The sequence below is a fragment of the Microaerobacter geothermalis genome (genome assembly GCF_021608135.1).
GTDB lineage: Bacteria > Bacillota > Bacilli > DSM-22679 > DSM-22679 > Microaerobacter > Microaerobacter geothermalis.
The window spans coordinates 1-50,050 of sequence record NZ_JAKIHL010000022.1 but is presented as its reverse complement, the minus strand read 5'-3'; the positions used below and the strand labels follow the sequence as shown (position 1 = coordinate 50,050).

Here is a 50,050-nt window from a genome sequence, read left to right as displayed (position 1 = left end):
GATCAGAGACAAACAGTAATTTGATATTCGTGCTCGCAGCAACAGGAATTTGTGCTCAATGATCGATGCTGTCCGTTTAGTTCGCGGGGTCTGATATTGCTACCACCATAAAGATTTACGACTTACCCATTCCCCTGTTCAATTTCAATTATGGAAAGATAACGATGATACAGTAACTAGGTAACTACTGGATGGAATTATTTTCATGCGAATTTGTGACCCTGCGGGTCATGTAAGTTTAGTTCCGGATCTATAGCAAATGCGGCTTTTAAAAGAAGGGTGACGCAGCGGTGATAAGTTATTCCAATCCTGTTATCGTCCTAAATGATGGCAACATCATGGCAGAAAGTGAACATGTTCTTTATTCAGAGGCAAGGGAGTTCCTCTTGCAATTTTCTGAACTGCTTAAAAGCCCCCAGGGGCTTCATACCTATCGAGTGACACCTCTGACATTATGGAACTCCGCTTCTATTGGTTGGACCTTTGATTTGCTTATGTCTCGTCTGGAAAGCTATTGCAAATTTCCCGTTCCTTCACACATAGAAGCACAATGGAAAGAGTGGCTGGAACGTTACGGGAAGATTGTTTTGGAAAAAGACGGGGGAACCCTCCGGCTCAGATTTAAAGATGAAAAGCTGGAAGAAAAAATTATCGGTCATCAAGAAATCATTCCATACATCAATAAAAAGAATGGGAAGTGGAGGGTAGCTCCTCGTGATCGGGGACTTTTAAAACAAAAATTATTGGGGGCAGGGTTTCCGGTTTACGATTTGGCAGGATATGATGACGGTAAACCTTTGCCTGTGTTTCTCAGGGACAAACTAAACGGGGTTCCACTTGTCTTAAGACCCTATCAAGTAAAGGCAATTGACACCTTTTACAGGGAAGGAAACGCCAATGGAGGCAACGGTGTCATCGTACTGCCCTGTGGCGCGGGGAAAACCGTTATCGGGTTGGGAATCATGGAAAAGTGCCAATGTGAAACACTGATTTTAACAAATAACACGACCTCTGTTCTCCAATGGAAACGAGAAATTATAGAAAAAACCAGTCTGGCTGAGGATCAGATTGGAATCTATGTGGGAACATGGAAAGAAGTGAAGCCAGTTACCATATCTACCTACCAAATGCTTACCTATCGTCAAACGGGAACGACCCGGTTTCCCCACTTCAGTTTATTTAATCGCAGGAGATGGGGACTTGTGATCTATGATGAAGTTCATCTGCTTCCTGCCCCCATCTTCAGGGTAACAGCAGAGATACAGGCGACCAGAAGATTGGGGTTAACCGCTGCATTGGTAAGAGAAGACGGATGTGAAGAAGATGTATTTGGTTTGGTGGGACCAAAGATATATGACATTCCCTGGAGGAAATTAGAAAAAGAAGGGTGGATCGCAAAAGCGGTCTGCTATGAAATTCGAATGGATTTGGGAGAAAAGGAAAGGGAGAAATATCTGTCGGCTTCACCCAAGCATCAATATCGGATTGCTGCCGAAAATCCTGGAAAGATGGAGGTGATTCGCCGACTATTAAAAAAGCATCAGGGAGAGAAAATATTGGTCATTGGACAGTATATTCATCAACTGAAAACCATATCAGCCATGACAGGAGCCCCTCTCATAACCGGAGAAACCAGTCAACTTGTGAGGGAATCCCAATATAATAAGTTTAATCGTGGAGAAATTTCGGTATTAATCGTATCCAAAGTAGCCAATTTTGCAGTAGATTTACCAGACGCCAGCATTGCCATTCAGGTTTCCGGTTCATTTGGTTCCAGACAGGAGGAGGCTCAGCGCCTTGGAAGACTGTTAAGGCCGAAAACGGATGACAGAACTTCCCATTTTTATTCATTGGTAACGAAACAGACAAAAGATGAAGAATTTGCGTTAAGAAGGCATCGTTTCCTCACGGAGCAAGGATATCAATATATCATTATGGATGAAAAGGATGAGAAAGTAGGTTTCCTTTCATGAGATTGAGAGAAGTTTTAAGCCAATTGTCATCTGAGACGGCTGACCAGTTGATTTCCTTTCACGGAAAGAAGTTTCTTCAAGAGATATATGAAGAAAAAAATTTACTGGATATCTACAGGAGACTAGGAGAAGTAGAGAAAAATATTCTCCACTTCTTTTTCATCTATATTGGGAATGGCTCCCTGTCGGAAAGGGAAAAAGATATGTGGCAGGGATGTTTTCCCCATTCCCACTTTCGCTACGGTTTGACAACATTGCGTCAAAAGGGTCTTGTTTTTACCCAAATAAGACCATGGGGAGAAAAAAGCTATCACATTCCGCTGGAAATTCGGGAAGCGATACTAAAAGATGGTTTAAAGGAAGCCGGGCTAGGTGAAGCCTCTTCTGACCTTTCACGGAATCGGGGCGGGAAAATCGGTCCCCATCATCGGCTTTTTCTTCTTCTATCCGAGTTGTCCAAGGAAAAAGTAAAATTAACGTCCCAAGGTAAGCTTTCCAAGGGATGGATGGAGAGGCTGGAAAGAATGAATGGCCTGCAGGAAAGTGCAGAACGTCTCGAGGTATCGATTAAAGCGATCCCTCCCTTTCTTAAACAAGAGTGGCTGGAAAAGCATTTCGTCCTAATTGCCCTATTATCCTACGCATGGTCTATGGAGTTTCTTAAGGAAGAGGGCGGGTATCTTGGCACCGATGAAACAAACGTTGTGAGGTGGCTAAAAAAAACGGAAGAAGAGATGGTTTATTCGTTTATTCAATGGTACAGCGATGATTTTTTTAATGGAGAACCTATGATTCAATCAGTGATTGTAGGGACCTATACTTATCAGGGCGAGATTGAAATCAACAGAGTATCCCAACTGTTGGAAAACCTGCCTGCTGGTGTTTCAGGGAACCATGTAAAGAGTCTGGATACATTTCTTCGTCTATTTAAAGAATTGGGACTAATCTCCTGGGAGAATGGCGATCATTTTTATTGGATCAAATGGCCGGATCAGATTAAGTTTGCACATGATGGGCATTTATATGTACAGCCAAACTTCGATATCCTGTTTTCCTGTCATACCCCTTTTTCCATCTGGTGGGAAGTGGCTCAGCTTGCAAAGTTGCAAACATTAGATTTAATGATTCAATACGGGCTGGACCCATCTAGTATATGCCATGTTTTAGACAAAGGTTGGACTGGAGAAGAAATTCATGATTTTTTAGAATCGGAAGCTAAGATACCACTCCCAGAATCAGTGTCACAATTCATAAAGGATTGGTCCCATCGCTATGGAGAGGTCTCGTTTTTTGAGGGAGTGGTGATGTCTGTCAGAACAAAGAGGTTAGCAAATGAATTGGAAATCCTATCGGAGATTTCTCCCTATTTGGTTGAAAAAATATCGGATACCCATTATTTAATCTCAAAGAGTCATTGGGAAACGATGATGAAAGGATTGGAGAAAAAAGGGTATTTACCCAGAAAACAAATCATCCCCGTTGGTGAAGGGGAAACGAAAGATAAAGAACATATTGCATCTGAGGAAAAAGCGGTTTATCCTATTCAAATAGAGGATACAATTCCGACCATTGAAGACGAAGTCCCTGAATTAAAGGAAGTTCCGGTTCAATGGTTCTCGCCCGTATCCAGATTTCATGGCCATACCTTAAAAGAAATGGCTGGACGCAGCAGAGGTTTGCAATTTCCTTTACGGATGCATGGGGAAAGGGGAGTACTTCACTTGATCCCGAATGAGGTCTGGGAAAGCCATCACGGAATATGGATCCAGGGAAAGGATGAAAACGGAAATGAAGTCATGCTCAATGCCGATGATATCAAAGCGATTCAGATGATTCTCCCACGGGGGTTGTCATAAATTTCCTCTGTCAGCTATACTTCTCACATCGCACAAAATGAAAAATGGTGTACAATAGAAAGTACGGAGGAGATGAAAATATGTCATTGGATATGAGCACAGTCATTTTAGAGGCCTATCACTTGGCTGATTTGATAAAGAGTTCAGAAGAAGTGGGCAATTATCTGTATTGGAAAAAACAAATGGATGAACATGAGGAGGCTCAGCAGATGATTGCTCAATTTAACCGTTTGAAGGAGAAATATGAGGAAGTTGAGCGTTTCGGCAAATACCATCCGGACTATGGGCGGGTTCAACAGGAAGTTTATGAAATGAGGCGAAAACTTCACTCCATTGATGTTGTCCGCCATTTTAAAGAAGCAGAGGATGCTTTGGATGAATTATTGTTTACCGTAAGCAGCACCATTGCCCATTCAGTTTCCAAAGAGATTAAGGTTCCATCCAACAATCCCCTTTATGCCTATGGTGGTGGATGTGGAACAGGGGGAACAGGCGGATCCCATGGATGTGGAACAGGCGGGGGATGCGGCTGCAAGTGATGGCGGTTAGCGATCGGGCAAAATATTGAAACAGAGATTTATGGTGAAGGAGAGGCAAAAACCATGATAGGAAAGCGTATTGGTTTGGCTGTATGGGTAAACCATGCAAAATCAGCCCGCCTTTTAAAAAAGTACGGGAATATTCATTATATTTCCCGAAGGATGAAATATGTGATTATCTATGTTGATGCCGATAAGGCGGATCAAGTCGTGGTACAGCTTGAAAAACTCAATTTTGTTTCGAAAGTGGAACGCTCTCATCGTCACGAAATTCCAATTGTTTATAAAAATTCCAAACCTGATAAGGCTAAAGAGTATGATTACCGGGTTGGATTGTAAAATAAAAAAAGAACGAAACAGGCACCTTTCAAATATGGAGGGTGTTTGTTTTTCGTTTTACGAAATATATAATAGAGGGGAAAGGGGCGCTTACGATGTGGAAAAGAAATCTGTATATCCTTTGTGTAACACAATTTTTGGTATTAGGAGCTATGAGTCTAATCATCCCCTTTTTACCCCTATACATACAAGAATTAGGAATCACTTCAGAAAAGGAAGTCACGGTTTGGTCGGGGGTTGTTTTTGGCGTCAATTTCTTATCTGCTTTTATTTTTTCTCCCATATGGGGAAATTTAGCAGATAAATATGGAAGGAAAATTATGCTTTTGCGGTCTGGGTACGGAATGGCCATTGTTGTTGCATTAACCGGCTTTGCCGCCAATGTTTGGCAGCTGGCATTACTGCGATTATTAAATGGTGTCGTTTCCGGCTTTATTCCTGCTTCTATTGCCTTAACAGCAACAAATACACCAAAAGAGAAAACAGGGTATGCATTAGGTTTGCTTCAAAGCGGTGCTGTGGCTGGTTCAATTATGGGTCCCTTTTTCGGTGGGTTATTGGCCGAATGGATTGGGTATCGTGCGGTTTTTTGGGTAACTGGGGCACTCATTTTTGTAGCTGCAGTGGTGGTTACATTTTTTGTTGTAGAAGAAAAAAAGCCAAATCCAAAGGATCAGGTAAGCACCGGATCATTTTTCGGAGATTTTAAGTTCATCCTAAAAACGGAGCCCTTATTATCTTTGTTCGTAGCAGGATTTCTTGTGCAATTTGCCATGTTAAATCCCATGCCTATTCTTCCCTTGTTTATTCAACAGCTTCAATCATCGGGTGAATATATCGCATTCTTTTCAGGGTTGGTTGCCGCCGTGACCGGGTTAGCCAATATGATTGCTTCGCCAACATTGGGCAAATGGGGAGATAAAAGGGGATCTGAAAAGGTGCTTTTTTATTCATTATTGGGAGCATCATTGATGTTTATTCCGCAGGCTCTGGTAACATCAGTAGGACAGCTTATTATTTTCCGTTTTTTACTGGGTCTTTGTATTGGCGGTCTGCTGCCATCGGTCAATTCTCTTATCCATCGTTACTCTCCCAAAGGAATGGAAAGCAGAACCTACGGATATAGCAACAGCGCCATTTTTTTGGGCAATATGTCAGGTCCCATTTTTGGCGGGTTGGTTGGCGGATGGATAGGGTTAAGGGCTGTTTTTTGGATAACAGCGGTATTTCTTTTGATAAATGCCATTTGGATCAAATATTTAATGAGGACATCGATGAAGAAAGAAATGTCTTAAGAACCACTGATTTTCACATAATGTTCACTCCTTCATGGACCTCTTTTCTATATAATGGTGATAACAAAGGGAGATTGAAAATCAACTATTCCTCATGATGGAGTGAAGATCATGGCCTGCTTGACCATGGTATAGTCAATGAAAACATTCTTCTTTGAGGGGAGGGAAAAAATTGTTCAAACATATCCTGGTTGCCTATGATGGATCTATCTTGAGCCAAAAAGCTTTAGAAATGGCGTTAACTTTAGCAGGGCAAAATGAAGGAAAAGTAACCATTCTCCACGTGATTAGAGAGATTGGCATGCCCCAATACCTTGTAGATGAATACTCCATCAGTCATATTAATTTTGAAGAGTTGGCGCGAAAAGAAGGGGAAAGGCTTTTACAAGAGGCAGAAAATTTCTGTAAAAGGTTGAATGGGAAGGTGCCTTATGAATTAAAGCTGCTTGTAGGTGATCCGGCAAAAACCATCTGTCAATCAGCGGAATCTTCCGACGTTCAAATGATTGTGATGGGAAGCAGGGGATTAGGTACTTTAAAAGGATTTATGTTAGGCAGCGTAAGCCATAAGGTTACTCAACTGGCTAAATGTCCGGTATTCATCGTCAAATGAAGTGATCAAATAAGATGGGAAATTGAATCCCATCTTTTTTTATTTCTTTTATTTCCTCGGAAAGGGCATAAAACGACAAAATTGGCTGGAGAGACAGGATTCGAACCTGCACATCACGGAGTCAAAGTCCGTTGCCTTACCGCTTGGCTACTCTCCATAACACGATACTTATATTATGGCAAGTTTTATTTATTTCATACAACGAAAATAATGTAAAAAAATATAAAAAAATAGAAGGAATTACATAGATTCTGTCGAATGGTAATCAATAATGTTTCCGGAAATTATAGTATTACAAGGTGGTTTATACCATGGATAAAACACCCAATATTGATCATATATTGAAGGATGCCGTTGAAAAGAGGGCAAGTGATGTTCACATCGAGCCTTCTGACGAAAAAATAATGATTCGAATCAGGATTGATGGGATGCTTTTTCCCTATGAAACCTATTCAAGGAATGCCCACTCTGCTTTAATCTCTAAACTAAAGGTACTGGGTGGAATGGATATAGGGGAGAGAAGAAGACCTCAGGACGGCGGTTTTTCTAGAAATATTGGTGACATCCATTTGGATATCCGCATTTCTACAATCCCCACTATCCAAGGAGAAAAAATGGTGTTAAGACTGTTAAGGAAGGATAGTTATTATAAAGAGATACAACAGCTGGGATTGGAAAAAGAGGAATGTGAGCAATTTCTCCATCTCTTGTCCCAACCCTATGGAATGATTCTGGTCACCGGACCCACGGGTTCAGGAAAAACAACCACGTTGTATGCTGCGCTTCAGCATTTAAGGAACAGACAGGTAAATATTACAACTCTTGAAGATCCAGTGGAATACCGAATGGACGGAGTGAATCAAATTCAAGTAAACCCCAAAGCCGGTGTTACTTTTTCTGCAGGCCTTCGCTCTATACTAAGGCAGGACCCGGATATCATTATGCTGGGTGAGATTCGGGACAAGGAAACCGCAGACATTGCACTTCGTGCTGCATTAACCGGACATTTGGTTCTCGCTACACTTCATACTAAAGATTGTGTCACTGCCATTTTTCGCCTGATCGATATGGGAATTGAGCCCTTTCTCGTATCTTCTGCGCTGACAGGGATTGTTGCTCAGCGTCTTATACGGCGGTCTTGTTTGCATTGTGTTCAATATGAAAAGAAAATGGAGCTTTGTCCTGTGTGCCATGGAACCGGATATCATGGTCGGAAGGCTGTCTTTGAACTGCTTCCCATTGATGAAGACTTGGAACGGTTGATCAACCAAAGTTCATCGATAAAATCTATAAGGGACTATTCGGAGAAAAAGGGAGTCATTACTTTGAAAAAAAGAGTCATGGATTTGGTAGATAAAGAGATAACCACGTATTCCGAATATAAGAGGGTGGTGTTTACCCATGTGGAATAAAAGATGGACACTTCAAAGCGTATCCTCACTCTGTTTTCAGTTGGGAGAGCTTCTTCAATCAGGGATTCCTCTCCGTGAAGCCCTTCTGTTTTTACATGGTCAAAAAGGTCCTTATCAAGAGAGATTTTATAAAATGGTCGCCTCAATAGAACAAGGCGAAAACCTGTCCAAAACATTTAGCAGGGAAACATTTCCCTCTATGCTAATTAGCCTCGTGGGGATGGCAGAAGAGAGGGGAGGACTAGCAGAAACGTTAACTTATTGCGGCCGGTATTATCAAGAAAAATTAAAATACCGGCAGGAGTTATTTCAAACAATTGCCTACCCGTTGTTCATCATGCTGTTTCTTGTTTCAGCTGTGATCTTGTTATTTACCGTCGTAGTTCCCCGTTTCCAATCCCTCTATTCTTCGATGCAAATAACCTTGCCTTCCGTTACGCTTACTTTTTTGGAGATCATTCATTTCCTTAAGCAATATGGGATTTATTTTTTAGCAGCCGTCATTTTGCTGCCGGTTGTCATGTTTCTCATGTATCGATGGACCACATGGCTGGACCATGCCCCTTTTCTGTTATTGCATATTCCTGGAATTCGGTATCTGCTTCGTATACAAGCCAGTAAGTATATCGCCTTGCAATTAGGATATTTGCTGGAAGCAGGGATTCCCCTTTTAAAGAGTATCAACATTATGAGAGAGAACATTCCCTGGAAATTTTATCTACACACGATTGAAGCGGTGGAAAATCAATTGCTTGAAGGGGAACTGCTAAGTGAGGCAATGAAGAAACAGCCGATATTTTTAGATATTCTTTCAAAGATGGTTTCTATGGGTGAACAGACCGGACAGTTGGGAAAACAGCTGTTGTCCGTCGGACAAGCCCTTGAATTGGAGTGGAGAAGGGTCATTTATCATAGTACACGTCTAATTGGCCCCATATCATTGATAATCATTGGAATTCTGGTCCTCATTGTGGTCGTTACTTTGTTTTTACCCATTTTTTATTTGATGGAAAATATTTGATGGGAGTGATTAAATCGTGAAGGAGGAAAATGGATTTACCTTGGTCGAAGTGATTATCGTTTTATTTATCATGGGGATTTTGATCTCTTTGGCCATGCCCACGTTTCAGGGTGCCATTGAAAATGCCCAAAAAAAAGGATGTGAAGCCAATCTAAAAATGCTTCGTACCCAGGTGGAGAACTACTATTACGATAATGACCGAACTTATCCCAGTGAAACGGATTGGATGAATACTCTGATTAACGAAAAATATTTACAAGCTACACCTACATGTTCTGCCGGAGGAAGTTATAGTCTTGATACGACAACGACACCTGCAAAAGTAAAATGTATAGGTGTAAATGGACATGAAACTTTATAACCAAGATTGGCAGTTTGTTTTATCATCTGATCGATCACCTGATGTATCAAAGGGAGAAAGGGGATTTACCCTGCTGGAGCTCACTGTGGTTCTATCCATTCTCACTATTTTTCTTTCCTTGGTTCTCCCTAGCATAGAGACAACCTATTCCAGGTGGCAGACGAAAAAGTTGGTGGAACAAATTGAGGCTGATCTTACCTTTGCTAGACTAAAGGCCCAGGCAAATGAAAGAAGCATTGAAATCAAGTTTGTTCCAACCGGTTATTACTATTGGGTGAAGGAATTAGACGGAACGAAGAATGAGGAATTAAAACGAATTTATTATTCAAAAGATATTACCATTTCCACCAATTACAGCTATCATATCATTACTTTTAATTCCTTCGGGCATGTCTATCGGGGAGGAGTCATTGATGTGGCAGATAAAACCGGAAAAAAATATCGTTTCACCCTATTTCTCGACAGCGGAGTGTTTAATCTGGTGAAGATATCATGAGGAGTTATGAAGAAGGTTTTAGCCTGTTGGAAACGCTAATTTCAATTACCATTGCCATGATGGTGGTCATCCCACTTTATTCCTATTTCCAACAAATTTTGTTAGCATGGGACTCCTTATCGGCGGAAAGGGAAGCCATTTTGTTGGTAAAGGAGGAACTGGAGAAATGGAAAGCAAATGGCGGGAATTGGAACGCAATGATTGCTAGAAATGGACAAAGCTATGTTGTGGAAGTGGTGTCCATAAGCCAAGGATCATTAGAAAAAGGAACAGTCATCCTCTCCTGGGAGGAATGGGGGGGAGTGAGGAAGATTGAATTATCTACCTATCGTTTTATTGGTTCTCCATAAAATAAAGGAAAGCGTTGAAGGAAAAATAAAAAAAAATCAGCGGGGTTTTACCCTATTGGAAACCAGTATTCAATTGATGTTGGTCACAATAATTCTTGGGACAGTTCTCCCGCTGCAAAACCATTTGTACCAGTGGATGGAAAACAAGCGAACCTTGTATCAGCTTCAGATTGAAGCCCTGTCGTTCTCTGCCTATCTTGATGAGGAAGCAATTCTGGGTGAAGAATTTTATACCGGTCCTTCCAAGCTATTTTTTAGAAATTGTGAAAACGATCTGATCACCATTCAACTTTACGGATATTATCTGATAAAAAGAGTCAATGGAATGGGATATGTACCCATAGCCAAATATGTGAAGTCTGCTCGATTTGTTCCAGCCGTAAATGGTATTAAAGCAGATATTTTGTTTTCAAAGGGAGATGTAGAATTGCCCTTTTCAACATTTATCGCAAGAAAGTATTAGGGGTGGTAACATGGGAAATGAAAGAGGGTCTGTATTCATCGTAGTGATCCTATTTACGTTCCTTTCCATCACCTTTTTTCTTTTTTTGCTGGAGAAATTTTTATCCCAAAGGGAAATGGTAGATGTCCAGTGGGGCCGCTTACAAGCAAAATATGGGGCGGAAGCTGGAGTTTCAATCCTTCGTGAAAAAATAAAGGAAAATTCTGATTCGATCTCCTCATTTTCTTTTCAATGGGAAGGAGGGGAAGGAGAGGTTACCATCATCGATACGGATTCAGATGTTCTTAAAGCTAATGTATTTATGGAATGGCCGCCTCAATACCGACAAACCGTTTATGTGGAGGTTTATATGCCGGAGAACAAAATTATCCATTGGCATGAGAACAGGTAGGTGTAAATTTTTTCGTTTCATCCATATGGGCGGAACTAAACTTACATGACCCTACGGGTCACAAATTGATATGAAAAGGTATTTTCATATCAAAGAATTTACTAAGGATAGCCTTCGAGTTCGTGCTTTAGCGTTGGGGTAAAAGAGCGGGAATTAGCCGTCAAACTGACTCCATCTTTGAAATCCCCAGATGTTTTTGATGGTTCCGTTCTTTAGCCTCAAAGCGGACATGAATCACATCTGGGTCGAACTCGACCAGCGGACGTGTAAATCATTAGTTTCGTTATACAGGGTCTGAATCTGTAGAATGGATAGAATGAAGGAGAAGAAAATGGGTTAAGATAATACCGAGGAGGAGGATGAACGTGTCGTCCAATGATTTGGTCAAATATCTTACTGTTGAAATGGTTCGTTTTCTGGAAAAACCAAGGAAAGAAAATAAACGGGAAGAAGTCAAAATTCGTGAAAATTGGTCTTCCCGATGGTTTGGCCTTATTCCATTCTCTTTAAAAATGTGGATGAAACGCTAAGGAGGTCTATTATGATAAGAATAGCTGTTGAGGACACCCTTACCAACGTTGAAGACATGCTGAAAAATAACGGATATGATGTCGTAAGATTAGGCAGTTATGCACAAAATGTGGATTGTATTGTGATATCGGGCCAGGATAAAGATATGATGGGTATAGAAAACAGCACAACGGGTATACCTGTTGTAAATGCCCAGGGATTAACTGCAGAAGAAGTGTACAGCATCGTTCATGAACGAGTCAAACAATAGATGATCAGGGGCTACCTAAAACTAAATGGGTAAGCCCCTGTTTCTGCAAATGCTCACCTTCAGGGAAGGGTATAAAAATTTCCTTTTTTTTCTGCATAGGACAGGGGGATGTACCGAAGCCCTTCATCCTCAATCCCCAAGAAAGATACATTGCTCCATTGATGGAACGATTTTACAATAAACGGGGCAATGATTTTGCCATCAAACAGGGAAGCAACGTAAGCGATCCGATTTCCTTCTGAAATCCAGTTTTTTTTAAAAGATGGATTGGATGGAGAAGAAAGCCAAAACAAATAATCCCAGGGTGTTTCTCCCCAATCAAGCAATAATTTTTGACCTGTTAATGTTTCATTGGTAAAAACCCCGTTGTAATCAATCTTTTCCGGGTAAGGGAGATCGGAGGGATAGATTTCTCCCGTTTTTCCATCTATCCTAAATGGGTCAGGAGAGTCTTTCCAGACAAAATAGGATTCCAAACCGGAATAGATTTTTACATTCCGGCTTCGTACTAATTCCCGATTCGATGGAATGGGAAGAAACGCATCATCAAATAATGAATAAGGTCCAGATCCATATTCCAATATGGAAAATGTGATTTTTCCGTTCACTTCGGTTTCCTGTACGATAAAATAGCCTATGATCTCCTTATTTTTTTTAACCTGGACCAACCATTCTTTAGAATTTGGCCCCAAAGCTTCTTTTTCAAGGGTTGCCCCTTTCCATGAGGCAAATAATGGATCTTTTGACAGCTGATCGATCCATTGGGTGATTTGCTCATTCCAGTTTTCTCCCCAGGTTTTTTGAGCCCATATCACCGACGGAGGAAAGAAAAACATAAATAGGATCAAAAAGATACACAGATATGGCTGGAGTTTCAAAATGACCACCTTCCTTAAACAGTCCGCTATAACATGATCATAGCCAATCAAAAAAGAAATGTTTGTTTTTCGATGCTGCCGTTTTTTTTCTATTTCCCTCTCTTTTTAGCGAATATTGGCATTGATTGTCAGGGGATGATTAGATAAATAAAAAATTCCAACATTGATTGGCTTTATTATAATTCTAGGCTTAAATTGCCAAGTCAATTCTTCTTCTTTTCTCTTTTTTTCTTCTTCCAACTTCTTTATCTTTTCATGTTCCTGCTGGCTAGCGGCTTGCAGCTCTTCCATTTCCATATCAAAATAAATACGGGTCAACTCCAGTTCATCATTCAATCGCTGGGCAGCATCCATTGCCCACTTCATATCTTCTTGTTCTACCCGTTTTAGGACCAGGGATTCACATACATTGGCGGCAGAAGATATAGAATAAATGGGTGTAATTGTATATCTTTTGTCCGGTATTTTAGGGGTTAGGGAATAGTGAAGCAGCAATGTATAAAAGTTAGCCAGCACTTCTCCTGAAACCAGATTGATTCCCAGGGAATACAGCATCTCTTTTTTCTGATCGCATATGAATTCAATTTTGTAATTGAGACAGAGCCAGGGATAAAGAGGAGCGGGTTGAAAGGGTTCTGGAACATTTTCATACAATCTAACATACTTTCCCCGTTTGATCGCGGATTGAAAAATTTGATGCAATCTGCTGCTTCCGAATTGAATGAACTCTCCCTTTAATTGCTCTTCTTTTGTTTGGGTATCCGTGTGTTCGAACTGAAGAGTTAATGTCAAAGGTTCAGGTTGGATGCCGGTTCTTTCCACAAATGCCCAATAAAAGGGCCTGTTCATTAAGTCTCTATCTGCTTCAGCGGAAAGAGATACCGTAAAAGAAGTTTTATCCGTGTGAATAAATGTTGATTCCATCGCTTCGAAATATCGCTTGACAAAGTGATGGGTTTGTTGGGGATTCATAATGAGAATACTCCTCCGTAAGAATCTAATTCGATGGAATTTTCCTTTTGAACGGATCGGATGACTTCGCTTAGATTCGTAAACTTAATTTCCATCTCCCTTTTGTTGTCTGATTCAATTAAGATATCGGCAATATTTTTTTCAATGTTTTTATGCAAATGGATCTGTTCCAATATAGCATCTAGTTGTCCGATCACCATTTCAAAAAGATGGATCTTTTCATACAAAAGGGTGAGAATATACTCCTCAATGGTATCAGAGGTTGACAAGTTATAAATGTATACATCTCTGGTCTGTCCCAAACGATGGATTCTTCCTATTCTTTGTTCCACTTTCATCGGATTCCAGGGCAGGTCATAGTTAATAATCTGGTTGCAAAACTGAAGATTAATTCCTTCTCCACCTGCTTCAGTGGCGATTAGAACCTGAGATTTTTTTTCAAACAGCTCTCTCATCCAGTCTTTTTTCCCCCTTCTAAATCCGCCGCGAAACAGAACAGACGTAATTCCCTCTTGAGCCAGGAGATCCTGAAGATACTCCTGGGTCGCCCTGTATTCCGTAAAGATAATCACCTTGTCCTTGATTTCTTTTATCAGTTGAATGACCTTCTGGGCTTTACTGTTATCTTTCACCCTTTGGAAGTCTTGGACCAATTCTTCAATGGCTGAACGGAACGACAGATTATTTTCCGCCTTTTTATGAAATTGTGATAAGGTAAGAAGAGCGGCATCATAACTGCTGCAAACTTCCCTTTGCAAGGTAATGAGAGAGAGAGAACTCTCCAATTGGCTGTGTGAAACATACTTTTCTTTAATCAATTGTGTCACTTTATCATAGATTCTTCTTTCCTCATCTGTCAGTTGAATGGGAATGGTTAAAATATGCCGTTCAGTAAAATGAATGTTCCCGTCCCGTCTTTTGTTTCTAACCATTACCTTTTCAATTTCTTTCTTTAACAGCATGGAATTTTTTGCTTTTCTTTTTCCGTTCATATAGTTATTCTGGAATGTTCTAAACTGCCCCAGGTAACCAGGTTTTAATAAGGTAATCAGATTATATAGTTCATGGAGATCGTTTTGAATGGGTGTAGCGGTTAACAACAAACAGTACTTTTTCTTTAACTGGTTGACAAATTCCCAGTTTCTCGTTTGCCTGTTTTTTAACTTGTGGGCTTCATCGATGATTAATATGTCATATTCCTGTTCCATCACATGGTTTCGATGGGGGGGCCGTTTCGCCGTATCGATGGAAGCTACCAGAATGTCATATTGTTTCCACATGTATTCTTTTTTTTGGGCCATTGCAGGAATGCCAAATTTTTGGTTTAATTCATAGGTCCACTGGGTGACCAAGGAGGCAGGAACAAGAATCAGGATTTTTTGCGCTAAGCCTCTGATCATATATTCCTTTATGATCAGACCTGCTTCGATGGTTTTTCCCAAACCGACCTCATCGGCCAAAATGGCCCTTCCCCTCATTTCGGTTATTACTTTTTTAGCTGCTTTAATTTGATGGGGAAATGGTTGGACGCTGGATAAATATTTTAAACATTGCAGCTCTCCAAAATCAGGGATCAACAGAGACTGTTCAGCTTCATAAGCCAGTTGAAACATTCTCCAATCATCCCATGGGCCATCTTCACTTAAACGGTGATGAAGCTCTTCTATCCAGGCATGGTCGAAAACAATATCCGGCGTATACATGATATAGCCTCCTTGAGAAGGGATATAATAGTTTAATTCCATCGTTGGTCCTCGTCTATAGAAATCGGTATTCTATCTGACGGTTAGAATTTGATAAAATTTTTGTCTAAACGGTTTGCCAAAGTAAAAAAAAATGATAGGATGAATTATGTGAATGTTATAGATAGTCATGTGTATTTTTCCCGGCGATTATTCTATATCCTATACATATTGGCGGATGAAGATAAGGGGAGAGTCCGCAGTTTGCGGCGCCGAAGGAGCAAGCCGAAAAAGGTGAATCTCTCAGGCAAAAAGACTTTTATTGGACGCAACTCTGGAGAGAGTCTATTTGGACCACCCAAGGGGAAACTTTGCTAACTTTGCAAAGGTAACTCTCAGGTACAAAGGACAGAGGACTGGTTAACCTTAACCGTTTTCTGTCCTTTTTTATGTGTACAAACAACTTTTTTCTCAAACCAGGGAAAAATATATTGAAAATAAGATGGAGGTGTGGGTCATGAGCCAACTTAAAAGAACTCCTTTGTTTCCCGTCTACGAGAAATATGGTGGAAAAACCATTGATTTTGGAGGATGGGAACTTCCGGTCCAATTCAGCAAGATTCAAGAGGAGCATGAAGCAGTTCGAAGTCGGGCCGGGCTGTTTGATGTATCCCATATGGGTGAAGTAATGGTGAAGGGGAAGGATGCCCTTTCCTACATTCAAATGTTGATTACCAATGATGTCTCCAAACTGGAAGTGAATCAAGCCCTGTATAGTCCGATGTGCTATCCCGATGGTGGAACAGTGGACGATTTGCTGGTTTATAAATTGGCAGATGATGAGTATCTTTTGGTAATTAATGCCTCCAACATTGAAAAAGATGTGGAATGGATGAAAAAACATCTAGAAGGAGAAGTGACTGTGACCAATGTTTCTTCTGAAACGGCACAGTTGGCCCTTCAAGGGCCCCTTGCGGAACAAGTTCTGCAAAAATTAACAGATACTGATTTGTCTCACATTGGTTTTTTTCGGTTTCACAAAAATATGGATTTAGATGGAATTCAAGCATTGGTATCAAGGACCGGATATACCGGCGAGGACGGATTTGAAATCTATTTGTCACCTGAGGATGCCATTTCGTTATGGGATAAAATTTTGGAGGCAGGAAAAGATGAAGGCGTATTGCCCTGTGGATTAGGGGCCAGGGATACCCTGAGATTTGAAGCCAAGCTTCCCTTGTACGGGCAAGAATTAACTGCGGACATTACCCCTATTGAAGCGGGGCTGGGATTTGCTGTCAAAACGGATAAGGTTGAGGATTTTATCGGAAAGGAAGTATTAAAGGATCAGAAGGAAAATGGTGCCCCAAGAAAATTAGTGGGAATCGAAATGATTGACAGAGGCATTCCCCGTTCTCATTACCCTGTATATGCAGGAGATGAAAAAATAGGAGAGGTAACCACAGGAACCCAATCCCCCACACTTAAAAAGAATGTGGGATTGGTGTTGATAAAAAAGGAATATGCAGAATTGGGGCAGGAATTGGACGTTGAAATCCGCGGAAAGAGATTAAAGGCCGCAGTTGTGAAAACACCTTTTTACAAACGGAATAAAAAATAAGGGAGAAGTGAGATGGAAGTTAAGTTAAGTCGTGAACATCTTTGGCTTAAAGAGGTGCATCCATTTCGATTTCTGATTGGCATCACCAGTCATGCTCTCCATCATTGGGGAGAGATAGTTGGCATGGAACTTCCTTCAAAAGGGATGGAAATAAAGAAAGATGAGCCTATAGGAACAGTAGAAACAGAAAAATCAGTCCATGATTTGTATGCGCCGCTAACCGGAAAAATTGTCGAAGTAAATCCAAAATGGGTGAATGCTAGTCAGGACCAACTAAAAAATTTTGAGTTCTGGGATTGGATTCTTGTGCTGGATGCCAACGATCCCCATGAAATGACTCAATTGATGACTGTGAAGGAATATGAACATTGGGTAAAGGAGGAACAAAGGTGAAGTTTCGCTATCTTCCCACAACATCAGAAGACCGTCGAGAAATGCTTAAATTTTTAGGCATTGAATCCATTGATGAATTATTTTCAGATATCCCTAAAAAAGTAAGGTTTCAAGGTGAACTAAATATTCCTGAAGCCTTGTCTGAACCTGAGTTGGTCAGACATATGGGTTCTTTGGCCAAAAAAAATGCAAGCTTTGATCAATATGTCTCTTTTCTTGGAGCTGGGGTGTATGAACATTATATCCCCAGCGTAGTCAATCATGTGATTTCCCGTTCAGAATTTTATACCGCATATACTCCCTATCAACCGGAAATTAGCCAAGGAGAGCTGCAAGCGATTTTTGAGTATCAAACGATGATGGCCGAGATTACTGGGATGGATGTCGTCAATTCATCCATGTATGACGGCCCAACGGCCTTGGCAGAAGGGGCAGCAATGGGGGCTGCCGTCACAAAGAGGCGAAAGCTGGTAGTTTCGCGTTCCGTTCATCCGGAATCGAGGGCCATACTGGCAACGTATGCAAAGGGACAAGGTTTGGAAGTCGTCGAAGTAGGCATTAAAAATGGGCTTACTGATCTAGAAGAACTCGAAATGACCGTGAATGAAGAATCAGCAGTGGTTATTGTACAATATCCCAATTTCTTTGGAAACATAGAAGATTTGGCTGCGATTGAAAAAATTGCCCATCGCCACGGAGGATTGTTTCTTGTAAGCAGCAATCCCCTTTCATTGGGGATACTTCAACCTCCGGGATCTTTCGGAGCAGACATTGTGGTGGGAGATGCACAACCCTTTGGGATTCCCAGCGGACTGGGTGGACCCCATTGCGGATATTTTGCGACAACCCAGTCTTTGATGAGACGCATGCCGGGGAGAATTGTCGGCCAGACAAAAGATGAGGAAGGAAGAAGGGGATTTGTCCTTACGCTTCAGGCACGTGAGCAGCATATACGAAGGGAAAAAGCGACCTCAAATATCTGCTCCAATCAAGCCTTAAACGCTCTGGCAGCCGCTGTTTGGATGACGGCTCTAGGCAAGCAGGGGTTGCAGGAAATTGCGATGCTAAATCTGCAAAAAGCCCATTATGCTCAAAAGGAAATCAGTTGTTTGGACGGATTTGAGACAGCCTTCGATGCTCCGTTCTTTAATGAATTTGTCATAAAGGTTCCTTCATCCGTTGGTGAAATGAATAAACAGCTTCTTCAGAAAGGGATCATTGGGGGATATGATCTGGGTAGAGAATATCAGGAACTGGATGGACATATGTTGATTGCGGTTACAGAGATGAGGACAAAGGAACAAATTGATCAATTGGTCAATGGATTGGGGGGAGTACAATGAGAAAAGAAATGAAACTGATTTTCGAACGGAGTAAGCCAGGACGTGTTGCGTATAATCTCCCTGCATGTGATGTGCCAGAAGTATCCATGACTGAAATCATTCCTTCTGCATTTATCAGGGAAATCCCGGCTGATCTTCCGGAAGTATCAGAGTTGGAATTGATGCGACATTATACAGAACTTTCCCATCGTAATCATGGAGTGGATTCTGGTTTTTATCCGTTGGGATCTTGCACCATGAAATATAATCCAAAGATTAATGAAGATGTGGCAAGGTATCCCGGGTTTGCCCATATTCATCCTTATCAATCTGAGGAGACGATTCAAGGAGCCCTTGAACTTTTATATCACCTGCAACATGATTTGGCAGAAATTACAGGTATGGATGCCGTTACTCTTCAACCTGCCGCAGGCGCCCACGGAGAATGGACCGGACTCATGCTGATTCGAGCCTATCATGAAAGCAAGGGAGATAAAAGGACAAAGGTTATTGTACCTGATTCAGCCCATGGTACTAATCCAGCCAGTGCAACCGTTGCAGGTTTTGAAACCGTCACAGTGAAGTCTAATGAAAATGGATTGGTGGATATTGAAGCACTGAAGAAGGCGGTTGGTCCGGATACGGCTGCTTTGATGCTGACAAACCCAAACACCTTGGGATTGTTTGAAGAGGAAATTGTAGAGATTGCAGAGATTGTTCATGAAGCTGGAGGGCTTTTGTATTATGACGGAGCCAATGCCAATGCGATTTTAGGTATTGCTCGTCCTGGAGATATGGGATTTGATGTGGTTCATTTGAACCTTCATAAGACCTTCTCCACTCCCCATGGAGGAGGAGGACCAGGTGCTGGCCCTGTAGGCGTGAAAAAAGAATTAATCCCATTCTTACCAAAGCCACAGGTGACTAAGGATGAAAAAGGGTATCGATTTGATTACGATATTCCCCAATCCATTGGAAAAGTAAAAGCTTATTACGGAAACTTTGGGATTCTGGTCCGGGCGTATGCCTATATCCGTACCATGGGACCGAAAGGGTTGCGTCAGGTTTCTGAAAACGCGGTTTTAAATGCCAACTATATGATGAGAAAGCTAGCTCCTTATTATGATCTTCCCCATGATAAGCATTGCAAGCATGAATTTGTTCTTTCCGGAAAACGTCAAAAGAAATTAGGCGTAAGAACATTGGATATCGCAAAGAGACTTCTTGATTTCGGTTATCATCCGCCTACAATCTATTTCCCGCTGATTGTTGAGGAATGTTTGATGATTGAGCCGACTGAGACGGAATCAAAAGAGACATTAGATCAATTTATAAATGTCATGATTCAAATTGCAAAAGAGGCAGAAGAGACGCCTGAAATCGTTCAGGAAGCCCCCCACAATACAGTGGTTAGTCGTTTGGACGAGGTTACCGCAGCCAGAAAACCTGTATTAAGATACTTTTGTGAATAAAATAAAAACCAATAATTTTAATTCTTGAATAAAGGTGGAATTTCATGGAGAACCATTCTGCTAGGGAAACATGGAGATTCATTAACAGCGGCAGACGAAGCCCTGAAATGAACATGGCATTGGATGAGGCAATGATACTTTTACATCAACAGGGAAAAATTCCTCCGACGATTCGCTTTTATACATGGGAACCTGCTACTTTATCAATAGGTTACTTTCAAAAAGCAGAAAAAGAAGTAAATCTGGCCAAAGTGAAGGAATATGGTTTGGGTTTTGTGAGACGGCCAACGGGAGGAAGAGCCGTTCTTCATGATAAAGAGTTAACTTACAGTGTTGTTGTCTCTGAAGAACATCCTATGATGCCCCGATCTGTAACAGAAGCTTACAGGGTTCTTAGTTTGGGTCTTCTTGAAGGATTTAAAAAATTAGGATTAAATGCCGAAATGGTCTCTTTAGCTTCCGAGGAGGAGAAGAAAAAGTATGCTTCAGTAGGTTCTGCCGCATGCTTTGATTCCCCATCCTGGTATGAGTTGGTGGTTGAAGGAAGAAAAGTGGCAGGAAGTGCCCAAACCAGACAGAAGGGTGTCATTCTTCAACATGGTTCCATATTATTAGATATGGATGTAAATCTTTTATTTGATGTGCTTCAATTTCCCAGTGACCGGGTAAAAGAAAGAATGAAAAAAGGATTTATGGAAAAAGCAGTGACCATCAATCAATTATCTCCTAAACCTGTCACGATTGAGGAGGCGATTACTGCATTCCGGCACGGATTTTCTAAGGGCTTAAATGTTGATCTCGTTGAAGGAATCCTAACTGATGAAGAAGAATCCTTGGCTCTTCAATTGGTTAAGGGAAGGTATGGTACCGCAGATTGGAATTTAAAACGCTGATTTAAAACGATATAAAACTTTTACAATTTCTTGACATTTAAAAATGAAATCGAATGGGATGAGTGAATGTATGATATACTTATCACACTCTCCCTTTTCTTTTTGGCATGATGAAACTTAATCTGACCACGAAAAATCAGGTACTATAACAGCCTGATTTTTTCACAAGTAAAAAATAAACCTAGTTTCTTTATATTGACATCCAAAGATATGTAATTTATAATAATTATTAATTAAAAATTAGTATAAATAAAATATTTAAAGGAGGAAAATTCATGAAAACATTAGCAGGCAGCGAAACATTAAAAAATTTAAAAACGGCATTTGCGGGAGAATCCCAAGCTAACCGGAGATATCTTTACTTTGCAAAACACGCGGAATCAGAAGGGCTGGAGGATGTAGCCAATTCCTTTAAACGAATTGGTGATGGAGAGACTTCCCATGCCTTTGGTCACTTTGATATGCTATTAAAATTTGGTGCTGGAGATCCTGTAACTGATATGCCTGTAGGAACAACGAAGGAAAACCTGGCATCAGCCATAGCCGGTGAAGAGTATGAATTTAGTGAAATGTATCCCGGTTTTGCAAGAGTGGCCAGGGAAGAAGGATTTGAAGAAGTGGCGGAATGGTTTGAAGTAATGGCTAAATCTGAAAAAGCCCATGCCAATACCTTTAAGAAAATATTAGAAAAACTCAATGGATAACTAGGAGTTGTGTGATGAAAAAACTGAGTATAGAAGATTTGCTTCCTTACGACCAGTATGTCAAGGTTCAGTTTAAATTTTTACAGGAAGTGATAGAAGAGAAAAAAGGTCTCCGGGTAACCATTAGTGATAAAATGACCGGACTCTTTGAATCGAAACTAACGGTTTGGTTTCAGATTCAGGAAATGATTCGGGCAGAGCAGATTACTCGGGAAGATTATCTTGAGGAAATGTTGGAAGTATATAATGACCTTCTGCCGGAGGAGAAAGAGTTAAGTATGACCCTTTTTATTGAAATTCCCAATCAGAATGAACTTAGGGCCTTTAACAAAACGATAGTGGGGATTGAAGAAGCAGTTCAACTTCACTTTGACGGAGAAATTGTTCAATCCTACGAACCGGGAGAAGGGGAAGAAGATGAGGATTACACACAATCTGTTCATTATCTCCACTTTCCCTTTTCAGATGAGCAAATAGAAAAGTTTCTGAAGGCTTCAAAGGTAACTTTAAAGGTTAACCATCAAAATTATCATGCAGAAACGATTCTACCTGATAAAACACTAGTTCAATTAAAAAAACAGCTCCAGCAAGAACTATAGTTCTTTAGAGCTAATCGATTCTGATCATTTTGTCTAAATTGTGACATAAAATTTTAACCGTATGGGATTTTGTTCCTATACGGTTTGTTTTTACTTCTATTTTTCCTTATAATCGTGTGTATGTGGAACTAAACATTCACATGTCAGCTAATCGAGTTCGTCGAAAAAGTGTTCAGGTTCAATTCAAGTCTGAAGAACGTAGGAGATTTCTTAATTCAGTAAAAGGAGATGTCATGATGGCTAAACAAGCTAAAGTAACGATGGAAAATGGAGCAGAAATTGTTTTGGAGCTGTTTGAAAAAGATGCACCAAATACCGTTGCCAATTTTGAAAAGTTGGCTAATAGTGGTTTTTATAATGGATTAACCTTCCATCGGGTGATCCCCGGATTTGTGGCCCAGGGCGGTTGCCCATATGGAACTGGAACCGGCGGTCCAGGCTACACTATAAAATGTGAGATAGAGAATAATCCCAATAAGCATGAACAGGGATCATTGGCCATGGCCCATGCCGGAAAGGATACTGGGGGAAGCCAATTTTATATTTGCTATGAGCCTCAACCCCATCTTAACGGGCGGCATACCGTATTTGGAAAAGTGATTTCCGGAATGGAACATGTCGATCAGTTCAGGGGACAAGATAAAATGAGAACTGTAGAAGTATATGAAGTGAACCGTTAACGCTACAATTTTTATCCGAAAGGAGCCCACAATAATATCTGGTTTTTTGAGGATGGAGTCAAAGGCGATATAGGAATTAAGCCCTATATCGTCTTTTTTGTGGGTAAAAAATGGGACTTTGGTCCTGCCCAAAAATCAGGGAGTTAGTTGGATACCAAATCATGGGCCTATCTTTTACAATGATGTCAACAAGGAAATACACTCTCTGCAGAAACAAAGGCAAACCTTCCGAAAGGAGGGGACGCAAAGCCGAGGACCTAAGGCTAGATGCTATGGTGGCCGGGTTGCTGATTGCAGAGGTTATCCCTCACAATCAGTCGTGAGAGTGTTCCTTATATCAAAATTAAAGGAGGAACCGATCATGATGATGCTGTGGAATTGGTTGAGTTGGTTAAAGAAGGATGAAAAAGGTCAAGGATTGGTAGAATACGGACTGATCATCGCATTGGTTGGAGTTGTTGTCGCTGTCGCATTAACGGCAATGAGTGGTGGTCTAGGTGCACTGTTTAACGATATTAACACTAGAGTAACCCCATGATCCAAAAATATGTAGAACAAGAAAATGAAAAGGGCTCTTCCTCAATATGGGGCAAGGGCCTTTTTTCTCAGAGGAATATGACATGCTGGGAGGTGTGATTGGAATGAATTTTTTTGGGAGTAAGCTTCACGAAGAAAAGGGGCAGTCGCTGGTGGAGTTTGCTTTAGTTCTCCCGGTTCTTCTCCTTCTCTTATTAGGAATAGCTGAGTTTGGACGAATTTTTTATTCTTACCTCGTGATTAATCAGGCCGCTAGGGATGCTGTTAGGTATGGCAGCGTGTCAGCTACAGATGTACAGATGCAGCAGGTGATTGAGAGGGAAACCAGCGATTTGGAACAGGAGAATTTAACCATTCAAATTACTCCCAATACTGATTTACGCCAAAGGGGCGAGCCTGTTGAAGTGACGATCAATTATAATGTTCCGCTTCTCACTCCCTTGTTTCGTACGCTTATTCCTGACCCATTCCCTCTAAAAGCCGAAATGGTTATGAGGGTGGAATAACATGAATCAACTCATTCAATTGATAAATGAAGAACGTGGAAATGCCATTCTTTTTACCGCATTGATGATCACTGCACTTTTTGGATTTTCCGCCCTTGTGGTTGATGCAGGACAAATTTTTGTTGAGGACCAGAAGCTGCAAAATGCCCTGGATGCCGCTGTGTTAGCCGGTGTTCAAGATATTGTGAAAGGTCAGGATGCGGCCAGAGAAATGACCATCAATTATGCTCAGAAAAATGGGGTTAGCCAATTGGATGTCTATGTTGATTACAGTAATAAAATGGTAAGTGCCACAGCAATGAAAGAGATCCCTCTATTTTTTGCAAAAATTTTTGGCAGGACTACATTTCCTGTTAGTGCCGCTTCCACTGCCCAAATTGGTGTCATTTCAAAAGGGGAAGGATTTGCGCCACTGGGAATAGAAAAGCAATCCTTTCAATACGGAGAGATGTACCGTTTAAAGGAAGGCGGAGGGGAAGGAAGTAACGGTAACTATGGTGCTTTGGCGTTGGGGGGATCGGGGGCATCCAATTACCGGGATAACTTGAAATACGGCTATGAAGGAGAGCTTTCCATTGGTATGAAGGTTTCCACAGAACCCGGAAACATGGCAGGACCTACAAGACAAGCGTTAGATTATCTATTGTCTAACAGTGACTGTGATGATTTCACACAGGCAACCCGTGACTGTCCGCGGGTGGTATATGTTCCTGTGGTTGACGGACTAGATGAAGCATCCGGCAGGGATGAAGTTACAATTGTCGGTTTTGCTGCCTTCTACTTGGAAGATGTGGAAAATGACCGGGGAAGGGCAGTAATTACCGGCCGTTTTATTCAAATGGTTTATCCTGGTGATTTTTCAACCCAAGCAGGGGGTTATGGTCTTTATGGTGTTAAGTTGGTCAACTAGGGGGAAAGACATATGAATCAAAAAATATTGTTTATCATTTCTCTTATTTTAGCTTCGATTACGACAATCTTGTTTTATTTATATATGGATGGCGAGAAAAAAAAAGAAGCTCAGCTTCAAAACGTGAATATCGTGGTTGCTGCCAGGGAAATTCCCCCAAAAACTTTAATTACTCAAGAAATGGTGACAATGAAAGAAATTAATAGAACATTTCTTCATCCAAAAATGATGCGAAATATTCAAGATGTGGTGGGTAAATATGCTAGAACAGCCATCATTCAGGATGAGCCTATCATGTCCAGCCGCTTGATTGATCCAAATGAGGTAACGGATCATTTTGCGTACACAATTTCTGAAGGCTATCGAGCCATAACCCTTTCTTATAATCCGGTGATGGGATTAGCAGGATTGGTTCAGCCGGGGGACCGGGTGGATGTGGTCGGTACCTATGTGATATCGAATCCAAAGGAAGGGGAACCATCAGCTAAATCTAAGATTTTTATTCAGGATGTTCAGGTATTGTCGGTCGGGACCACCTTTTTTCCCGTTGAAGAAGGAGGAGAACGCAAGCAGGAAGAAGTGAAGCTGGAGACCATTACCCTTGAAGTTAAGCCAGTTGAAGCCGAAATACTCACTCTGGCAGAAGAACAGGGTAGTATTCGCCTATTACTACGTCCGGTGAATAGTCAAGAAAGGGTTAACACAAACGGTGTCACCAGTTTGGAACTTTTAAAGTAAATCAGGCTTATATGATTCCTAGAAGGAAGTGAACAGGGATGCAAGAATACATTCGTATTTTAATTGCTGATGATATCGCGGAGACTAGGGAAAATATCAGACGCCTTCTATCCTTCGAAGAAGGTGTTGAAGTGGTTGGGGAAGCTGCAAACGGAATAGAAGCGGTGGAAATGGCCAAAAAACTGCAGCCGGATATTGTTCTTATGGATATTAATATGCCGGAGATGGATGGGATAGAGGCAACAGAAAAAATATCTCTTCAAGTCCCTAAGGCGGGCGTCATCGTAGTCTCTGTCCAAGGAGAACAGGATTATTTAAAAAAAGCGATGCGCGCCGGGGCAAAGGAATATATTATTAAACCATTTTCTCCCGATGATTTGATCAATACCATTTTGCAAGTGGTTCAAATGATAAAAAAATATAAGAACACGGTTTATACCCATCAATTAATGGAAGAAGGGGTTGTCTCCTCACCTAAAGTAATTACTGTCTTTGGCGGCAGCGGCGGCACAGGAAAAACTTGTTTGGCCGTTCATACTGCTATACAGTTGGTAAAAAGGAATAAAAAGGCAGTTCTTCTGGATTTGGATTTATGGTTTGGAGATATCTCAAATATAATGAACCTAAGTCCCAGACAAACTTTATATCATATCATCAATGAAGTGGAACGAATGAGTGGAGAAGAGTTGGCTGCCCTTTGTTTGGACCATTCGTCCGGATTAAAAGTCCTTCCGGCACCGGTGAAGCCGGAACAGGCAGAACTGATCACTGGGAGGCATGTGGAACGGATCATTCGGCTGATACAGGAACAATTTGACTTCATTGTGATCGATACGCCGGCTCAGTTCTCAGAGGTAGTGTTGCAAGCCATTGACCAGACGGATACCCTGTTATTGCTTCAAACGCCCCATATGACAGGACTGCAGAATAATAAAAGGGTATTAGAGGTCTTATCCAGCATTCATTTTGACAAGAAAAAAATCAGATTAATTGTAAATCGAAGTGATCTTCCCTATGGATTAAAGCTAAAGGATATAAAAGAGATCTTGAATCTCGATGTATTTGAAACTTTACCTGAGGAACCTTTGCTGACTTCGGCCATTAATCGGGGGGAGCCCCTCATAAGCAGCAATGGAAAATGGTCAAAAAAGGTGGAGAAATTAAGCAAAAGAATTGTAGCAGAAGGAGAATTAAGGTCTGGTTCAAAGAAGAAAAAATGGTTTTCCTTTGTTTAAGATATTAAGCCTTAAGGTGGTGAATACTCCATGTCGTTACTTAAAAGAATGGAAAAGGAAAAGAAATTGGAAGGATCAAGAATGTCAAAATCAGTAGTAACCAAATCAGCCATTGAGAAAAAAATAGATTTTAATCAATATCATGACCCCTATGCCGAGATTAAAATGAAAATTCATCGATTGCTGGTAGAAGAGCTGGGAAAAGACGATTTGGATGAAGGAGCAGAATCAGAGAAGCAAATGATAGACTTAATTGAACGATTCTTATCCCAGGATGACAAACTGTGGTCCAAAGCGGAGACCGAACAAATTACTCAGGAACTTTTGGCTGAAATCAGAGGGTATGGGCCGATTGACAGCCTCTTAAAGGATCCGGAAATTTCTGAAGTGATGGTGAATCACCCCCATCAGGTCTTCATTGAGAGAAAGGGGAAACTGGAACAGGTACCAGTTCGTTTTCGCGATCATGAACACGTCATGAGGATTATTGAAAAAATCGTTTCCCCCCTTGGAAGGAGAATTGATGAAAGTTCTCCTATGGTAGATGCGAGACTTCCCGACGGCTCCCGGGTAAATGCCATCATTCCTCCTTTGGCTTTAAAGGGTCCCTGTATCACGATCAGGAAGTTTTCCAAAGATCCATTTACGATCAGTGATCTCATATCTTTTCAAACCTTGACTCCAATGATGTCATATTTTTTGGAGGCTTGTGTAAAGGCAAGATTAAATATCGTCGTTTCTGGAGGAACAGGTTCTGGAAAAACCACCACACTAAATGTTCTTTCTTCCTTTATTCCATCGAATGAACGAATTGTCACCATTGAAGACGCGGCAGAACTGCAGCTTCGTCAGGAACATGTGGTTACTTTGGAAACCCGGCCGGCCAACGTGGAAGGAAAGGGTGAAATTACCATTCGCGATTTAGTGAAAAACAGTTTGCGGATGAGACCGGATCGTATCGTAGTGGGAGAGGTGAGAAGCGGAGAGGCTTTGGATATGTTGCAGGCCATGAATACTGGTCATGATGGCTCATTGACGACAGGTCATGCCAATTCTCCAAGGGATATGCTTTCCCGTTTAGAGACGATGGTACTTATGGCTGGAATGGATCTTCCGATTAAAGCCATTCGTGAACAAATTTCCTCGGCGATTAATCTGATTGTACAGCAGAACCGATTAAAGGATGGATCGAGAAAAATCACCCAGATTACTGAAGTACTGGGAATGGAAGGGGAAGTCATTACCATGCAGGATCTTTTCATTTATTCTCAAGGGGAGTTTCGGGCCACAGGAATTATACCAAAATGCTTTGAAAAGATTAAGGATTTAGGAATTCCCATTAGTACTGAATGGTTTCAGTGAATGGGGGATTAACAAATGTGGCTACTTTTGATCTTCATTTTCACTACAGCTTTTATTATATTTCTGTGGATCAGTCAGTTCTTTTCACTGGAGAAGAGACGAATCAGAAACAGGATGAAGGGACTTACTGCCTTATATCATCAAGCAGGTCATGCTGAAGAAGTATCGGAAGAAAAAAAGGAAAAGCCTATGCCAAAAGTATCCTTCATTCAGAAGTTGGATGACAAATTGAGAAATGATTTAAAATTAGCCAATTTGCCAATTAAAAACCGCGAATTTGTCTTATTTCAGTTACTTCTGTTAATGACTGGTTTCTTTCTTGGATGGTTACTTACTCAGAATCTCATGAGGAGCTTTCCATTTTCTTTCATTTTCGCTAGCTTTCCCATTCTCTATGTCCGGTTGCGGAAGCAGAAAAGAAAGGAAAGGCTTGAGGGTCAGCTGGTAGAGATGATTCAGATGGTCTCCAATTCATTAAAGGCAGGATATTCATTGATACAGTCTTTGGAAGTGCTGTCCCAAGAGATGGCGCCCCCTTTATCTGATGAAGTGACACGGCTCATCCAGGAAATGAAGCTAGGACTGCCCGTAGAAGAAGCATTAATCCAATTTAGCAGCAGAATTGGAAGTAAGGACCTGGATATGATTATTACGGCGATGTTGATTCAGAGACAGGTGGGTGGGAATTTGGCCCGGATCTTAGACTCTATAGCGGAAACCATCAGGGAAAGAACCCGAATTCAGGGTGAAATCAAGACTCTGACTGCCCAAGGAAGAATGTCAGGCTTTATATTTATGCTTCTTCCTCCCGGAATAGGAGTGATACTCTATTTGGTCAATCCTGAATATATATCGATTCTTATAAAAAATCCGATGGGATTATTTATGTTGGGGATAGCATTTGCTAGTCAATTGGTTGGTGCCGTTTTAATCCGAAGAATTGTCAAAATTGAGGTATAGGGGAGGATAAGCGATGCTATGGGCCGGTATTTTTTTCTTGTTTATGACTTTGACGGTGGGGATTTTTCTCTGCTTACAAATCCTGTTTCGGCATTCTCTGCGAGTACAGGAGAGACTATTAAAATTAAAGGAGAAGAAGGTGGAAGAGAAGGATTCCAATCTTTCCCTCCCTTTTAAAGAGAGAATTGTAAAGCCTCTATTTAAAACAATTGGAAAATCTGCATCTAAATTAGCACCTGATTCCATTCGTATTCATGAACAGCAATTAATTCAGCGGGCCGGGTTATCCGCCAAATTTCATATTATTGAGTGGTTAGCGTGGAGATTGGTTTTTCTGCTGATGGGGATCGGGATTGGGTTTGCCATCTCTTTTCCCATTAATGAGTACTTAAGCAAATGGCTATTATTTTTTTCCTTTATCTTTGCAGGATTTTATTTTCCTCATTTTTACTTAAAAACCCAGGTAACCAAAAGACAAACACTCATTCAAAAGGATTTGCCCGACTTTCTGGATATGCTGTGCGTCAGTGTGGAGGCAGGGCTTGGCTTTGACTCCAGTTTGGCAAAAGTTGTGGAAAAAGGGAGCGGGCCTTTGGCGGAAGAGTTTGGACGTGTCCTTTATGAGATGAAAATGGGAAAAATGAGGAAGGAAGCGTTACGGGCGATGGCTGAACGAATTCATTTGGATGATGTAAATCAATTTGTAAGCGGGCTGATTCAGGCGGATACATTGGGTGTTCGTATAGGAAATATTTTGCGGATTTTATCTGTGGATATAAGACAAAAAAGAAAGCAACGAGCAGAGGAAAAGGCGATGAAGGCACCTATTAAAATTTTGTTTCCCCTCGTATTCTTCGTATTTCCCGCCATATTCATTTTAATTATTGGTCCAGCCATTATTAATATTATGGATTTTTTCCTGAAGTAAGGGGGAACTTTAGTTGAACCGGATTACAGTGATCAATGAGAGAACCCACAAAATATTGGGAGACCGTATTATCTGGGCCAACCATTTTTATACCCGTCTTAAAGGTCTTCTGGGTAAAAAGGAATTGAATAAGGGGGAAGGAATTTGTTTGATTCCTTGTTCATCCGTTCACACCTTCTTTATGAAGATTCCCTTGGATGTGATCTTTGTAAAAAAGAAAGCGGAGGGGAAATATCAGGTGATTCGATGGAAGGAGGGAATAACTTCAGGAAAAGTGATTTTCTCAAAAGGTGCTGATGCGGTACTAGAATTGCCGACAGGAACAATATCCCGTTCACATACGATGGAGGGGGACATCATTCGATTGCTGCCTTCAGATAAGCTCCCGTCTGTATAAGAGGATGTTCAAAATAGCTGCATTGACAGAGTTTAAGAATTTTATTGAAGAGTTTTTTGACCATGTTAGCCAACCGCCACTAATACTCCGCTTCTTAAGTAGTTGTAAAGTGGCGGTAAGCTCTTTACAACAAAGCCTATCTATTCATCTTCCAACGGAAGGCTTTGTTACTTTAATGTTTTTCCAAAGATAAATCGGCAACATATCGATCATAAATCTTTTGCAGCTGAATCGTGACAGGACCAGGCTTTCCATTACCTATGATCTGATCGTCAACGGTTACAATGGGGGAGACTTCAGCAGTGGTGCTGGTAAAGAAGATCTCGTCAGCGGTAAGCAGCTCCTCTTTCGTATAGGCTTTTTCAGCAATGGGAAGACCAAGTTCCCCTGCCAATTGAAAGACAAACTGTCGTGTGATTCCATTCAAGATGTAGTGATTGGCAGGATGGGTATAGATGGTCCCTTTTTTTACTATAAATACATTGGATGCACTGCCTTCTGTAATGGTTCCATTGCGATGTTGAATAGCCTCGATGGCTTTTGCTTCAACGGCTTCCTGCTTGGCCAGAACATTCGGCAAAAGATTTAAGCTTTTGATATCGCAACGGAGCCAGCGGATATCTTCAACCAGAATCGCTTTTCCGCCATTAGCCATTTGTGCAAGAGGTCTTGGCAACTCTCTGACATAAGCGGTAAGCACCGGTTCTATCCCTTGGGGAAATTGGTGAATTCGAGGAGCTACCCCCCTTGTGATTTGGAGATAGATAATTCCATCTATTAATTGATTGTTGGAAACCAGTTCCTTTAGTTTAAGATCTAATTCATGCAAGGAATAGGGGAGGGACATTTTAATTGCTTTTGCACTTCTTTCCAATCTCTCAAGATGTTCGGTCATTAAAAACGGTACCCCATTATATATTCTGATGACTTCATAAACTCCATCACCGAATTGATAACCCCGGTCTTCCACGTCAATATGTAATTCGTCCCGTTCCATGAACCGATCTTGATAAAGAATCATCGTAATCACTCCTCGTATGATATATTTGCCTTTTACTATGAAAACAGAAATCAATGATTTTTGTTCTATTGTACACCTATCATCGGCACTCGAAAAGTGAAAATGAAAAAAATTTGTCAAATCTCAAAGAAGAAGAAAACGGGTGATAACATGCGAAAATAAGAATTTTACTCTTGTTTTTATGAATTTTTTACCTAATTTCTATTTGACAAAATGAAAAAGTGTGTTCTCGAATACAATATATAGTATAAACGTATCAAATAAGACACTATATATTGATGTTTCCTTCTAAATATGGTATGTTAGTTCCGTAGCTCTTATCATACATACGAATTCCAAAAACATGTGGAGAGCACAATGTAAGGGCTCTATCTTTTTATGCTGGAGGTTGAGATATGGAAACATCAGTGAAAAAGTCTCAGCGGTTAGAAGGACTGAGTGAAAAGATTTTTCTCGATCGATATGCTCTGAAGGATTTGGATGCAGATCATGTTCAAACAGGGGACACTGTTCTCGTTTTGACCCATGATGATCCAAAGTTTCCGAAAAAAGAAGTCGGAGAAGTGTTGGAAAGAAATGGCAAAGAGGTAGTTATTCGCTTAAGAAGCGGACAGGTCGTCTCTTCCCAGCTTGAGAAATTGATTAAACCCCTTGAGCTTACCCCTGAAGAAATGTGGGACAGACTGGCAAAAGCCATTGCTTCGGTGGAAAAACCTGAAAAAAGAAAAGAATGGGAGAAAAAATTCCGGTATTTGCTGGAGGATTGGAAATTGGTGCCTGGGGGCCGCATCGCTGCCGGAGCAGGTGCCAGTGATGAACTTACCTTGTTTAACTGCTATGTCATCCCATCACCCCATGACAGCCGGGGCGGCATCATGAAAACCCTGACGGAAATGACGGAAATCATGTCCCGCGGTGGAGGAGTAGGGATTAATCTTTCTTCCCTCCGTCCCAGAAGGGCCCTGGTAAAAGGAGTCAACGGGTCATCCAGCGGTTCCGTTTCCTGGGGCGGTCTATTCAGCTATACAACCGGATTAATTGAGCAGGGTGGATCTCGCAGAGGAGCATTAATGCTCATGTTAAATGATTGGCACCCAGATATTCTTGAATTTATCACCGTCAAGCAGAATATGGGTTTAATCACCAATGCCAATCTCTCCGTATGTGTCGGCAATGACTTTATGAAAGCCGTGAAGGAAGATGGTGACTGGGACTTGGTATTCCCTGATACCTCCGACCCCGACTATGATAAAGTATGGGACGGCAATTTAAAGAAGTGGAAAGAACTTGGAAAAAACGTGAAGGTATATAAAACAGTGAAGGCAAGGGATGTTTGGCATACCATCATAGAATCTGCCTGGAAGTCTGCAGAACCTGGTGTGGTATTTATCGATTACTATAATGACATGTCCAACAGCTGGTACTATAATCCCATTATTTGTACCAATCCGTGTGGAGAACAAGGTTTGCCAGCATGGGGGGTTTGTAATTTATCCTCCATCAATTTATCCCAGTTTGTGAAAGATGGAGATGTGGATTGGGACAAATTAGGTGAAGTTGTTGCCCTGTCCATTCGCTTTCTGGACAATGTGATTGATGTGACCCCATATCATTTTAAGGAAAACGAAGAAAATCAGAAGAATGAAAGGCGGATTGGATTAGGGACCATGGGATTGGCTGAAATGCTGATCAAATTAAAGATTCGCTATGGAAGCCCTGAATCCCTGTTATTTTTGGACAAGCTATACAACTTTATTGCAAAGAAAGCTTATTTGGCCTCTGCCGAATATGCAGCAGAAAAAGGATCTTTTCCCAAATTTGACAAGGAGAAATTCTTACAAAGCCGGTTTGTGCAACAGTTTGATGATGAAGTGAAGAAAGCGATTGCTGAGAAGGGAATTCGAAATGTTACTTTGCTGACCCAGGCTCCTACTGGCAGCACCGGAACGATGGTGGGGACCTCTACCGGAATTGAGCCGTTCTTCGCCTTCGAATATTTCCGTCAAAGCCGCTTAGGTTATGACAAGCAGTATGTGCCTATTGCTAAAGAGTACCTGGAAAAGAACAATACTGATGTGTTGCCTGATTATTTTGTATCTGCGATGGATTTATCAGCAGAAGATCATATTCGTGTTCAGGCCGCTATTCAGCGCTGGGTGGATAGTTCCATTAGCAAAACAGCCAATGCCCCTGCTGATTTTACGGTGGAGGATACCAAGAAATTGTACGAATTAGCCTTTGAGCTTGGATGTAAAGGGGTAACCATTTACCGAGATGGTAGCCGTGACATTCAGGTGCTGAGCAAAGAGGAGAAGAAGGAAGTGAAAAAGGAAGGGACAAAGGGAACAACCAGTGAGTCTGTTAAAGCAGCAACCATACCTCCTCAGGTAGAAAAAGAATATCGTCGTCGTCCGTTGAAATTATCGGGTGCCACCTATAAAATGAAAACGCCATTGGGTAAGGCATATATAACAATCAATGATGTGGATGGAAAACCCTTTGAAATTATGATTAATGTCGGAAAGGCAGGAAGTGATGTATTTGCCATGTCAGAGGCTTTAGGGCGAGTCTCCACCTTGTTTCTCCGCTTTGGAGAGTTGCCGGATGGAAATAAAGCACGCCTTCTCATCAAACATTTGAAGGGAATAGGCGGGTCCGGTGCCGTAGGATTTGGACCCAATCGGGTTGAATCTATAGCCGATGCCGTTGCTAAAGCTTTGGAAATGCATATGGATGGGGAGAACCCCAATGGTTCTATTGCCGCTACGACTCAGTCGTTTATAGACAGCAGACTCACAGAAAATAAAAGAAATGTTTTGGAAGAGGATGATGAACCGGATGGGTTGGATTTATGTCCGGAGTGTGGATCTGCTTCCCTTATAGCTGAAGAGGGATGTAAGCATTGTTCTTCCTGCGGATATTCAAAGTGTTAGTATTTCGGTTCAATAAAATGCTAAAGTCCAAGTGTAGGTAATGCTTGGACTTTTGTTTTTTAAAAGTCTACTGGCAGACGGGTTCGTAATATGCGACATTAATACCGGTGAGGGAATAAATCCCAAACATTTTTGGATCAAACAGCAGACTATAATAAAATTTATTGGTATGATAATAGGAAAATACCGATAGGGGGAACCATATGAACACGAAAGAATATCATCACATTCTCTTAGAGATTGACTCTCCAATTGCTTATGTTACGATGAACCGTCCAGATAAGCGAAATGCTCTCTCCATTGAACATATGCAAGAACTGATTGATTGTTTTAACATGCTTGGTGGAAGCAAGGACGTGTCAGTGGTTATTTTGCGCGGAAGCGGTCCCGCTTTCTGTGCAGGGCATGATTTAGGAGAAATGGTAAACCAAACCCCTGGATTTTACCGCCATCTCTTCGATGTTTGTACAAGGATGATGGAAACCATACAATCGATTACCCAACCGGTTATTGCACAGGTTCATGGTATTGCAACGGCAGCTGGATGCCAATTGGTTGCCACTTGTGATTTGGCTATTGCAGCAAATACTGCTAAATTTGCTACGCCTGGTGTGAAAATAGGTCTTTTCTGCTCTACGCCTATGGTTGCATTATCAAGGGCAGTCGGTCGGAAGAAGGCCATGGAAATGCTATTGACAGGTGAACCACTTTTGGCAGAGGAGGCAATGGCAGCGGGATTGATTAACAAAGTAGTGCCAGAGGAGCAATTGGAGGCGGAAACAAGGGATATGGCAATGAAAATTGTCCAAGCCAGCCCATTTACCGTAGGGATTGGCAAGCAAGCCTTTTATAAACAAATTGAAATGCCTCAGCATTTAGCCTATTCTTATGCGAAAGAAGTGATGAGCTTAAACGCTACTGCAGCTGATGCAGGTGAAGGAATTTGTGCTTTTCTAGAAAAACGTCCTCCCCAGTGGAAAGGATGCTAATCAGAAGGAGTTTGTTCTATGCACTACATTGTCACTGCATTGTATAATGAAGCCAAATCAATCATCCATCATTTTCAGCTAAAGAAGATTCCATCTTCTTCAAAGTTCCAAATTTTTGGGAATGATGAAATAAAATTGGTGGTCAGCGGTGTAGGAATGCTTTCCTCGGCCATCGCAACAACTCACCTCTTAACTTTATACAGGCTAAAACATAATGAACAAATGAATGACAGTATCATAAATATTGGAATTTCAGGGGCGGTTCAGGATCACCTTTCCATCGGAGAGCCAGTCTTGGTTCACAAGATCATGAATCGGGCGACCGGTAAATCTTATTATCCGGATATTTTGATTCAACATGAGATGAGAGAGGGAGTGCTGGAAACCTTTGCCCATCCGGTGGAGAAGAGTAAATTTTTTACAATTACCGGTGATCTTGTGGATATGGAAGGGGCTGGTTTTTTTGATGCGGCTTCTTCTTTTTTGCCTCCTCACCATATTTATTGTGTAAAAATTGTATCGGATTTCCTTGAGCCGATGGCTCCTTCACAGCAAGAAGTTGCTCAACTCATTGAGAAAAATATTCCCGCTATTGCCCAATTAATTGAACGGAGCAAACAGCTTCACCAAAACAGTAAAGAGACATTAAGCGAAGAAGAAAATAAACTGCTATATGATATTAGTCGAAACCTAAGATTAACGACTACTCAAACCCACCAGCTATACCAATTGGCAAAGCAATATAAAATCAGAGAGAATCTGAACTTGGATTTTTTGAACCCTTTTTATCATATACAGGTAAAAACCAAGACAGAGGGGAAGAACTATTTTGAACAGATCAAAGAGCATCTTATTCATCCCTGATTTTTCTCACATCTATATTGAAAAAAGGATTAAGTCCCACCCCTTAACCGATCAAATCCTTCATCGGTTTCCTGGGGCCATAAAAATTGAAATTGACCACTATAAAGATATATTTAACCGGCCGAGACAAAATTTTTTTATCCAAAAAAATACCCAAAAGCTTATTTTGGCTGAAAAAAAAGATCAACGGATCTATCCTGGAGCAGAGGTTTGTCACGATTTCGGGAATAAGCATTTCTACTATACTTCTTCCATTTTAAATTGCATATACAACTGTGACTACTGTTATCTTCAAGGAATGTTTCCATCCTCCAATATCGTGATTTTTGTTAATATCGAGGATTTTTTTTCAGATGTGGAAGCCCTTTTGGAAAAGCATCCGGTATACTTGGCTATTTCCTATGATACTGATCTTCTTGCCTTTGAGAACATCGTTTCTTTTACGTCCAAGTGGATCAATTTTGCCCAAAACCATTTTGATCTAAAAATAGAAGTTCGCACGAAAAGCGTCAATTACTCTGCTGTTCAGCATCTTCCTCCATCGGAAAATGTCATATTGGCATGGACAGTATCTCCCGATGAGGTTATAAAAAAATATGAACCAAAAACTCCTTCTCTGAATGGCAGATTGCAAGCGATAAAGAAAGCGATGAATGATGGGTGGAAAGTACGGCTTTGTTTTGATCCTTTACTTCATATTAAGAATTGGCGGCAGCATTATAAAGAGTGCATAGACAGGACATTTGTCATGCTTCCCCCCGACAAAATTGAAGATATCAGCATTGGAGTTTTCCGTATGTCCCGTGAATACCTTAAGAATATTAGAAAAAATAGAACAGACTCCGCACTGATATACTACCCCTTTGAATGTAAGGACGGAGTATATCAATACCCTGATCATATCACCCGGCAATTAATTGAATACGTATTTCAACTGTTATCTTCCCGTTTTCCTTCGGAAAAGATTTATATATAGTATTCTGTTGAGAATTCAGGAGAAATGAAAGGGAGAAATAAAGTGAAAACTGCGATTGTGACAGGGGCTTCATCGGGTATCGGCCTTGCTATATCCACAAGATTGATGAAGATGGGATATCTGGTTTATGGTTTAGCCAGGGATTTTTCTAAGACCGATATAGAAGAGGGTAATTTTATAAAAATAGTGTGTGATATAACCAACACCTCTCAGCTGATTAAAACCGTCAAGGACATAAAAGAACGGGAGAAAGATATTTTTATCCTGGTGAACAATGCAGGAGTTGGTTTTTTTGGACCCCACGAACAGCTTAATCCTAAACAAATCGAGATGATGGTCGTAACCAATCTGCAGGCACCGCTGATAATAACCCAGCTCTTGCTCCGGGAAATCAAAAGGACAAAAGGATTTATTATTAATATTTCTTCCATCACGGCTAAAAAATCGAGTACCCATGGCTGTGCCTATGGAGCAACAAAAGCCGGTCTTTCTCATTTTGGAACTAGTTTGTTTGATGAAGTAAGGAAAACAGGAGCGAAAGTGGTTACCATACATCCTGACATCACGCAAACTTCCTTTTATGATCATTTGGATTTTGAACAGGGGGATGATCCGGATTGTTTTATTACCCCTGAGTGTGTAGCAGATACCGTTGAGCTGATATTATCCCAACGGGAAGGTACTGTTGTCTCGGAGCTGACCATTCGTCCTCAAAAACATATGATCAAGAGAAAGAAATAAATCTTGTACGATCCACTGGGAAGCGCTATTTGTATGATAATGCCTGTTTCCCAAGGGAAATCCAGGCCCTTTCGAAGGATTGCTTGTTGACCCTTCTGGCTTTGATTCCAGTAAGGGGGTCATTCACGTAAACATATTTTTGATCATAGCCTACCAGAAGGACGGCATGTTCTTCCATGGTGGCTTTTATTTTTTGATTCCGATGGACCCAAAAATCCCATACTCTAGGTTCTTTAAAATGGGATGTTGTCCAAATGATAACAGGTTTACCTTCACTTACCTGATTTAAAATTTGATTAAAATCTTTCCCTGACAAATTGATGACTCTGCCAGGAAGGTATTGCTCCATTAAACTTTCCATCGGTTTGGCATATACGGCATATCCTTTTCTCTTTCCTGTAATGTCCCCCACAAATCCTTCATTTGGGTTTCCCCACTTTGCTACGTCTCCTTCTTTTTTTTGGACAATTGGCTCACTTTCTTTTTTTACTTTTGCAGCCAGCTCCAATTTATTCGCGTCAATATTCGCAAACTGAAGCAGCATCGCTAAGCTGGTTACCTCACAGCCATTTTTTAATTCCGGTTTTTGAGAGATAATGGGAATATCTAAAAGGATTTTTTCATGGCCCTTTATTTTTATTTTGTTGTTTAGATTTTCTTCCTGATTTTTCCAATTGTCATGGATGAAATCGGCCTTTATTTCCAGCTGATCAGAAGATGATGGAGGTTCTATCTGGTTTAATTGGACTGGATTCTGGATACACGCCGTAAGCAGAAAACATACTGTAAAAAAAATCATCCGCTTCATCATCATCACCTTTTTCTTCTGATTTCTCTGGGTAAAACTAAAGATTTATCAAGGATAGCTTGTCCTACCTATAGTTTGTACGCTAGAATGAAAAAAAACGCCATGAGGGGATGACAATGATTGGCATGGGAAATAACAAAGTTAGAAGCTTAGCAATACACCAACGATCAATGTATAGAATGAAAGGATGAAATCATATGGATGTGGGTAAAAGTATTCCGAATTTATTCACATTAAGTAATTTGACTAGTGGAGTTCTTTCTTTGACATTTATAATGAACGGCTTTTTTAAAGCGGCGGGATTTTTGATTTTACTGGCCGCATTTTTTGATATGTTTGATGGAAGGATTGCCAGAAAATTAAATGTCCAGACGGAGTTTGGGGTTCATCTTGATTCATTGGCAGATATGATCAGCTTTGGCGTTGCACCAGGATTGTTGGTCCACTCCATGATTGGTGGTGGGTTTTGGACTACCGTGATACTGATCTTATTTCCCATTACTGGTGCATTAAGATTAGCCAGGTTTAATACGAACCCAACCCGGGGATATTTTGTGGGGGTACCCATTACATTTGCTGGAGGATTAACAGGACTGTTAGCAATATTTGGATTTTCCAGTGTTATCTTATCTCTACTCTTGTCGGTATTGATGGTTAGCACGATAAGGTTTCCTAAAATTTAAACTATGGGAAAATACCCATCGTATTTTCCTTTTTTATTTTTTATAAGGATATGGGCAAATGTCACGATCGTGCCAGGAAGAACTTTTTCGTACATCTGCCCGTATGATATAGGAAACTTACGTCAGGCGATTCTGATAAATAAAGGAGGCGCAGATAAAGCCAGCTCGTTAATCTCTGACATATATGATTTGATCTGTGCGAATATGAACCGGTTTCCCGTCATCCAAAACTACAATGTGATCTGAGTAGACGGCCTTTAATGTTCCTGTGATGGTATCACCAGTCGTGCTAACGGTAATCACCCTGTTTACTTTAGCGGATAAATGTTTTAAAAATGGATCCATAAATTCTTTGGGTTCAGGTTTTGGTTTAAGCATGGGATACTCTCTGTTTAACTCTTCTCTTGTATTTGTGGATGTCTTTAAGACACGATAGGGATAATAGGGGTTGTAGTAATACATACCAATAACACTCTCCTTGTAGTAATTTATTTTACTGACAAATTCAATTTATGTTGAAAAAAATCGAACGTATTAATGAAAGGGCCTAATTATTGACAAGATAATCACCTAATTTTAATGGAATAAATGGACAATTTTCATTAAAAATAGTATGATCAGTGTATCCGATTCTTTGGGGGGTGAATCTCATGCCTACGCCAAGTATGGAAGACTATTTGGAACAAATTTACAAGCTTATTGATGATAAAGGATATGCCAGGGTATCTGACATTGCTGAAAATTTAAATGTGCACCCTTCATCCGTAACCAAAATGGTTCAAAAACTAGATAAAACAAAGTACTTGATTTATGAAAGATATCGTGGACTCGTATTAACTCCAAAAGGGATGAAAATCGGTAAGAGGCTTGTTGATAGGCATAGCCTCCTTGAGGAATTTTTAAAAATCATTGGAGTGAATGAAGAAAATATATATAAGGATGTAGAAGGAATTGAGCATCACTTAAGCTGGGATGCCATCACGTGTATAGAATATCTTGTTCAATACTTTCAGGAAGATCCAAGCCGCCTTGAAGAATTACGAAAATTAAAGGAACTGGATGAAAATAAAGAGGGATAAAAAAGTCGCTTATTGCGGCTTTTTTGTTATAGGTCAAACCTTCACCTTCTATATATAGGATATAGGATAAGGAGGTGAAGAAGATGCTGGCAGACGCAGTTTTTGAAGGGGGTGGTGTCAAAGTCCTTGGGTTCTTGGGCGCGATCTCCATATTAGAACGGGAAGGTTATCAGTGGAATCGGTTGGCAGGAACATCAGCAGGAGCTATAATTGCCTCTCTCATTGCAGCAGGTTATACGGCAAGAGAAATAAAGGTAGAGATGGATCATTTAGACTTCAAAAAATTTCGGGACAGATCCGTATGGTTTTTGTTTCCTGTGATTGGACCTGGCATAAGATTTGCGATTAGGAAGGGTTTTCATTCCGGAAATTACCTGAAACAGTGGTTGGAAGTCCGATTGAGGAAAAAGGGGATTGTAACCTTTTATCATTTAAAAGAAGATAAGTTGAAAATCATTGCCTCCGACATTACTAGGGGAAAAATGTTAGTAATGCCTGATGATATAAAGGACTACGGGATTGATCCACACAATCTGAAGGTGGCGGACGCCGTTCGAATGAGCTGCAGCATCCCTTTCTATTTTGATCCGGTACAAATCATGTCTCAGAACAATGAGAAATGTTTTATCGTTGATGGCGGAGTATTAAGCAATTTTCCCGTTTGGATATTTGATACCGACAACATACCCAAATGGCCAACCATTGGCTTTAAATTGGTTTCTCCCAATGAAGGGAAACCGGCGAAGATTAGGGGTCCCCTTTCTCTTTCCCATGCCATTATCAATACCATGCTGGAAGCCCATGATATGCGACACGTAAAGCATAAACATGCCATTAGGACGATATTTATTGAAACAAACCACGTAAAAACCACTTCATTTGACCTTACGATAAAGGATAAAAAGATGTTGTATCAGTCGGGTGAAGAGGCTGCTAAGAAATTTTTAAGTGAATGGAATTTCACTTCATATGTAGAAGGTCTTCGAAGAAAAAAGGAAGGATAATTTATCCTTCCAACTTTTTTTGTTTCTTCTTATCTTTATTGCCTTCAATGACACGAAAGGGAAAAGGTGCATTCCTTACCTTTTTCTTCTTTGGTTTTTGGTGCCGAGGGAGGTGTTTAGAGGGGATTTTGGCATATGGTTTACCTTTTCCAATAAAATGTTTAATAACAAAGTAAAGAATAAAAGCAAGTCCCACATAAACAAGAGTACCTATAGGATTTTCTCTCAATTTCTCAAAAAAACCGACAAAAACCAAAAAGAATAACAAAAAAACGATACCCCTCTGCAATTGGAACATTCTTTCACTCCTCCCTAAGGTTGTTCAACAGGAAGATTTATAATGGTTCTATTAATGGCACATGCCAATATTTTCGTCTGAATCGGCTGGGGACTGTTTTAAAAGTTGTTCATCCAGTTCCCTCATCTTTTGAAAGGATGCAATAGCCACTTCTACTTGATAATCATCCGGTTCTTTTGTGGTCAGTTTTTGCATCCAAAGTCCCGGATATCCCAGGAATTTAAGAAGGGGAATTTCCCTTAATTTATTGGTATACTGCAGTGTTTCATAAGAAACTCCGATAACTACTGGCAGCAGTACAATCCGCTGAATGATTCTTTCCCAGATGGTGTCATAAGGAAAGAATGAATAAATGACTACCCCTACCAATACCGTGAACACGATAAAACTACTTCCACATCGGTAATGGAGGGTAGAAAAGCGTTGAACATTCTTTACTGTTAATTCTACCCCTGCTTCGAAGGCATTAATCACTTTGTGTTCTGCGCCGTGATATTGAAACAATCTTTTGATCAATGGTGTTTGGGATATTGAAATAATATAAATTAACAGTAGTCCGATTTTTATTGCCCCTTCTATGAGATTGCGAAGAATTAAGCTTTCTACCCATCGGTCAAAGAAGGTGGCCAAAGCGGCAGGGACCACTGTAAATATTAATTTTCCAACGATAAGGGAAAGGACTCCTATGGCCGCTACGCCCAAGATCATGGTTAAAGTGGAAGGTTTGCTGTTTTCCGCCACTTCATGATCTTGCTCGGGATCAACATCATACCTCTCTGCTGCAAAATTTAAATGTTTGGATCCATTTGCACTAGCTTCAATGAGGGCAACTATTCCCCGAATAAATGGAATTTTTTTAAGAAATGCCAATCTTTGATTTGGTTTTTTTTCTTCATAGTAATAATCGATTTCATGGTTCTTTCGACGAATGGCAGTCACATATATTTTTTTTCCGCCAAACATGACGCCTTCAATAACCGCCTGCCCTCCGTAATTTACGTTTTTATCCATGGTGAATCACCTGCTTATATTAATGTTTAATAACTTTATATCTCTATTTTACATGAAAATTTTCAAACATACTACAAAGGAAACTTATTTCATGTGGCGGATTTATATAAGAATGAAACTAAAGAATTTACTAATGTCAACCTTCAAGTTTGCGCAAAATTATTATTATTAAGTATCAACTATGGAAAAAAATTCTTGCAAATTTAGGACAATCATGTAAGAATTGAATATGTGAAAAAAATATATAGAAAACATGCAGATATTGTGAAGGGGGTGAAACGCTTGAAACGCACTCTATGGTTAGTCGTATTATTGGGAGCTTTGATGCTGATTCTTGCTGGTTGCGGCAATTCAGACAAAGCTGAAGAGCCTGCCAAGGAACAACCTGCACCACAAGAACAGGCAGCACCTGCAGCTGAGGTGGTTGCTAAGGGTGAAGAGGTATACAAAGCTTCTTGTTCCGGATGTCATGGACAAAATCTTGAAGGGTTAGTAGGTCCGGCATTGGATAAGGTTGGAGCAAAATATTCATTGGATGAAATTAAAGGAATTGTAGAAAAGGGAACGGACAAGGGGATGCCAGGTGGTCTGGTTAGTGGGGACGACTTGGATGCAGTTTCTGCATTCCTTTCTACAAAGAAATAATTAATATAAAGGATATTGGTATATAAAAGATAACAGCCATTGGGGTTGTTATCTTTTTTTTCTATACAAGCATCAATTAGTATCTTTCGCTGCATAATAAGAAGTGAAAGAAGGAGTGAATCGGATGGTAGAACAACCCGTGAACAATACGATAAAAACCAACAAAAGAATGCTATCTGCGATAAGCATTGGTTTATCAGGGGGGATTTTGTGGAATTCCCTTGACTATTTATTTTCGATATTTCAGTTTACCAAGGTAGGTCCTTCCGTCTATGCCAAATGGTTTGGGTTGGATCTCTACGATACTTGGTTAAATCAGATAATAGGAATAGCAATAGCTACTTTATTCACCGTGTTTATAGCCGTTGTATATGTCTATTGGTTTACCTGGACAAAAAAAATATGGGGAGGCATAGGACTGGGAGTAATCCTTTGGGCCCTTTTTTATTTTGTGGTCAGTCCTTTATTTGATTTAACAAAACCTTATTTCACATTAGGATGGAATACGATTACCACGGAATTTTGTCTGTTTCTGCTTCAGGGGGTATTTGTTGGATATACTTTATCTGTTGAGTTTAACGACGAGGAAAAGAGGAATAAATGATCGGAGTAATCAACTGTTCAAAGAGCAAATCTTATGATAAAATAACTTGGAAAATTGACTTATTTCGGGGGTTATATACATAAAGGGTTCTGAGGAGGAATAAGATGGAAAGTCGTTTGAAAAGATTGCGTACAGCCATGGCGGAGAAGGATATTGATGCTCTCTTAATCACAAATCCAACGAATCGGCGATACATATCTGGATTTACAGGTTCCGCGGGAATGGTTTTGGTTACCCATAATGGTGGTTCCTTTATTACCGATTTTCGTTATGTTGAACAGGCAAAAAAACAGTCTCCCCATTTTGATATAATAGATCACCAGGGAAAAGTGATAGGAACCCTTCTTAAAGAGCTTCAGCGGTTAAAAGTGAAAGGGATGGGATTTGAACAGACCGATGTGACATACGATACATATCTTACTTTTCAAGATGGTTTGGAAGGGATTCATCTTGTCCCGACCGAAGGAATGGTTGAAAAATTGCGCATCATTAAAGATAAGAATGAACTGGATATCATTCGTGAAGCGGCTAAAATTGTCGATGATGCATTTTCTCAAATAATAAAGGAGATTAAACCGGGAATAAGAGAGAAGGATATTGCCTTACAATTGGAGATTTTGATGAGAAGAAACGGTGCGTCTTCTTCCTCCTTTGATATTATAGTGGCCTCTGGAATTCGTTCTGCTTTACCTCATGGAGTTGCCAGTGAAAAAATCATTGAAGAAGGAGACATGGTCACCCTTGATTTCGGTGCAAAATATAAAGGATACTGTTCAGACATGACAAGAACCGTTGCCATTGGCAATCCATCGGAAAGATTGGTGGAAATCTATGAAATCGTCAAAGAGGCCCAAAGATTAGGGGTGCAGGGAATTCGCTCCGGATTAACAGGGAAAGAAGCCGATGAATTGACTCGCAAGTACATAACTGACAAGGGTTATGGAGAATACTTTGGTCATGGAACTGGTCACGGCATCGGGCTTGATATTCATGAAGAACCAAGACTCTCACTAACAGGTGAAACCGTTCTTCAGCCTGGAATGGTTGTGACCGTTGAACCTGGTATATATATACCCGGATTAGGCGGCGTACGCATTGAAGATGATGTGATTATTACAGAAGAGGGAAGCGAGATCATCACCCATTCTTCAAAAGACTTAATAAGATTAGGATAAGATTCAGGAGGAAAGCAATTATGATTTCAGTAAATGATTTTCGTACAGGATTAACCATTGAAGTGGATGGAAGTGTCTGGCAAGTGATTGAATTTCAGCATGTAAAACCTGGAAAGGGTGCTGCTTTTGTACGCTCAAAGCTGAAGAATTTAAAAACCGGCAGCATTCAGGAGAAAACCTTCCGCGGCGGGGAGAAAGTTTCCAGAGCAAGGGTTGAGACACGCCTTACCCAGTATCTATACAATAGCGGTGATGAATACACGTTTATGGATATGAACACTTATGAGCAGTTTACTTTGTCTGCTGCCCAACTGGAGAAAGAAAGGAAATTCCTTAAAGAAAATATGGAAGTCCATTTGGTAACCTATCAAGGAGAGATTATTGGTATTGAACTGCCGAATACTGTAATTCTTGAAGTGGTGGAAACAGAACCGGGAATTAAGGGAGATACGGCTTCTGGCGGATCAAAACCCGCTACATTGGAAACTGGACTTGTGGTTCAAGTTCCATTCTTTGTCAATGTCGGCGATAAATTAATTGTTGATACCAGATCTGAACAGTATGTGTCAAGGGCATAGGATAGCTAGCCGTCGCTTATATTCCCAGTAAAACTAAAGAATTTATACAAGGCCCTCAAAAACATCTGGGTATTTCCAAGGTGGAGTCAGTTTGAGGGCCGTTTCTCTTTCTTCCCGTTCTTTTATCCTCTTCGTTGAATGCGAACTTGAAGGCTGTCCTGTAAATTCGTTAGTTCCATCCACCCATATATTTGGAAGATAAGTGGTGGTAGGCTCCACAAAACGATAAATAAAAACCGCGGGAAGGGACCCGTGCTTTTCCTTTTATCTGACCAGCAATTGATACACTTTAATAATCAGGGCGGTTATTCCTGCTGCCATTAATGGGCCGACAGGAATTCCGCGTAAAAATATGATCCCAAAGATAGACCCGATGACCAGACCAACAATTAATTGTGGATCCATTTTTAATAAATCAAGACCTTTGCCATTCATATAAGTTGCGACTGCTCCTCCGAAAAATGCGGCTAACCCCATAAACGTAGTAAAAAGAGGAGAAACTTCTTTCCAGGTAATTTTTCCATTGGCAAAGGGGACTAAAACAGCCATGGTCAAAAATAGGAGTCCCAACTCTAGACCTCTTCTCTCGACGGCAGGGAAAAATCGTTCCAGGGAAGTAAGCTTTAAAATTAAAAGAATGCTGGCAGCTGTAGCAATGATGTGTGATCTCCCTAACAATCCGATAATGATTAAGATGATTAGCATGATTTCCCCAGCCATTGACTACGCTCCTCACGAGATGTACTTTTTAATATCACCTTATGAGAAGGGATGGACAAATATTCTATCCTTTTGGACAATCGGAATAATAGGGAAAAAATTTTCTTGTGAACAAAATATAATATCCTGTTCGTATCCCATCTGGCACAATCTTTTTCCGGTAGTTGAAACCATTAAACGTTCCTTGATGTGATTTTGCTCGAATAAATAAGCAGACATCATGGCTCTTGCAAAATCACTGATTTCCAACCTGGAATCAAGCAACGATAATTCATGGACAAGTGCTCCTGCCGCCAATCCATCTTCGATGGCAAACTCACCTCTTGTTCCTGCACATAGGAGAGTGACATGATTTTGATGAGTTGAGATAAAACGGGCGATTCGTTGAAGGTTAACAAAACCGGCGATTAAGGTCATGCTGGATTTATCAACCTTTTGAATAGCCTTTGTTCCATTTGTTGTGGAGATCACCAGTGTTTTATTTTCTAAGTTTGACTGATAAATTTCTGTTGGCGAATTATTAAAATCAAATCCGGGGATTTTTTTGCAGTATCTTTCACCGGCAAAGAAGTAATTATCATGTCCTTCAAGCATCTTGGCTTGACCCAGGGTTTCAACCGGGATGACACATTCGCACCTCCTGGCCAGAGCCGTAATGATTGTAGTAGACGACCGAAGAACATCAATGATAATGACGGTTTTATTCAGGATATCTTCATGCTTTACCTCATTTACGGTAGCAATAATATCAATTCTCATCTGCTCTCCCTCATTTTTATTTGATGATTTTAAAACATCCTAGGGGAGGGTTTGATATTGGATAAATGTATCGGATCGCAAGCCCCTTCTCAATGATTCCAACGAGTAAACATCATGGGGAAGTATATTTCCTAAATTTACTTGTGAACCGATATTGCGAATCAACTGTACCTGCTGTTTTTTCTTTGGCGCTTCCCAGATCAACAGTTCGGCATAAGGGAAATCGTTCACGATCTTATGAATTAGGAGGTCCTCTGTATTACCGCTTTTGTCGTAAATTCCCACATTTTCACCTGATTCTCTTCCCTCAATGATTACATAAGAGGCCCCGGCTTCAATGTCTTCTTCTACGGTTCTTTTCATATGGTGTATGTCAATTTTTGATCCATCCGCTTTTTTTCCATATTCGGTTAGAACTTTTAGTCCTTTTGATGCGGCCTGTTTAATCAAATCCCTTCGTTCTTCCTGAGAAAGATAAATGGTTCCATCTGATATCTCAACTGAGGAAAAACCCAATGAAACAATATAGCCAAAATAATGATCCTGCTTATTTTGTTGCACGGCGACTTCTAAAAATGTTCCTCCAGGGGAAATCTCCACTCCATATTCATGGGCCAAAGCGATTTTTCTTCTGATGATCTCAATAGGATATAAGGCAGAGGTCCCAAATCCCAGTTTAATAAAGTCGATATAGGAACTAGCCATTTGCAGCAGATCCTTAAACTGATGAATTCCCATCCCTTTATCAATGATCATGGTAATTCCGGTTTGACGGGGTTTTTCTTGTCGGATTTGGGACGGGTCGATTAATGAGCGATGCCAAAAGGGTTCTTGATGCATGATTTCCCTCCTCTTTACACATTTGCAACAGTATCTTATGCATTTGCCCAAAGAGGGGTGATTGAACGGTTTAACTCCCCGCCAATTGACGTTTGCGGAAAAGGGATTTCGTTTTTCTTCCTTCCCCATTCATTTGAGAAGTTTGTTTTAAAAATAACAAAACCAGGATTGCCGTTAAAAAGGCTATTCCGGAAATGGACCAAAATAAGATCTGCTTCTTGTCCATTAAAGCTCCAAAAACAGGGGGGCCAACTGCCACGCCGATAAATCGCACACTGCCGTATAAAGAAGTGATCATTCCCCTTTCTTGGGAGGGGACCGCCGAGGTGATCATTGTATTTAAACAGGGAAGAACGAATCCGCTCCCAATCCCGCCTATGGTTAGCAGGGAAATCAGGAGGATATTATTGGAGATAAAAGGAACCAACGAACTGACAACTCCGACAGAAATTAAACCAATAACGATCAATATTCTCATGAATCCCCTTCTTTTTTGGATAAAGCTTCCTGTCCAATATGAGGTCAGACTCATCCCCAATAATGGAATGGCCAAAACCAGTCCTTTTTTTACGCCATTTATTTTGTATGTGGCTTCCAGGATATCAGATAAATAAAAAAGAACACCAAATAACACAAACAAGGTCACTGCTCCAGATAGAAAGGCAATACTCAGCCATTTCCCCTTATTTTTCCAAACTTTGATGATGGAATCCTTATATTGCTTCAAAGGTATCGGCTTTTTATTTTTATTTGGTTCTCTTATGAAAAACCAAACGGCTATGGCTGCAGGAATACATAAAATGGGAAATGCAAAGAAGAGGGCATACCATGTAATTAATGCAATCAATGATCCCAATATGGGACTCAGCACTTTTCCCAATCCATTGGATGCTTCAATTATCCCTAATATTTTGCTTCTTTCCTGGCTGGTAAAAATATCGCTGACTAATGCCATTGCAATTGGCGCCGTTCCGGCCGCACCGATTCCTTGAAGGACTCTGCCTGCCAAAATCCAGTAAAAAGGACTTTTTGTCAATAGTACGGCAGTTCCGGCGACGATTCCCCCAGCCCCGTATAAAAGCAAACTGAAGGCAATTATTTTTTTTCTTCCGATACGGTCTGATAAGATCCCGCTTAAAGGAATAATGATCCCAGCAGGAATTGAAAAAAGCGTAATTAACAGACTAACCTGGAATTGGGTTAAATCCAATGTTGACTTTACAGTTGGTAAAATGGGAATAATCATCGAATTTCCCAACACCATGATCAGGGGAATTGAGCTTAAAGTAAGGATGGTGGTTACTTTCGAAGATGATTTTTGACTGTCTTCCACAACGATTCACCTCTGTCCAGTCTAATGTCCTAATTTTCTCTTTTTCTTCATATTTTATATGGATGGTACTAAACTTACATGACCCGCAGGGTCACAAATTCGCATGAAAATAATTCCATCCAGTAGTTACCTAGTTACTGTATCATCGTTATCTTTCCATAATTGAAATTGAACAGGGGAATGGGTAAGTCGTAAATCTTTATGGTGGTAGCAATATCAGACCCCGCGAACTAAACGGACAGCATCGATCATTGAGCACAAATTCCTGTTGCTGCGAGCACGAATATCAAATTACTGTTTGTCTCTGATC

The 50,050-nt window shown here is 40.6% G+C and carries 56 protein-coding genes, 1 tRNA gene and 3 riboswitches; of the genes, 44 read left to right on the top strand and 13 right to left on the bottom strand.

Annotated elements, in window-relative coordinates; translation table 11 throughout:
- Nucleotides 1-290: 290 nt before the first annotated feature.
- The 6 genes from L1765_RS09630 (at nt 291) to L1765_RS09605 (ending at nt 6,615) form a co-directional block, all read left to right on the top strand.
- Nucleotides 291-1,973 carry a DNA repair helicase XPB gene (locus L1765_RS09630; protein WP_329610005.1) on the top strand — a complete coding sequence of 561 codons (1,683 nt, stop codon included), beginning with the start codon at nt 291-293 and terminating at the stop codon, nt 1,971-1,973.
- Nucleotides 1,970-3,829: a helicase-associated domain-containing protein gene (locus L1765_RS09625; protein ID WP_236406675.1), complete on the top strand. Its 1,860-nt coding sequence runs from the start codon at nt 1,970-1,972 to the stop codon at nt 3,827-3,829. The genes L1765_RS09630 and L1765_RS09625 overlap by 4 nt, the downstream gene beginning before the upstream one ends.
- An 80-nt stretch (nt 3,830-3,909) precedes the next feature.
- A complete protein-coding gene (locus tag L1765_RS09620) occupies nt 3,910-4,368 on the top strand; it encodes a YlbF family regulator (RefSeq protein WP_236406674.1) in 459 nt (152 codons plus the stop codon).
- 63 nt (nt 4,369-4,431) lie between these two features.
- On the top strand, nt 4,432-4,707 hold the full coding sequence (locus L1765_RS09615; RefSeq protein WP_236406672.1) for a YlbG family protein: 276 nt from the start codon (nt 4,432-4,434) through the stop codon (nt 4,705-4,707).
- 95 nt (nt 4,708-4,802) lie between these two features.
- Entirely contained in the window at nt 4,803-6,002 is a 1,200-nt protein-coding gene (locus L1765_RS09610; protein WP_236406669.1) for an MFS transporter, read from the top strand.
- A 172-nt stretch (nt 6,003-6,174) separates the two neighbouring features.
- Complete coding sequence (locus tag L1765_RS09605) at nt 6,175-6,615, top strand: universal stress protein (protein WP_236406668.1); 441 nt, start codon at nt 6,175-6,177, stop codon at nt 6,613-6,615.
- A gap of 82 nt (nt 6,616-6,697) precedes the next feature.
- Here L1765_RS09605 and L1765_RS09600 read toward each other — a convergent pair.
- Nucleotides 6,698-6,772 (bottom strand) — tRNA-Gln (locus L1765_RS09600).
- 154 nt (nt 6,773-6,926) lie between these two features.
- Between L1765_RS09600 and L1765_RS09595 the strand changes: the two genes are divergently transcribed.
- The 9 genes from L1765_RS09595 (at nt 6,927) to L1765_RS09555 (ending at nt 11,890) form a co-directional block, all read left to right on the top strand.
- On the top strand, nt 6,927-8,027 hold the full coding sequence (locus L1765_RS09595) for a GspE/PulE family protein (RefSeq protein ID WP_236406666.1): 1,101 nt from the start codon (nt 6,927-6,929) through the stop codon (nt 8,025-8,027).
- Nucleotides 8,017-9,048, top strand: coding sequence for a type II secretion system F family protein (locus tag L1765_RS09590; protein ID WP_236406665.1), 1,032 nt, complete (start codon nt 8,017-8,019; stop codon nt 9,046-9,048). The genes L1765_RS09595 and L1765_RS09590 overlap by 11 nt, the downstream gene beginning before the upstream one ends.
- Before the next feature lie 16 nt (nt 9,049-9,064).
- A complete protein-coding gene (locus tag L1765_RS09585) occupies nt 9,065-9,409 on the top strand; it encodes a competence type IV pilus major pilin ComGC (RefSeq protein ID WP_236406663.1) in 345 nt (114 codons plus the stop codon).
- Nucleotides 9,396-9,905 carry a competence type IV pilus minor pilin ComGD gene (comGD, locus tag L1765_RS09580; RefSeq protein WP_236406662.1) on the top strand — a complete coding sequence of 170 codons (510 nt, stop codon included), beginning with the start codon at nt 9,396-9,398 and terminating at the stop codon, nt 9,903-9,905. Before L1765_RS09585 ends, comGD begins: the two co-directional genes overlap by 14 nt.
- Complete coding sequence (locus L1765_RS09575) at nt 9,902-10,255, top strand: type IV pilus modification PilV family protein (protein WP_236406660.1); 354 nt, start codon at nt 9,902-9,904, stop codon at nt 10,253-10,255. The genes comGD and L1765_RS09575 overlap by 4 nt, the downstream gene beginning before the upstream one ends.
- On the top strand, nt 10,218-10,718 hold the full coding sequence (locus L1765_RS09570; protein ID WP_236406658.1) for a competence type IV pilus minor pilin ComGF: 501 nt from the start codon (nt 10,218-10,220) through the stop codon (nt 10,716-10,718). The genes L1765_RS09575 and L1765_RS09570 overlap by 38 nt, the downstream gene beginning before the upstream one ends.
- A 10-nt stretch (nt 10,719-10,728) precedes the next feature.
- On the top strand, nt 10,729-11,109 hold the full coding sequence (locus L1765_RS09565) for a hypothetical protein (protein WP_236406656.1): 381 nt from the start codon (nt 10,729-10,731) through the stop codon (nt 11,107-11,109).
- Between the two features lie 365 nt (nt 11,110-11,474).
- Complete coding sequence (locus L1765_RS09560; RefSeq protein WP_236406653.1) at nt 11,475-11,639, top strand: YqzE family protein; 165 nt, start codon at nt 11,475-11,477, stop codon at nt 11,637-11,639.
- Nucleotides 11,640-11,650: 11 nt separating this feature from the next.
- Nucleotides 11,651-11,890, top strand: a complete 240-nt coding sequence (locus L1765_RS09555; RefSeq protein WP_236406651.1) for a YkuS family protein — start codon at nt 11,651-11,653, stop codon at nt 11,888-11,890.
- 59 nt (nt 11,891-11,949) lie between these two features.
- Here the strand turns inward: L1765_RS09555 and L1765_RS09550 are convergent, their stop codons facing one another.
- The 3 genes from L1765_RS09550 to L1765_RS09540 all read right to left on the bottom strand — a co-directional run bounded on the left by L1765_RS09550 (nt 11,950) and on the right by L1765_RS09540 (nt 15,443).
- Nucleotides 11,950-12,768, bottom strand: a complete 819-nt coding sequence (locus L1765_RS09550; RefSeq protein WP_236406648.1) for a hypothetical protein — start codon at nt 12,766-12,768, stop codon at nt 11,950-11,952.
- Between the two features lie 105 nt (nt 12,769-12,873).
- A complete protein-coding gene (locus L1765_RS09545) occupies nt 12,874-13,740 on the bottom strand; it encodes a YqhG family protein (RefSeq protein WP_236406646.1) in 867 nt (288 codons plus the stop codon).
- Nucleotides 13,737-15,443, bottom strand: a complete 1,707-nt coding sequence (locus tag L1765_RS09540) for a DEAD/DEAH box helicase (RefSeq protein ID WP_236406644.1) — start codon at nt 15,441-15,443, stop codon at nt 13,737-13,739. The genes L1765_RS09545 and L1765_RS09540 overlap by 4 nt, the downstream gene beginning before the upstream one ends.
- A gap of 217 nt (nt 15,444-15,660) precedes the next feature.
- Nucleotides 15,661-15,751: riboswitch (glycine riboswitch) on the top strand.
- 3 nt (nt 15,752-15,754) lie between these two features.
- A riboswitch (glycine riboswitch) is annotated at nt 15,755-15,836 on the top strand.
- Nucleotides 15,837-15,939: 103 nt separating this feature from the next.
- Between L1765_RS09540 and gcvT the strand changes: the two genes are divergently transcribed.
- The 17 genes from gcvT (at nt 15,940) to L1765_RS09455 (ending at nt 30,679) form a co-directional block, all read left to right on the top strand.
- Nucleotides 15,940-17,043, top strand: a complete 1,104-nt coding sequence (gene gcvT / locus L1765_RS09535; RefSeq protein ID WP_236406642.1) for a glycine cleavage system aminomethyltransferase GcvT — start codon at nt 15,940-15,942, stop codon at nt 17,041-17,043.
- A 12-nt stretch (nt 17,044-17,055) separates the two neighbouring features.
- Nucleotides 17,056-17,436: a glycine cleavage system protein H gene (locus tag L1765_RS09530; RefSeq protein WP_236406641.1), complete on the top strand. Its 381-nt coding sequence runs from the start codon at nt 17,056-17,058 to the stop codon at nt 17,434-17,436.
- On the top strand, nt 17,433-18,779 hold the full coding sequence (gcvPA, locus tag L1765_RS09525) for an aminomethyl-transferring glycine dehydrogenase subunit GcvPA (protein ID WP_236406639.1): 1,347 nt from the start codon (nt 17,433-17,435) through the stop codon (nt 18,777-18,779). The genes L1765_RS09530 and gcvPA overlap by 4 nt, the downstream gene beginning before the upstream one ends.
- The gene (gene gcvPB, locus L1765_RS09520) at nt 18,776-20,230 is read left to right on the top strand and encodes an aminomethyl-transferring glycine dehydrogenase subunit GcvPB (protein ID WP_236406637.1); all 1,455 of its coding nucleotides are present in this window, start codon (nt 18,776-18,778) and stop codon (nt 20,228-20,230) included. The genes gcvPA and gcvPB overlap by 4 nt, the downstream gene beginning before the upstream one ends.
- 44 nt (nt 20,231-20,274) lie before the next feature.
- The gene (locus tag L1765_RS09515) at nt 20,275-21,123 is read left to right on the top strand and encodes a lipoate--protein ligase family protein (RefSeq protein ID WP_236406636.1); all 849 of its coding nucleotides are present in this window, start codon (nt 20,275-20,277) and stop codon (nt 21,121-21,123) included.
- Nucleotides 21,124-21,398: 275 nt separating this feature from the next.
- Nucleotides 21,399-21,827, top strand: coding sequence for a rubrerythrin family protein (locus tag L1765_RS09510; RefSeq protein ID WP_236406634.1), 429 nt, complete (start codon nt 21,399-21,401; stop codon nt 21,825-21,827).
- A 14-nt stretch (nt 21,828-21,841) separates the two neighbouring features.
- On the top strand, nt 21,842-22,426 hold the full coding sequence (locus L1765_RS09505) for a DUF3501 family protein (RefSeq protein WP_236406632.1): 585 nt from the start codon (nt 21,842-21,844) through the stop codon (nt 22,424-22,426).
- 236 nt (nt 22,427-22,662) lie between these two features.
- A complete protein-coding gene (locus L1765_RS09500) occupies nt 22,663-23,106 on the top strand; it encodes a peptidylprolyl isomerase (protein WP_236406629.1) in 444 nt (147 codons plus the stop codon).
- 208 nt (nt 23,107-23,314) lie between these two features.
- Nucleotides 23,315-23,398: riboswitch (cyclic di-GMP riboswitch) on the top strand.
- Between the two features lie 69 nt (nt 23,399-23,467).
- Nucleotides 23,468-23,644: a Flp family type IVb pilin gene (locus L1765_RS09495; RefSeq protein WP_236406626.1), complete on the top strand. Its 177-nt coding sequence runs from the start codon at nt 23,468-23,470 to the stop codon at nt 23,642-23,644.
- Nucleotides 23,645-23,747: 103 nt separating this feature from the next.
- Nucleotides 23,748-24,149 (top strand): TadE/TadG family type IV pilus assembly protein, encoded by a 402-nt coding sequence (locus L1765_RS09490; protein ID WP_236406624.1) that lies wholly within the window; start codon nt 23,748-23,750, stop codon nt 24,147-24,149.
- A gap of 1 nt (nt 24,150) precedes the next feature.
- Nucleotides 24,151-25,059, top strand: a complete 909-nt coding sequence (locus L1765_RS09485) for a Tad domain-containing protein (RefSeq protein ID WP_236406621.1) — start codon at nt 24,151-24,153, stop codon at nt 25,057-25,059.
- Nucleotides 25,060-25,071: 12 nt separating this feature from the next.
- On the top strand, nt 25,072-25,797 hold the full coding sequence (cpaB, locus tag L1765_RS09480) for a Flp pilus assembly protein CpaB (RefSeq protein WP_236406618.1): 726 nt from the start codon (nt 25,072-25,074) through the stop codon (nt 25,795-25,797).
- Nucleotides 25,798-25,835: 38 nt separating this feature from the next.
- Nucleotides 25,836-27,032 (top strand): AAA family ATPase, encoded by a 1,197-nt coding sequence (locus L1765_RS09475; protein ID WP_236406616.1) that lies wholly within the window; start codon nt 25,836-25,838, stop codon nt 27,030-27,032.
- A 30-nt stretch (nt 27,033-27,062) separates the two neighbouring features.
- Nucleotides 27,063-28,394 (top strand): CpaF family protein, encoded by a 1,332-nt coding sequence (locus L1765_RS09470; RefSeq protein WP_236406613.1) that lies wholly within the window; start codon nt 27,063-27,065, stop codon nt 28,392-28,394.
- A gap of 15 nt (nt 28,395-28,409) precedes the next feature.
- On the top strand, nt 28,410-29,354 hold the full coding sequence (locus tag L1765_RS09465; protein WP_236406611.1) for a type II secretion system F family protein: 945 nt from the start codon (nt 28,410-28,412) through the stop codon (nt 29,352-29,354).
- A gap of 13 nt (nt 29,355-29,367) precedes the next feature.
- Entirely contained in the window at nt 29,368-30,282 is a 915-nt protein-coding gene (locus L1765_RS09460) for a type II secretion system F family protein (RefSeq protein ID WP_236406608.1), read from the top strand.
- A 13-nt stretch (nt 30,283-30,295) separates the two neighbouring features.
- A complete protein-coding gene (locus L1765_RS09455; protein ID WP_236406606.1) occupies nt 30,296-30,679 on the top strand; it encodes a DUF192 domain-containing protein in 384 nt (127 codons plus the stop codon).
- A 172-nt stretch (nt 30,680-30,851) separates the two neighbouring features.
- Here L1765_RS09455 and dat read toward each other — a convergent pair whose 3' ends face one another.
- Nucleotides 30,852-31,700, bottom strand: a complete 849-nt coding sequence (gene dat / locus L1765_RS09450) for a D-amino-acid transaminase (RefSeq protein WP_236406605.1) — start codon at nt 31,698-31,700, stop codon at nt 30,852-30,854.
- Between the two features lie 395 nt (nt 31,701-32,095).
- Here dat and L1765_RS09445 point away from each other — a divergent pair, with 395 nt between their 5' ends.
- The 5 genes from L1765_RS09445 to L1765_RS09425 all read left to right on the top strand — a co-directional run bounded on the left by L1765_RS09445 (nt 32,096) and on the right by L1765_RS09425 (nt 38,203).
- Nucleotides 32,096-34,633 carry an adenosylcobalamin-dependent ribonucleoside-diphosphate reductase gene (locus L1765_RS09445; RefSeq protein WP_236406603.1) on the top strand — a complete coding sequence of 846 codons (2,538 nt, stop codon included), beginning with the start codon at nt 32,096-32,098 and terminating at the stop codon, nt 34,631-34,633.
- 203 nt (nt 34,634-34,836) lie between these two features.
- On the top strand, nt 34,837-35,622 hold the full coding sequence (locus tag L1765_RS09440) for an enoyl-CoA hydratase (RefSeq protein WP_236406601.1): 786 nt from the start codon (nt 34,837-34,839) through the stop codon (nt 35,620-35,622).
- Between the two features lie 18 nt (nt 35,623-35,640).
- Nucleotides 35,641-36,486 (top strand): 5'-methylthioadenosine/S-adenosylhomocysteine nucleosidase family protein, encoded by an 846-nt coding sequence (locus L1765_RS09435; RefSeq protein ID WP_236406600.1) that lies wholly within the window; start codon nt 35,641-35,643, stop codon nt 36,484-36,486.
- On the top strand, nt 36,452-37,462 hold the full coding sequence (locus tag L1765_RS09430) for an SPL family radical SAM protein (protein ID WP_236406598.1): 1,011 nt from the start codon (nt 36,452-36,454) through the stop codon (nt 37,460-37,462). The genes L1765_RS09435 and L1765_RS09430 overlap by 35 nt, the downstream gene beginning before the upstream one ends.
- A 42-nt stretch (nt 37,463-37,504) precedes the next feature.
- Nucleotides 37,505-38,203 (top strand): SDR family oxidoreductase, encoded by a 699-nt coding sequence (locus L1765_RS09425; RefSeq protein ID WP_236406595.1) that lies wholly within the window; start codon nt 37,505-37,507, stop codon nt 38,201-38,203.
- 25 nt (nt 38,204-38,228) lie between these two features.
- Here L1765_RS09425 and L1765_RS09420 read toward each other — a convergent pair whose 3' ends face one another.
- On the bottom strand, nt 38,229-39,002 hold the full coding sequence (locus L1765_RS09420) for a C39 family peptidase (protein ID WP_236406594.1): 774 nt from the start codon (nt 39,000-39,002) through the stop codon (nt 38,229-38,231).
- A 206-nt stretch (nt 39,003-39,208) separates the two neighbouring features.
- Between L1765_RS09420 and pssA the strand changes: the two genes are divergently transcribed.
- On the top strand, nt 39,209-39,694 hold the full coding sequence (pssA, locus tag L1765_RS09415) for a CDP-diacylglycerol--serine O-phosphatidyltransferase (protein ID WP_236406592.1): 486 nt from the start codon (nt 39,209-39,211) through the stop codon (nt 39,692-39,694).
- Between the two features lie 168 nt (nt 39,695-39,862).
- Here pssA and L1765_RS09410 read toward each other — a convergent pair whose 3' ends face one another.
- Nucleotides 39,863-40,156, bottom strand: a complete 294-nt coding sequence (locus tag L1765_RS09410; RefSeq protein ID WP_236406590.1) for a DUF2642 domain-containing protein — start codon at nt 40,154-40,156, stop codon at nt 39,863-39,865.
- A 188-nt stretch (nt 40,157-40,344) separates the two neighbouring features.
- Between L1765_RS09410 and mntR the strand changes: the two genes are divergently transcribed.
- Entirely contained in the window at nt 40,345-40,773 is a 429-nt protein-coding gene (gene mntR, locus L1765_RS09405; protein ID WP_236406588.1) for a transcriptional regulator MntR, read from the top strand.
- An 83-nt stretch (nt 40,774-40,856) separates the two neighbouring features.
- Nucleotides 40,857-41,777 (top strand): patatin-like phospholipase family protein, encoded by a 921-nt coding sequence (locus L1765_RS09400; protein ID WP_236406587.1) that lies wholly within the window; start codon nt 40,857-40,859, stop codon nt 41,775-41,777.
- 1 nt (nt 41,778) lies between these two features.
- Here L1765_RS09400 and L1765_RS09395 read toward each other — a convergent pair whose 3' ends face one another.
- Entirely contained in the window at nt 41,779-42,075 is a 297-nt protein-coding gene (locus L1765_RS09395; protein ID WP_236406585.1) for a hypothetical protein, read from the bottom strand.
- Nucleotides 42,076-42,126: 51 nt separating this feature from the next.
- Nucleotides 42,127-43,086 carry a DUF1385 domain-containing protein gene (locus L1765_RS09390; protein ID WP_236406583.1) on the bottom strand — a complete coding sequence of 320 codons (960 nt, stop codon included), beginning with the start codon at nt 43,084-43,086 and terminating at the stop codon, nt 42,127-42,129.
- A gap of 282 nt (nt 43,087-43,368) precedes the next feature.
- Between L1765_RS09390 and L1765_RS09385 the strand changes: the two genes are divergently transcribed.
- From L1765_RS09385 to efp, 4 genes are all read left to right on the top strand, one after another.
- Nucleotides 43,369-43,731: a c-type cytochrome gene (locus L1765_RS09385; RefSeq protein ID WP_236406581.1), complete on the top strand. Its 363-nt coding sequence runs from the start codon at nt 43,369-43,371 to the stop codon at nt 43,729-43,731.
- Between the two features lie 124 nt (nt 43,732-43,855).
- A complete protein-coding gene (locus L1765_RS09380) occupies nt 43,856-44,335 on the top strand; it encodes a YqhR family membrane protein (protein ID WP_236406578.1) in 480 nt (159 codons plus the stop codon).
- 104 nt (nt 44,336-44,439) lie between these two features.
- A complete protein-coding gene (locus tag L1765_RS09375; RefSeq protein ID WP_236406575.1) occupies nt 44,440-45,510 on the top strand; it encodes a M24 family metallopeptidase in 1,071 nt (356 codons plus the stop codon).
- Nucleotides 45,511-45,530: 20 nt separating this feature from the next.
- Entirely contained in the window at nt 45,531-46,088 is a 558-nt protein-coding gene (gene efp / locus L1765_RS09370) for an elongation factor P (protein WP_236406573.1), read from the top strand.
- A gap of 264 nt (nt 46,089-46,352) precedes the next feature.
- Here the strand turns inward: efp and L1765_RS09365 are convergent, their stop codons facing one another.
- From L1765_RS09365 to L1765_RS09350, 4 genes are all read right to left on the bottom strand, one after another.
- Nucleotides 46,353-46,808 (bottom strand): DUF441 domain-containing protein, encoded by a 456-nt coding sequence (locus L1765_RS09365; protein ID WP_236406571.1) that lies wholly within the window; start codon nt 46,806-46,808, stop codon nt 46,353-46,355.
- Nucleotides 46,809-46,847: 39 nt separating this feature from the next.
- Complete coding sequence (locus L1765_RS09360; protein WP_236406568.1) at nt 46,848-47,567, bottom strand: 2-phosphosulfolactate phosphatase; 720 nt, start codon at nt 47,565-47,567, stop codon at nt 46,848-46,850.
- A 39-nt stretch (nt 47,568-47,606) separates the two neighbouring features.
- A complete protein-coding gene (comA, locus tag L1765_RS09355; RefSeq protein WP_236406567.1) occupies nt 47,607-48,407 on the bottom strand; it encodes a phosphosulfolactate synthase in 801 nt (266 codons plus the stop codon).
- Nucleotides 48,408-48,477: 70 nt separating this feature from the next.
- Nucleotides 48,478-49,740 carry an MFS transporter gene (locus L1765_RS09350; RefSeq protein WP_236406564.1) on the bottom strand — a complete coding sequence of 421 codons (1,263 nt, stop codon included), beginning with the start codon at nt 49,738-49,740 and terminating at the stop codon, nt 48,478-48,480.
- Nucleotides 49,741-50,050: the final 310 nt, after the last annotated feature.

Coding starts and splice junctions, on each gene's coding strand:
- L1765_RS09485 (WP_236406621.1), top strand. CDS start 24,151: ATGAATCAACTCATTCAATTGATAAATGAAGAACGTGGAAATGCCATT.
- L1765_RS09495 (WP_236406626.1), top strand. CDS start 23,468: ATGATGATGCTGTGGAATTGGTTGAGTTGGTTAAAGAAGGATGAAAAA.
- L1765_RS09590 (WP_236406665.1), top strand. CDS start 8,017: ATGTGGAATAAAAGATGGACACTTCAAAGCGTATCCTCACTCTGTTTT.
- pssA (WP_236406592.1), top strand. CDS start 39,209: ATGGATGTGGGTAAAAGTATTCCGAATTTATTCACATTAAGTAATTTG.
- L1765_RS09400 (WP_236406587.1), top strand. CDS start 40,857: ATGCTGGCAGACGCAGTTTTTGAAGGGGGTGGTGTCAAAGTCCTTGGG.
- L1765_RS09515 (WP_236406636.1), top strand. CDS start 20,275: ATGGAGAACCATTCTGCTAGGGAAACATGGAGATTCATTAACAGCGGC.
- L1765_RS09375 (WP_236406575.1), top strand. CDS start 44,440: ATGGAAAGTCGTTTGAAAAGATTGCGTACAGCCATGGCGGAGAAGGAT.
- L1765_RS09470 (WP_236406613.1), top strand. CDS start 27,063: ATGTCGTTACTTAAAAGAATGGAAAAGGAAAAGAAATTGGAAGGATCA.
- comA (WP_236406567.1), bottom strand. CDS start 48,407: ATGCATCAAGAACCCTTTTGGCATCGCTCATTAATCGACCCGTCCCAA.
- L1765_RS09490 (WP_236406624.1), top strand. CDS start 23,748: ATGAATTTTTTTGGGAGTAAGCTTCACGAAGAAAAGGGGCAGTCGCTG.
- L1765_RS09420 (WP_236406594.1), bottom strand. CDS start 39,002: ATGATTTTTTTTACAGTATGTTTTCTGCTTACGGCGTGTATCCAGAAT.
- gcvPB (WP_236406637.1), top strand. CDS start 18,776: ATGAGAAAAGAAATGAAACTGATTTTCGAACGGAGTAAGCCAGGACGT.
- L1765_RS09610 (WP_236406669.1), top strand. CDS start 4,803: ATGTGGAAAAGAAATCTGTATATCCTTTGTGTAACACAATTTTTGGTA.
- dat (WP_236406605.1), bottom strand. CDS start 31,700: ATGATTCTTTATCAAGATCGGTTCATGGAACGGGACGAATTACATATT.
- cpaB (WP_236406618.1), top strand. CDS start 25,072: ATGAATCAAAAAATATTGTTTATCATTTCTCTTATTTTAGCTTCGATT.
- L1765_RS09365 (WP_236406571.1), bottom strand. CDS start 46,808: ATGGCTGGGGAAATCATGCTAATCATCTTAATCATTATCGGATTGTTA.
- L1765_RS09390 (WP_236406583.1), bottom strand. CDS start 43,086: ATGGATAAAAACGTAAATTACGGAGGGCAGGCGGTTATTGAAGGCGTC.
- L1765_RS09380 (WP_236406578.1), top strand. CDS start 43,856: ATGGTAGAACAACCCGTGAACAATACGATAAAAACCAACAAAAGAATG.
- efp (WP_236406573.1), top strand. CDS start 45,531: ATGATTTCAGTAAATGATTTTCGTACAGGATTAACCATTGAAGTGGAT.
- L1765_RS09435 (WP_236406600.1), top strand. CDS start 35,641: ATGCACTACATTGTCACTGCATTGTATAATGAAGCCAAATCAATCATC.
- L1765_RS09395 (WP_236406585.1), bottom strand. CDS start 42,075: ATGTTCCAATTGCAGAGGGGTATCGTTTTTTTGTTATTCTTTTTGGTT.
- L1765_RS09410 (WP_236406590.1), bottom strand. CDS start 40,156: ATGTATTACTACAACCCCTATTATCCCTATCGTGTCTTAAAGACATCC.
- L1765_RS09620 (WP_236406674.1), top strand. CDS start 3,910: ATGTCATTGGATATGAGCACAGTCATTTTAGAGGCCTATCACTTGGCT.
- L1765_RS09445 (WP_236406603.1), top strand. CDS start 32,096: ATGGAAACATCAGTGAAAAAGTCTCAGCGGTTAGAAGGACTGAGTGAA.
- comGD (WP_236406662.1), top strand. CDS start 9,396: ATGAAACTTTATAACCAAGATTGGCAGTTTGTTTTATCATCTGATCGA.
- L1765_RS09565 (WP_236406656.1), top strand. CDS start 10,729: ATGGGAAATGAAAGAGGGTCTGTATTCATCGTAGTGATCCTATTTACG.
- L1765_RS09575 (WP_236406660.1), top strand. CDS start 9,902: ATGAGGAGTTATGAAGAAGGTTTTAGCCTGTTGGAAACGCTAATTTCA.
- L1765_RS09625 (WP_236406675.1), top strand. CDS start 1,970: ATGAGATTGAGAGAAGTTTTAAGCCAATTGTCATCTGAGACGGCTGAC.
- mntR (WP_236406588.1), top strand. CDS start 40,345: ATGCCTACGCCAAGTATGGAAGACTATTTGGAACAAATTTACAAGCTT.
- L1765_RS09460 (WP_236406608.1), top strand. CDS start 29,368: ATGCTATGGGCCGGTATTTTTTTCTTGTTTATGACTTTGACGGTGGGG.
- L1765_RS09555 (WP_236406651.1), top strand. CDS start 11,651: ATGATAAGAATAGCTGTTGAGGACACCCTTACCAACGTTGAAGACATG.
- L1765_RS09615 (WP_236406672.1), top strand. CDS start 4,432: ATGATAGGAAAGCGTATTGGTTTGGCTGTATGGGTAAACCATGCAAAA.
- L1765_RS09475 (WP_236406616.1), top strand. CDS start 25,836: ATGCAAGAATACATTCGTATTTTAATTGCTGATGATATCGCGGAGACT.
- L1765_RS09540 (WP_236406644.1), bottom strand. CDS start 15,443: ATGTATACGCCGGATATTGTTTTCGACCATGCCTGGATAGAAGAGCTT.
- L1765_RS09505 (WP_236406632.1), top strand. CDS start 21,842: ATGAAAAAACTGAGTATAGAAGATTTGCTTCCTTACGACCAGTATGTC.
- L1765_RS09500 (WP_236406629.1), top strand. CDS start 22,663: ATGGCTAAACAAGCTAAAGTAACGATGGAAAATGGAGCAGAAATTGTT.
- gcvT (WP_236406642.1), top strand. CDS start 15,940: ATGAGCCAACTTAAAAGAACTCCTTTGTTTCCCGTCTACGAGAAATAT.
- L1765_RS09465 (WP_236406611.1), top strand. CDS start 28,410: ATGTGGCTACTTTTGATCTTCATTTTCACTACAGCTTTTATTATATTT.
- L1765_RS09510 (WP_236406634.1), top strand. CDS start 21,399: ATGAAAACATTAGCAGGCAGCGAAACATTAAAAAATTTAAAAACGGCA.
- L1765_RS09595 (WP_236406666.1), top strand. CDS start 6,927: ATGGATAAAACACCCAATATTGATCATATATTGAAGGATGCCGTTGAA.
- L1765_RS09360 (WP_236406568.1), bottom strand. CDS start 47,567: ATGAGAATTGATATTATTGCTACCGTAAATGAGGTAAAGCATGAAGAT.
- L1765_RS09530 (WP_236406641.1), top strand. CDS start 17,056: ATGGAAGTTAAGTTAAGTCGTGAACATCTTTGGCTTAAAGAGGTGCAT.
- L1765_RS09545 (WP_236406646.1), bottom strand. CDS start 13,740: ATGAATCCCCAACAAACCCATCACTTTGTCAAGCGATATTTCGAAGCG.
- L1765_RS09440 (WP_236406601.1), top strand. CDS start 34,837: ATGAACACGAAAGAATATCATCACATTCTCTTAGAGATTGACTCTCCA.